45 protein-coding genes and 1 pseudogene (2 of these 46 only partly in view) are annotated in these 57,671 nt (G+C 74.5%); 19 read left to right on the forward strand and 27 right to left on the reverse strand.

What is annotated here, in order from left to right; translation table 11 throughout:
* The 3 genes and pseudogenes from ABZ719_RS09550 to ABZ719_RS09560 form a co-directional block, all read right to left on the reverse strand.
* On the reverse strand, window positions 1–535 hold the 5' portion of the coding sequence (locus ABZ719_RS09550; protein ID WP_366724641.1) for a hypothetical protein. 446 nt of this gene lie to the left of the window's left edge; only the first 535 of its 981 coding nucleotides appear in the window; the start codon lies at window positions 533–535; its stop codon lies off the left edge, out of view.
* A gap of 162 nt (window positions 536–697) precedes the next feature.
* Window positions 698–997: pseudogene (locus ABZ719_RS09555) on the reverse strand (SDR family oxidoreductase); the annotation flags it as partial.
* Window positions 998–1,063: 66 nt separating this feature from the next.
* Window positions 1,064–1,849: an SDR family NAD(P)-dependent oxidoreductase gene (locus ABZ719_RS09560; protein WP_366724642.1), complete on the reverse strand. Its 786-nt coding sequence runs from the start codon at window positions 1,847–1,849 to the stop codon at window positions 1,064–1,066.
* 161 nt (window positions 1,850–2,010) lie between these two features.
* On the opposite strand from ABZ719_RS09560, the gene ABZ719_RS09565 reads away from it, so the two are divergent.
* Entirely contained in the window at window positions 2,011–2,664 is a 654-nt protein-coding gene (locus ABZ719_RS09565; protein WP_366724644.1) for a TetR family transcriptional regulator, read from the forward strand.
* A gap of 282 nt (window positions 2,665–2,946) precedes the next feature.
* Here ABZ719_RS09565 and ABZ719_RS09570 read toward each other — a convergent pair whose 3' ends face one another.
* The 3 genes from ABZ719_RS09570 to ABZ719_RS09580 all read right to left on the reverse strand — a co-directional run bounded on the left by ABZ719_RS09570 (window position 2,947) and on the right by ABZ719_RS09580 (window position 6,601).
* A complete protein-coding gene (locus ABZ719_RS09570; RefSeq protein ID WP_366724645.1) occupies window positions 2,947–4,284 on the reverse strand; it encodes a dicarboxylate/amino acid:cation symporter in 1,338 nt (445 codons plus the stop codon).
* Between the two features lie 332 nt (window positions 4,285–4,616).
* Window positions 4,617–5,573, reverse strand: coding sequence for a serine hydrolase (locus ABZ719_RS09575; RefSeq protein ID WP_366724646.1), 957 nt, complete (start codon window positions 5,571–5,573; stop codon window positions 4,617–4,619).
* Complete coding sequence (locus ABZ719_RS09580) at window positions 5,570–6,601, reverse strand: LysR family transcriptional regulator (RefSeq protein ID WP_366724647.1); 1,032 nt, start codon at window positions 6,599–6,601, stop codon at window positions 5,570–5,572. The genes ABZ719_RS09575 and ABZ719_RS09580 overlap by 4 nt, the downstream gene beginning before the upstream one ends.
* 149 nt (window positions 6,602–6,750) lie before the next feature.
* Here ABZ719_RS09580 and bla point away from each other — a divergent pair, with 149 nt between their 5' ends.
* Together bla and ABZ719_RS09590 are read left to right on the forward strand one after the other, a co-directional pair.
* A complete protein-coding gene (bla, locus tag ABZ719_RS09585) occupies window positions 6,751–7,689 on the forward strand; it encodes a class A beta-lactamase (protein WP_366724648.1) in 939 nt (312 codons plus the stop codon).
* A gap of 52 nt (window positions 7,690–7,741) precedes the next feature.
* On the forward strand, window positions 7,742–8,656 hold the full coding sequence (locus tag ABZ719_RS09590; RefSeq protein ID WP_366724649.1) for a helix-turn-helix domain-containing GNAT family N-acetyltransferase: 915 nt from the start codon (window positions 7,742–7,744) through the stop codon (window positions 8,654–8,656).
* Window positions 8,657–8,698: 42 nt separating this feature from the next.
* On the opposite strand, the gene ABZ719_RS09595 is transcribed toward ABZ719_RS09590, so the two are convergent.
* Window positions 8,699–9,586: an alpha/beta hydrolase gene (locus ABZ719_RS09595; RefSeq protein WP_366724650.1), complete on the reverse strand. Its 888-nt coding sequence runs from the start codon at window positions 9,584–9,586 to the stop codon at window positions 8,699–8,701.
* A 97-nt stretch (window positions 9,587–9,683) separates the two neighbouring features.
* On the opposite strand from ABZ719_RS09595, the gene ABZ719_RS09600 reads away from it, so the two are divergent.
* Complete coding sequence (locus ABZ719_RS09600) at window positions 9,684–10,094, forward strand: helix-turn-helix domain-containing protein (protein WP_366724651.1); 411 nt, start codon at window positions 9,684–9,686, stop codon at window positions 10,092–10,094.
* Window positions 10,095–10,116: 22 nt separating this feature from the next.
* Here ABZ719_RS09600 and ABZ719_RS09605 read toward each other — a convergent pair whose 3' ends face one another.
* The 4 genes from ABZ719_RS09605 to ABZ719_RS09620 all read right to left on the reverse strand — a co-directional run bounded on the left by ABZ719_RS09605 (window position 10,117) and on the right by ABZ719_RS09620 (window position 21,507).
* Window positions 10,117–13,374, reverse strand: a complete 3,258-nt coding sequence (locus tag ABZ719_RS09605) for a family 78 glycoside hydrolase catalytic domain (protein WP_366724652.1) — start codon at window positions 13,372–13,374, stop codon at window positions 10,117–10,119.
* A gap of 58 nt (window positions 13,375–13,432) precedes the next feature.
* Complete coding sequence (locus ABZ719_RS09610) at window positions 13,433–16,837, reverse strand: glycosyl hydrolase (protein ID WP_366724653.1); 3,405 nt, start codon at window positions 16,835–16,837, stop codon at window positions 13,433–13,435.
* Window positions 16,838–16,944: 107 nt separating this feature from the next.
* Complete coding sequence (locus tag ABZ719_RS09615; RefSeq protein ID WP_366724654.1) at window positions 16,945–19,569, reverse strand: beta-L-arabinofuranosidase domain-containing protein; 2,625 nt, start codon at window positions 19,567–19,569, stop codon at window positions 16,945–16,947.
* 459 nt (window positions 19,570–20,028) lie between these two features.
* Window positions 20,029–21,507 (reverse strand): glutamate-cysteine ligase family protein, encoded by a 1,479-nt coding sequence (locus tag ABZ719_RS09620; protein ID WP_366724655.1) that lies wholly within the window; start codon window positions 21,505–21,507, stop codon window positions 20,029–20,031.
* 689 nt (window positions 21,508–22,196) lie between these two features.
* On the opposite strand from ABZ719_RS09620, the gene ABZ719_RS09625 reads away from it, so the two are divergent.
* The gene (locus ABZ719_RS09625) at window positions 22,197–22,937 is read left to right on the forward strand and encodes a response regulator transcription factor (RefSeq protein ID WP_366724656.1); all 741 of its coding nucleotides are present in this window, start codon (window positions 22,197–22,199) and stop codon (window positions 22,935–22,937) included.
* The gene (locus ABZ719_RS09630) at window positions 22,927–24,039 is read left to right on the forward strand and encodes a HAMP domain-containing sensor histidine kinase (RefSeq protein WP_366724657.1); all 1,113 of its coding nucleotides are present in this window, start codon (window positions 22,927–22,929) and stop codon (window positions 24,037–24,039) included. The genes ABZ719_RS09625 and ABZ719_RS09630 overlap by 11 nt, the downstream gene beginning before the upstream one ends.
* Before the next feature lie 135 nt (window positions 24,040–24,174).
* Here ABZ719_RS09630 and ABZ719_RS09635 read toward each other — a convergent pair whose 3' ends face one another.
* Together ABZ719_RS09635 and ABZ719_RS09640 are read right to left on the reverse strand one after the other, a co-directional pair.
* Complete coding sequence (locus ABZ719_RS09635; RefSeq protein ID WP_366724658.1) at window positions 24,175–24,954, reverse strand: SDR family NAD(P)-dependent oxidoreductase; 780 nt, start codon at window positions 24,952–24,954, stop codon at window positions 24,175–24,177.
* A gap of 595 nt (window positions 24,955–25,549) precedes the next feature.
* The gene (locus ABZ719_RS09640; RefSeq protein WP_366724659.1) at window positions 25,550–27,793 is read right to left on the reverse strand and encodes a GAF domain-containing SpoIIE family protein phosphatase; all 2,244 of its coding nucleotides are present in this window, start codon (window positions 27,791–27,793) and stop codon (window positions 25,550–25,552) included.
* A gap of 239 nt (window positions 27,794–28,032) precedes the next feature.
* On the opposite strand from ABZ719_RS09640, the gene ABZ719_RS09645 reads away from it, so the two are divergent.
* Window positions 28,033–28,482 carry a DUF523 domain-containing protein gene (locus ABZ719_RS09645; RefSeq protein ID WP_366724660.1) on the forward strand — a complete coding sequence of 150 codons (450 nt, stop codon included), beginning with the start codon at window positions 28,033–28,035 and terminating at the stop codon, window positions 28,480–28,482.
* A gap of 500 nt (window positions 28,483–28,982) precedes the next feature.
* Here the strand turns inward: ABZ719_RS09645 and lanL are convergent, their stop codons facing one another.
* Window positions 28,983–31,817: a class IV lanthionine synthetase LanL gene (gene lanL, locus ABZ719_RS09650; protein WP_366724661.1), complete on the reverse strand. Its 2,835-nt coding sequence runs from the start codon at window positions 31,815–31,817 to the stop codon at window positions 28,983–28,985.
* 501 nt (window positions 31,818–32,318) lie between these two features.
* On the opposite strand from lanL, the gene ABZ719_RS09655 reads away from it, so the two are divergent.
* Window positions 32,319–32,744 carry a pyridoxamine 5'-phosphate oxidase family protein gene (locus ABZ719_RS09655; protein WP_366724778.1) on the forward strand — a complete coding sequence of 142 codons (426 nt, stop codon included), beginning with the start codon at window positions 32,319–32,321 and terminating at the stop codon, window positions 32,742–32,744.
* A gap of 56 nt (window positions 32,745–32,800) precedes the next feature.
* Window positions 32,801–34,198, forward strand: a complete 1,398-nt coding sequence (gene lpdA, locus ABZ719_RS09660; protein ID WP_366724662.1) for a dihydrolipoyl dehydrogenase — start codon at window positions 32,801–32,803, stop codon at window positions 34,196–34,198.
* A 214-nt stretch (window positions 34,199–34,412) separates the two neighbouring features.
* On the opposite strand, the gene gap is transcribed toward lpdA, so the two are convergent.
* Together gap and ABZ719_RS09670 are read right to left on the reverse strand one after the other, a co-directional pair.
* Window positions 34,413–35,411: a type I glyceraldehyde-3-phosphate dehydrogenase gene (gene gap, locus ABZ719_RS09665; protein ID WP_366724663.1), complete on the reverse strand. Its 999-nt coding sequence runs from the start codon at window positions 35,409–35,411 to the stop codon at window positions 34,413–34,415.
* Window positions 35,412–35,512: 101 nt separating this feature from the next.
* Window positions 35,513–36,469 (reverse strand): helix-turn-helix domain-containing protein, encoded by a 957-nt coding sequence (locus ABZ719_RS09670; protein ID WP_366724664.1) that lies wholly within the window; start codon window positions 36,467–36,469, stop codon window positions 35,513–35,515.
* Window positions 36,470–36,794: 325 nt separating this feature from the next.
* Here ABZ719_RS09670 and ABZ719_RS09675 point away from each other — a divergent pair, with 325 nt between their 5' ends.
* The 3 genes from ABZ719_RS09675 to ABZ719_RS09685 all read left to right on the forward strand — a co-directional run bounded on the left by ABZ719_RS09675 (window position 36,795) and on the right by ABZ719_RS09685 (window position 39,553).
* A complete protein-coding gene (locus ABZ719_RS09675; protein ID WP_366724665.1) occupies window positions 36,795–37,610 on the forward strand; it encodes an SAM-dependent methyltransferase in 816 nt (271 codons plus the stop codon).
* A 247-nt stretch (window positions 37,611–37,857) separates the two neighbouring features.
* Window positions 37,858–38,712, forward strand: a complete 855-nt coding sequence (locus ABZ719_RS09680; protein WP_366724666.1) for a hypothetical protein — start codon at window positions 37,858–37,860, stop codon at window positions 38,710–38,712.
* A 133-nt stretch (window positions 38,713–38,845) separates the two neighbouring features.
* The gene (locus ABZ719_RS09685; RefSeq protein ID WP_366724667.1) at window positions 38,846–39,553 is read left to right on the forward strand and encodes a class F sortase; all 708 of its coding nucleotides are present in this window, start codon (window positions 38,846–38,848) and stop codon (window positions 39,551–39,553) included.
* Between the two features lie 20 nt (window positions 39,554–39,573).
* Here the strand turns inward: ABZ719_RS09685 and ABZ719_RS09690 are convergent, their stop codons facing one another.
* The 4 genes from ABZ719_RS09690 to ABZ719_RS09705 all read right to left on the reverse strand — a co-directional run bounded on the left by ABZ719_RS09690 (window position 39,574) and on the right by ABZ719_RS09705 (window position 41,470).
* Window positions 39,574–40,443 (reverse strand): endonuclease/exonuclease/phosphatase family protein, encoded by an 870-nt coding sequence (locus ABZ719_RS09690; protein WP_366724668.1) that lies wholly within the window; start codon window positions 40,441–40,443, stop codon window positions 39,574–39,576.
* Window positions 40,444–40,496: 53 nt separating this feature from the next.
* Entirely contained in the window at window positions 40,497–40,655 is a 159-nt protein-coding gene (locus tag ABZ719_RS09695; protein ID WP_366724669.1) for a hypothetical protein, read from the reverse strand.
* Between the two features lie 156 nt (window positions 40,656–40,811).
* Window positions 40,812–41,237: a nuclear transport factor 2 family protein gene (locus tag ABZ719_RS09700; protein WP_366724670.1), complete on the reverse strand. Its 426-nt coding sequence runs from the start codon at window positions 41,235–41,237 to the stop codon at window positions 40,812–40,814.
* Window positions 41,234–41,470, reverse strand: coding sequence for a hypothetical protein (locus ABZ719_RS09705; RefSeq protein WP_366724671.1), 237 nt, complete (start codon window positions 41,468–41,470; stop codon window positions 41,234–41,236). The genes ABZ719_RS09700 and ABZ719_RS09705 overlap by 4 nt, the downstream gene beginning before the upstream one ends.
* Before the next feature lie 374 nt (window positions 41,471–41,844).
* Between ABZ719_RS09705 and ABZ719_RS09710 the strand changes: the two genes are divergently transcribed.
* From ABZ719_RS09710 to ABZ719_RS09735, 6 genes are all read left to right on the forward strand, one after another.
* Window positions 41,845–43,335: an MFS transporter gene (locus ABZ719_RS09710; protein WP_366724672.1), complete on the forward strand. Its 1,491-nt coding sequence runs from the start codon at window positions 41,845–41,847 to the stop codon at window positions 43,333–43,335.
* 447 nt (window positions 43,336–43,782) lie between these two features.
* Entirely contained in the window at window positions 43,783–44,754 is a 972-nt protein-coding gene (locus ABZ719_RS09715) for a thiopeptide-type bacteriocin biosynthesis protein (RefSeq protein ID WP_366724673.1), read from the forward strand.
* Between the two features lie 2 nt (window positions 44,755–44,756).
* Window positions 44,757–47,408, forward strand: a complete 2,652-nt coding sequence (locus tag ABZ719_RS09720; RefSeq protein ID WP_366724674.1) for a lantibiotic dehydratase — start codon at window positions 44,757–44,759, stop codon at window positions 47,406–47,408.
* Window positions 47,409–47,425: 17 nt separating this feature from the next.
* Complete coding sequence (locus tag ABZ719_RS09725) at window positions 47,426–47,581, forward strand: hypothetical protein (RefSeq protein ID WP_158771544.1); 156 nt, start codon at window positions 47,426–47,428, stop codon at window positions 47,579–47,581.
* Window positions 47,582–47,645: 64 nt separating this feature from the next.
* Window positions 47,646–48,818, forward strand: a complete 1,173-nt coding sequence (locus ABZ719_RS09730) for a lanthionine synthetase LanC family protein (RefSeq protein WP_366724675.1) — start codon at window positions 47,646–47,648, stop codon at window positions 48,816–48,818.
* Between the two features lie 127 nt (window positions 48,819–48,945).
* Window positions 48,946–49,314, forward strand: a complete 369-nt coding sequence (locus tag ABZ719_RS09735) for a VOC family protein (RefSeq protein WP_366724676.1) — start codon at window positions 48,946–48,948, stop codon at window positions 49,312–49,314.
* On the opposite strand, the gene ABZ719_RS09740 is transcribed toward ABZ719_RS09735, so the two are convergent.
* Entirely contained in the window at window positions 49,271–50,104 is an 834-nt protein-coding gene (locus tag ABZ719_RS09740; RefSeq protein WP_366724677.1) for a helix-turn-helix transcriptional regulator, read from the reverse strand. The genes ABZ719_RS09735 and ABZ719_RS09740 overlap by 44 nt on opposite strands.
* Window positions 50,105–50,196: 92 nt before the next feature.
* On the opposite strand from ABZ719_RS09740, the gene ABZ719_RS09745 reads away from it, so the two are divergent.
* Window positions 50,197–51,018, forward strand: a complete 822-nt coding sequence (locus tag ABZ719_RS09745) for a sulfite exporter TauE/SafE family protein (RefSeq protein ID WP_366724678.1) — start codon at window positions 50,197–50,199, stop codon at window positions 51,016–51,018.
* Between the two features lie 281 nt (window positions 51,019–51,299).
* Here the strand turns inward: ABZ719_RS09745 and ABZ719_RS09750 are convergent, their stop codons facing one another.
* The 6 genes from ABZ719_RS09750 to ABZ719_RS09775 all read right to left on the reverse strand — a co-directional run.
* Complete coding sequence (locus tag ABZ719_RS09750; protein ID WP_366724679.1) at window positions 51,300–52,664, reverse strand: alpha-glucosidase/alpha-galactosidase; 1,365 nt, start codon at window positions 52,662–52,664, stop codon at window positions 51,300–51,302.
* A complete protein-coding gene (locus ABZ719_RS09755) occupies window positions 52,664–53,632 on the reverse strand; it encodes a carbohydrate kinase family protein (RefSeq protein WP_366724680.1) in 969 nt (322 codons plus the stop codon). Before ABZ719_RS09755 ends, ABZ719_RS09750 begins: the two co-directional genes overlap by 1 nt.
* A gap of 101 nt (window positions 53,633–53,733) precedes the next feature.
* Window positions 53,734–54,642: a carbohydrate ABC transporter permease gene (locus tag ABZ719_RS09760; RefSeq protein ID WP_366724681.1), complete on the reverse strand. Its 909-nt coding sequence runs from the start codon at window positions 54,640–54,642 to the stop codon at window positions 53,734–53,736.
* Complete coding sequence (locus ABZ719_RS09765; protein ID WP_366724682.1) at window positions 54,639–55,706, reverse strand: sugar ABC transporter permease; 1,068 nt, start codon at window positions 55,704–55,706, stop codon at window positions 54,639–54,641. The genes ABZ719_RS09760 and ABZ719_RS09765 overlap by 4 nt, the downstream gene beginning before the upstream one ends.
* Before the next feature lie 10 nt (window positions 55,707–55,716).
* The gene (locus ABZ719_RS09770; RefSeq protein WP_366724683.1) at window positions 55,717–57,054 is read right to left on the reverse strand and encodes an ABC transporter substrate-binding protein; all 1,338 of its coding nucleotides are present in this window, start codon (window positions 57,052–57,054) and stop codon (window positions 55,717–55,719) included.
* Between the two features lie 353 nt (window positions 57,055–57,407).
* Window positions 57,408–57,671: the final stretch of an endo alpha-1,4 polygalactosaminidase gene (locus ABZ719_RS09775; RefSeq protein WP_366724684.1), read on the reverse strand. Its footprint extends 585 nt past the window's final position; only the last 264 of its 849 coding nucleotides appear in the window; its start codon lies off the right edge, out of view — the gene reads right to left on this strand; the stop codon is at window positions 57,408–57,410.

A 57,671-nucleotide genomic window follows, 5' to 3' on the forward strand; every position in this document is an offset into this window, starting at 1 on the left:
CCAGGTCGTAGTACCGCTGCGGCACGTAGATCCGGTCGGCGCGGACCGGGAAGATCCCGAAGGGCTTGAGCCCGTCGTGGTACTGCGGTACGAAGCCCAGGTGCCGCTTCGCGGACGCGCCGGCGTAACTCTTCAGGCAGTGTCCGGCGCTGAGCACCAGCGACCGGCCGGGGCTGCGCACCACGGAGCCGCTGCAGGTGCGGCCGGTGCCGGCGGTGTCGGTCCAGAAGAAGGTGCCGGCCTGCGGTATGCCGGTGAAACTTCTGCTGGGCGGGATGTACTCGCCGGGCCGCGGCCCGTCCACCGCCGGTGAGGCGGCGACGGCGGCCGGACCGGACTCGGTGCCCTTGGCGAGGTCGCCGGGCAGGGCGGCGGCCATCCTGGCCGGCGTCCAGTAGGCGTCGAGCCGGGCCGCGGCGGGGCCGGGACCGGCCGGATCGCCGTCGGCGAAGGCCGCCGGGGCGAGTCCCGCACAGAGCAGCAGAGCCGACGCGCAGGCGGCGGCGTAGCGGACCATCCTTGTACTGCGCACCATCAGTTCCCCTCGGAGCGGACACAAGTGACGGTTCACCCTACGGTCCGGGCGTCCGTCCGTCCGCCCTTGCGCGCCACGGTTCCTGACGACCCGTCGCGGCCCGCCCCGCGCCTGCTCACCGCCCCGTGCCGGACGTGTTCACCGGCCCGTGCCGGACGCGTCTCACTGACCCAGGACGTACTTCACCGTCGGCCCGGCGGTCCAGCCGCCGTCCACGACCAGTTCGGCGCCCGTGACGTACGGGGCGGCGTCGGAGAGCAGGTACACGATGGCGCCCGCCACCTCGTGCGGCTCACCGACCCGGCCCATGGGCGTGTTCGGGCACCTGCCCTCGCCCTGCTCGATGCCGACGGAGGCGGTCATCGGCGTGTACGTCATGCCCGGGTGCACCGAGTTCACCCGGATCCGGGCCGTGCCCAGCTCCACCGCACCGATCTTCGTCAGCCCACGGACGCCCCACTTCTTCGGATGTGGCCCGCGCGGGCACGCGCCCGTCCGGGCACGCCCCGCGCGGGGGCCGGCGGTCTGTCAGTAGTGGGTGCCGCCGTCGATGCGCACCTCGGTGCCGGTGATGAACCGGCCGTCCTCGCAGGCGAGCATCGCGACCACGGAGGCCACCGTCTCCGGGCCGGCGAAGCCGTCGCCGAGGGCCGGTGCCAGCTTCACGAACAGGCTCATGTCGGCGTCCTCGGGCAGCCCCGGGCCCGCGCTCTGCCCGCTGGCGCCGCTGCCGTCGGTCATGCCGGAGGAGATGGAGCCCGGCTGCACGGCCGTGAACCGGATGCCGCGCCCCGCGTACTCGGCGGCCAGCGCGTGCGTCATCGACTGGATGCCGCCCTTGCTCGCCGCGTACGCGGCCATGTAGGGGTGCGCGAACACCGCCGAGGTCGAGCTGAAGTTGACGACCGCCGCGTCCCGGCCCTCCAGCAGGGCCGGTATGCACTCGCGGATCACCAGGAAGGTGCCGACGAGGTTGACCTGCAGGACGCGGGTGAAGGCCTCCAGGCTCGTCTCGTGGGTGTGCGAGGAACGCAGGATCCCGGCCGCGTTGACCAGCACGTCCAGACCCCCGAGCGCGGCGCGGGCCGCGGCGACGCCGTCGCGCACCGACGCCTCGTCGGCGATGTCGACGACGGCCGTGGTGAGCCGGTCCGCGTCGGCGCCCGCCTTCGCGGCGGTGTCCAGCAGGCCCCGCTCGCTGACGTCGGCGGCCACGACGGTGCCGCCCTCCGCGAGGACGCGCAGCACGGTGGCCTGGCCGATGCCCGAGCCGCCGCCGGTGATCAGCGCGCGGCGGCCTTCATAGCGGTTCATGTGTGTCTCCGACCCGGCCCGTCGGTCACCGACGAGGCCCTGCGGCGCCGGCTCTCTTGCCCGCTGGCGCTCTCGGTGCCGTCACGGTACGCCCTAGTGGCACGTTTTGCCATCTCGTCCTGACGTGCCGACCTGCGTCGGTGGGGCGTAGGCTTCTGCGGGTGAGCACCAAGCCGTCCGCGACCCTGACCGAACGCCGCAAGGCCGCCACCCAGCTCGACATCGCCCACGCCGCGGCGGAACTCTTCGCCACGCGGGGCCCCGACGGCACGACGGCCGAGGAGATCGCCCTGCGCGCGGGAGTCGCGCTGCGCACCTTCTACCGGTACTTCCGCTCCAAGCAGGACGCCGTGAGCCCGCTGCTCGCCGACGGCGCCGACCGCTGGCGGGCCCTGCTGGAGGCGGCGGAGCCCGGCACGCCGCTCCAGCGGGCGCTGGAGGACGCGGTCGGGCAGGCGCTCGCCACGCCCGACGAGGAAGCCGAGCGGGCGCTGCTGCGCACCCGGGGGCTGCTGCGCGCGGCGGCGGACGATCCCGCGCTGCGGGCGGTCTGGTACCGCGTGAACCAGGAGTCGGAGGAGCGGCTCGTGCCCGTGCTGGCCCGGCTCGCGGGGCCGCGGGCGCAGCCGCTGGAGGTGCGGCTGGCGGCGGCCGCGGCCACCGACGCGATCCGGATCGCGCTGGAGACCTGGGCGGCCACCGACGCCGGTACGGAGGGACCCGCCTCACCCGTGGGCCTGGCCACGCGCTGTCTGCGCGGGCTCGTCGGCGGCATGGAGCCCTGGGGCCGGGAGGCCGGGGCGGAGCCCCGGTAGGCCTGCCGCGCCGGCCCCGCGCGTGAGGCGGTAGGTCCACCCGCCGGCCCCGGGGGCGTGAGGCGGTCGGCCCACCCGCTGGCCCCCGGGGGCTGGCCTCGGCAGGCCTCCCCGCCGGGCCGCGGGGCGGGACGCGGTGTACTCGTGCGCCGGGCCGCGCCCCGGACGCGGACACCGCCGTCCGGTGAACCTTCGTCACCGTCTGAAAAACCCTCGGCCCCGCCGGAAGGGATCCGGCGGGGCCGAGGGGACGTACGCCCGGGCCGGGCGGCGGGGCGGCCGTCAGCCGGCCACCGGGGCGGCCTGCTTCGGCTCGCTGTACACGCTCTCCACCTCGTCGACCGGGGACGCCGACGCGCTGTCGTACTTGGCGTGGTCGAGGATCTTCTCGCGGGCGGCCACGATGACCGGGATGAGGGCCTGGCCCGCCACGTTGGTGGCGGTGCGCATCATGTCCAGGATCGGGTCGATCGCGAGCAGCAGACCCACGCCCTCCATCGGCAGGCCGAGGGTGGACAGGGTGAGCGTCAGCATGACCGTCGCTCCGGTCAGACCGGCGGTGGCCGCCGAGCCGATCACCGAGACGAACGCGATGAGCAGGTACTCCTTGACGCCCATGTGCACGTGGAAGATCTGCGCCACGAAGATCGCGGAGATCGCCGGGTAGATCGCCGCGCAGCCGTCCATCTTGGTCGTCGCGCCGAACGGCACGGCGAAGGAGGCGTAGTCCTTGGGGACACCGAGGCGGATCGCCGACTGCTGGGTGACCGGCATGGTGCCGACCGAGGAGCGGGAGACGAACGCCAGCTGGATGGCCGGCCAGGCACCCTTGAAGAACTGCAGCGGGTTCAGCTTGCCGACGGTGGCGAGCAGCAGCGGGTACACGCCGAACAGCACCAGGGCGCAGCCGACGTAGATGTCCACCGTGAACGTGGCGTAGTTGCCCAGCAGGTTCCAGCCGTACTGCACGATGGCGCGGCCGATCAGGCCCGCGGAGCCGATCGGGGCGAGCAGGATCACCCACCACAGGGCCTTCTGCAGCAGCTCCAGGATGGACTCGGACAGGGTCAGGATCGGCTGGGCCTTCGGACCGATCTTGAGGATCGCGACACCGGCGACGACCGCCATGAAGACGATCTGGAGCACGTTCAGCTCGGTGAACGGCGTCACGACGTCGGTCGGGATGATGCCCGTCAGGAAGTCGAGCCAGCTGCCGGCGTGCTCCGGCTTGGCGCCGTCGGCCGCGGTGAGGTCCGAGCCGGAACCGGGGTTGGAGACCAGGCCGATGACCAGTCCGATCACCACCGCGATCAGCGAGGTGATCATGAACCAGAGCAAGGTGCGGCCGGCCAGGCGCGCCGCGTTGTTGACCTTCCGCAGGTTGGTGATCGACACCATGATCGCGAAGAAGACCAGCGGTGCCACGGCCAGCTTCAGCAGCTGGACGAAGATGCCGCCCACCTTGTCGAGGGTGGTGGCGAGCCAGGACACGTCGTAGGTGCGGGCGACGAAGCCGAGGACCAGGCCGACGGCGAGGCCGATCAGGACCTGGGCCCAGAAGGGGACGGGTATCCGGAAGCCGGACTTCGCGGGCTTCGGATCAGCGGTGTTCGCGGACACGGACACACTCCAGTAGGAACGCGTGGGGCGGGACGAGCGGGACGTACGTACAGGAAGCAGCGACCGTGAAGAAGTGTCAACGGCGCCGCCGCACCGGGGAGTTCGCGATCAGACGCGACAAGCCGCGGACATGCAGCGGCAGAGATCGACGTGCAGGCGCGCCACGAGCGGTACGCCCGTGACGGCGCGGCGGACGCCCGGGGAGGCGTCGGCGCGGTGCGCGGCTGCTGTCTTCATGACAGGAACGTTAACACTTGAACTTTGAGAACCTCAAAGCGAGCCTTTGGTCAATGCTGACCCCGGCCCGCTCGGCCGGCGCCGGCCCGCCCCGGTCAGCGCCGCAGCGCCTCGAACGCGTCGCGCGCGGCGGTCCCGATCGCGAGGTCGATGTCCGGTGCCAGGCCGGCCCGGCGGTCGCAGCGGGTGAGGGCGGCGATCGCCACCCGGTGACCGGAGCCGGCCTCCACCACACCGACCTCGTGCCGCAGGTGCAGGAACGTGCCGGTCTTGCCGCTCACCCGCAGGGTGTCGGCGCGCAGCTCGCTGGAGAGCCGGTGCGTGAAGACCTGCGCCCCCATCAGCCGGCGCAGCTCCGCGGTGGCGGGGGGCCGGGAGATCTCGTCCCGCCAGACCCGCTGCAGCAGATCCACGAGCGCGGCGGCGGTACCGGCGTTGGCGCGGGCCGGATCCAGCGTCTCGATGGTGTGCCGCCCCGAGCGTTCGTCGCGCACGGCCAGCTCCAGCGCGAGGGAGAAGTCCTTCCCGGCGGCGCCGGCGGCGCACTCGTACATGCGGTTCATGCGGTGGCGCACCCGCAGCTCCCCGCACCCCCAGGAACGCAGGCGGGCGTCGGCCTCGGCCGCGGGGACCAGGCCGAAGAGCGTGTCGGCGGCGGCGTTGTCGCTGACCGTGAGCATCAGGTGGAGCAGGTCGCCGACGGCCACGGTGGCGGGGTACCGGAACGCCGCCAGCCCGGTGGGCCCGACGCTGCTGGTGGCCGGGTCGACCGTCACCGCGCGCGCGGCGTCGAGCTCGCCGGCCGCGATCCGGTCCAGCACCACCAGGGCGAGCGGCACCTTGACGACCGAGGCGAGCGGCAGCGGCACGCCGGCGTCGAACCCGAGCTGCTCGCCGGTGTCGATGTCGCGGGCCAGGAACGAGCCGCGCACACCGATGGCCGCCCAGTCCGCGGCGATCGCCTCGGCTACGTCGAGGAGCGCGCCGTCACCGACGAGGTGCGCGGGCCGGTGCGGCGGGTGCTCCGGCGGGAGCGGCAGGCCGGCGCTCATCCGCGGGCCGCCAGCCGTGTCACCGCGTCCTCGTCCGTTCCCGGGGGAGGGCCCGCCGCGGGGGACGCCGTCCCGGCACCGACACCGGCCGCCAGCAGGGACACCAGCCAGCGCGGTACACCGCCCGCCCCCGGCTGCCGGTGGCTCGCCCGGGGGGCGTAGCCGCGGTGCAGGGAGGTGTCGTGCAGCGGCGCCCAGACGACCCCGTGCCGCCGTGCGAACGGTTCGGTGCACAGCAGCCGCACCCGCCCGGCCAGCGTCTCGGCGAGCGCGGTCGCCACCGGTCCGGCCGGGCGCAGCAGCCCTTCGGGCAGCCCCGCGCGCGCGACGGCCCGGGCGAGCCGGTCCGCCGCGAAGGGCACCTGGTCCTCCGCCGTGGTGAGCAGGGCGAGCGCCGCCGGCCGCCCGCCCGCCGGCCGCCCGCCCGCCGCGTCCCGGCTCCGCCGGGGCCGCAGGTCCTCCAGGTGGACCGCGCGGGGACGGGGGCCGGGCGGGGCGCCGGCGGCTCCCGGGCCCGGCGCGTCACGCGGGGCGTCCGCCGCGGGCGCGGAACCCACACCGAGCGGCACCCGCAGCGGGGCGTCCTCCGGTGGGACGCGCACCAGCGCGTAGGCCAGGGACCCGTCGGCCAGGCCCGCCAGGCGCGGCTCGGGGTCCAGTTCCCGCACGCCGAGCGAGACGCCGTGCTCGGCGCCCGCGCGGATCACGCGGGCCAGCGCCGCCGGGCCGCAGTCCGGGGGCACCGCGACGACACGGACCGCCGAGCGCCGGGCCGACCGGGCGACCTGCCGCAGCCGTTCGGCCCGGTCCAGCACGTCCTGCGCGTACGGCAGCAGCAGCACGCCGAACTCGGTGGTCGTCACCTGGCGGCGCGAACGGTCGAACAAGAGGCCGCCGAAGTGTTCCTCGAGCGTCTTGATGCGGCGGCTGAGGAGGGGCTGGGCGATCCCGAGCCGGTCGGCGGCGCGGGAGAAGCTCGCCTCGTCGACGGTCGCGACGTAGGCATCCAGGTGCGCGAGCAGGTCCATGGCGCTTTCATAGCAATAAGTTATGCGATCTTCAATGTTCACTCTTGGACATGAGAGGCCTCCTGCTGTTTCGCTGTTCCCCGTCGGCGGCCCGGACGGCCGGCGGCACGACGACGCGACAGCGAACGGACGACGGGAGACCCCTGCGCATGACGAGTGACAGCCCTCTGCGGCGGCGCGGCCTGTTCAAGGCCGGCCTCGCCCTCTCCACCGCCGTGCTCGCCCCCGCCGTGACGGCCGCACGGGCGACGGCCGCACCGGCCGCGCCCGGCGCGGCCTCGGCGAGCGGGGTGCGCGCGGCCGTGGACGAACTGCGCGCGCTGGAGGAGCGGTACGCCGCCCGGCTCGGCCTGCACGCCCGCAACGTGCGCACCGGGCAGGTCCTCGCCCACCGGGCGGGGGAGCGGTTCGCGCTGTGCTCGACGTTCAAGGTGTTCGCCGCCGCGGCCGTCCTGCGCAACCACGGCCGCTGCGCGCCGCTGGACAAGGTCGTGCACTACCCCGCGATGGACATCGTGGACAACTCCCCGGTCACCAAGGAGCACGTCGACAGCGGCATGACCGTGGGCGAGCTGTGCGCGGCGGCGATCCAGTACAGCGACAACACGGCGGGCAACCTGCTGCTGCGCGAGGTGGGCGGACCGGGCGGCCTCACCGCGTTCTTCCGGTCCCTCGACGACCGGGTGAGCCGCCTCGACCGCTGGGAGACCGACCTGAACACCGCCCTGCCGGGCGATCCGCGGGACACGACCACACCCGAGGCGCTCGCGGCGAGCCTGGAGCGGGTGACCCTGGGACGGGCCCTGGCGGGCGGCGACCGCGAGCAGCTCATCACCTGGATGAAGGGCAACACCACCAGCGCCGAACGCTTCCGCAAGGGCCTGCCCAAGGGCTGGGTCATCGGCGACAAGACGGGCACGGGGGACTACGCGTCCGCCAACGACATCGGCGTGGCCTGGACCACCCGCGGGACCCCCGTCGTGCTGGCGGTGCTGACCTCGAAGCCCGTGAAGGACGCCGCCGTGGACAACGACCTGATCGCGGGCGCGGCCGGTGTCGTCGCGCGCACCCTCGCCCCCGGGGAGTGAGGACAGACACACCGCACTGGCACCGCGTCCATTCTCTGACTAAGGTCAGAGAATGGACGCGGCACAGATCGAACAGGTACGGCGCTTCAACCGGACCGTGACCGAACGCGTGGGCGTGCTCCACGACCACTACCTGGGCGGCGACCGGCCCGTCGGCGAGGCCAGACTGCTCTGGGAGGTCGGTGAGCGGGGCCAGGACGTACGACGGCTGCGCGAGCGCCTCGGACTCGACTCGGGGTACGCCAGCCGGCTCCTGCGCGCCTTGCAGGCGGACGGCCTGGTGACGGTGGAGCCGCACCCCGGCGACCGCCGGGTGCGCACGGTCCGGCTCACCGCGGCGGGCCGCGCCGAGCGCGCCCGGCTGGACGCGCGCAGCGACGACCTGGCCGGCTCGCTCCTCGCACCGCTCAACGACGCCCAGCGCACCCGGCTGGTCGCCGCCATGGCCGAGGCCGAGCGGCTGCTGACCGCGGCCACCGTCACCCTCGACACGGTCGCCCCCGGCCATCCCGACGCCCAGTACTGCCTGCGGTCCTACTTCACCGAGCTGCAGGAGCGCTTCGACACCGGCTTCGACCCCGCGCGCAGCCTGCTGCCCGACCCGGGGGAACTCCTGCCGCCGCGCGGCCTGTTCCTGGTCGCCCGGCTGCACGGCGAGCCCGTGGGCTGCGCCGGTCTGAAGCTCCCGCCGGGCGCCCCGGCGGAGATCAAACGCATGTGGGTCGCCCCCGGGGCGCGCGGGCTCGGCCTCGGCCGCCGCTTCCTGGCCGAACTGGAGGCGCGGGCCGCCGGGCACGGCCGCGATCTGCTCCGGCTGGACACCAACAAGGCGCTCACCGCCGCGCGGTCGCTCTACCGCTCGTGCGGCTTCCAGGAGGTGGCCGCCTTCAACGACGAGCCCTACGCCGACCACTGGTTCGAGAAGCGGATCACGCCGGCGCCGGCCGGCGAGGCCGGTACGCGCTGACGACCGGCGCGGCGCCCGGCCCGGCGGCCGGAGGCCGGAGGGTCAGCCGGCGGCCGCGAGGAACGGCAGCAGCAGGTCCAGCAAGGCCGCCGGACGGTCGAGCGGGATGATGTGGCCGCAGTCCTCCAGGACGTGCCCGGTCAGCCGGTCGGCATGGGGCCGCAGCTGCCGTTCGAGCGCGCGGCCCACCGGGGCGGCGCCGATCGTGAGGGCGGGCACCGCCAGCCGGCCGGCGGCCACGGCCGCGCGGATCTGCCGGTCGCTGTCCGGCAGCGCCCGGTAGGAGCCCAGCGCCCCGCGCAGCGCCCCCGGACGGGCGTACGCGGCGACGATCGCGTCGCGCACCTCCTGCCGCACACCGCGCCCGAGGGTGCCGCGATCGAGGAACCAGTCCACGTACGCCGCCTCGTTCCCGGCCAGGACGGACTCCGCCAGACCCGGTTCGCGGTGGAAACCGAACCACCAGGGCGGCCCGGCGGCCAGGAAGTCCCCGGCGCCGGGCAGGCTGCCCAGCAGCGACTCCATCAGCACCACCCGCCGCACGAGGCCGGGCCGCCGCATGGCGAGCAGGAAGGCGGGCGGAGTGCCGGCGTCGATGCCGACCACCGCCGCGGAGGTCACACCGAGGGCCGCCAGCAGGCCCTCGGCGTCGGCGGCCAGGGTGCCCGCGTCGTATCCGTCCGCCGGACGGTCGCTGTCCCCGAAGCCGCGCAGATCGGGGGCGATCACGCGGTGGCGGCCGGCCAGCGGCGCGAGGACGTCGGTCCACAGCCGCCAGGTGTGCGGGAAGCCGTGCAGCAGCAGGACGGCCGGGCCCCGGCCGGCCAGCGCCACGTTCAGCCCGACGCCGCCCACCGTGACCCGGCGCAGTTCGACGTCGGCCGCGGCGCCCGTGGCGTCGGCCGGTCCCGTCGTGTCCGTCGTACCCATGTGCGCTCCCTTGAGTAACCATTGGTGACAAGGGAACCGTAGGAAACTAATCTGGACCGGCCAAGACCGCACTTCTGCATCAGGTGGTGAGTTCCAGGTGACTTCCCAGGTCACGGACGTCCCCGCCCCCGTCCCGGGGCGCGGCGACCTGTTCGACCCGCAGTGCCCCACGCGGGGGCTGCTCGACCGCATCGGGACCAAGTGGACGTCGATGGCCGTCAAGGTGCTGGCGCGGGAGCACCCCGGCGAGGTGCGCTTCAGTGAGCTGCAGCGCCGGATGCCGGGGGTCTCGCACAAGATGCTGTCGGTCACCCTGCGGAACCTGACGTGCGACGGTCTGGTCGCCCGCCGGGTCGAGCCGTCCGTCCCGCCCGCCGTGCACTACCGGCTCACACCGCTCGGACTCTCCCTGGAGAGCGTGCTCGCCGCGGTCCGGACCTGGGCCGAGGAACACATGGCCGAGGTGGACCGGGCGAACCGGGCGAGCGTTGGGGAAGAGGACGGGTGAGGCGGGCGGCGGGGCGGGCCGGTCAGCCGGCCGGCATCACCGTCCGGAACTCCCAGTGCCCCGACCCCACGTGGTACACCGCCTCCCCGGCGGCCGGGCGCAGCGGCCGGGCACCCGCCGGGGCGTCGGCCTGCCGTCCGGGCGCCGAGGGGACGTGGATCTCGGCGGTGCTGCCCGCCGGGACGTCCACGCTCAGGCGGAACCGGTCGCCCTCGCGCTGCCAGGCGGTGCGCGCGAGACCGTACGGAGTGCGGTACGAACCCGACGCCGAGGTCATGTCGCCCTCGACGGCGGGGTCCACGAGGAGTTCGGCGTAGCCGACCGAGCCGGCGGTCTGGCCGATGCCCGCGACACGGGTGGTGAACCAGGAGTCGATCGCGCCGAGCATGAAGTGGTTCTGCGACTGGCCGGGACCGCCGTCCCAGGACTCGCCCAGCGTCGTGTTGCCGGCCAGGACCTGGTAGCCGTAGCTGGGGCTGGTGGTCCGGGTGGCGATCCGGTGGACGACGTCGTCGCGGCCCGCCGCCGACAGCACGCGGAACGCGGCCGGCAGGGAGATCTCCCCCAGCAGCAGATGGTCGCCGGCGGCCTCGACGGACGCCGTGAAGTGACCGAGCAGACGGCCGCGTTCGCCCGCCGGATGGGCGCCCATGTCCAGGGCGAGGGCCTCGGCGCCCTGGCCACCGCCGCCGAACGTCCCCGTCGCCGTCGAGTAGTACTTCTCCGACAGGGCGCGGACGCTCGCGTCGGCCTTGGCCCGGTAGGCGTCGGCCGCCGTCGTGTCGCCGAGCAGTGCGGCGATCCGGGCGAGGGTGTCCACGACCCGCCAGTAGCCGTAGGTGCCGGCCACCGCGCGCGGGAAGGTGCGGTCGGGGGTGAACCAGTCGCCCAGGCCGTAGTCCAGGATGCCGCCGGAGACCTGGCTCTCCAGGAAGGCCGCGTACTGCTTCATGCGCGGGTAGTAGGTGCGCAGCGTGTCCCGGTCGCCGTAGGTCGTGTACAGCTGCCAGGGCACCAGCACGAAGGCGCCGCCCCAGTTGGCGTCGTTGCGGTAGGCGCCGGGCAGGCTCGTGTACTCGGGAACGGTGCTCGGGATCAGTCCGTCCCCGGTCTGCGCGTCGGCCATGTCCCGCACGATCTTGCGGAGCTGGGCCTGCATGTCGAAGTTGCCCGCGAGCGCCGGGAACACCAGCTGGTCCTGTTCCAGCCAGCCGAGCTTCTCCCGGCTGGGGCAGTCGGTCAGGACGCTCATCATGTTGCCCTCGATCGACCGCCGGATCAGTGAGTGGACCGAGTCGATCAGCGGGTCGGAGGTGGTGACCTCACCGGCGGAGGCGTTGTCGGTGTGCAGGACCATGCCCCGTACGGTGACCTTCGCGCCGTCCGGGACACCTTTCAGCTCCAGGTACCGGAACCCGTGGTAGCCGAACTCCGGGTGCCAGGTGGCGGTGCGGGCGGAGCCGGTGGTGTAGCTGTCCCACAGGGGTGCGCCCACGTTGCTGACGGACTGGAAGGCGTGGCCGTCCTTCAGGCTCTCGGCCGGGTAGACACGTATCTCCGTCCCGGTGGGGGCGGCGACGGTGATCTCGGGCCAGCCGGCGATGTTGCGGCCCAGGTCGAAGACGCGGCTGCCGGCGGCGCCGTCGGTCTCCTTGCCGGTGAGCGTCTCCACCACCCGGATCGGCTCGGTCTCCCGGGCGCTGAGCACGGCGGGGTCCTGCGCGGTGCCGGGCGCGGCCACGGTGACGGCCCTGTGCCACCCCGAGCGGTCGCCGTCCGGCCGGTCCCAGTGCGCCTTCTCCCGGCGTGCGTCGTAGTCTTCGCCGCCGTACCAGTTGGACGACGTGGTCGGCCCCAGCGCCGTGCGCCAGTCGTCGCCGCTGGTGACGGTGCGGACACTGCCGTCGGCGAGGGTCATCTCCAGCCGGGCGATGAGCTTGGGGTCGCTGATGTCGCCGTACAGCTTGCGGTAGCGGTCGGCGGTGCTGACCACGTTGGACATGCCGTTGCCGAGCGCCACACCGAGGGTGTTGGCACCGGCGCGCAGCCGGTCGGTGACGTCGTAGGTGGCGTACTGGACGCGCCGCGTGTAGTCGGTGTTGGCCGGTTCGAGCACCGCGTCGCCCACGGGCTTCCCGTTGAGCGTGGCGTCGTAGACACCGAGCCCGGCGATGTAGAGGCGGGCGCCGCGCACCGCGCGCGGCAGGGTGAAGTCCTTCGCGAGCAGCGGCAGTCCGGAGGGCAGGTACGGCTTCGGCGGCCGCCCGCCGCTCACCCGGGCCAAGGCGGTGAAGGGTCCGTCGGCGCCGTCGGCGGCGGACAGCGCGTAGTCGGTGGGGAAGTCCGGGACGCGGCCGTCGTCGGTGAGGACGTCGGCTCGCGGGTAGAGGGCGACCCGGTCGAAGGTCCTGGCCGTCTTGAGGTCGAGGGTGAGGGTGACGGGACGGCCAAAGACGTCGGCGGAGGTGTGGGCGGCGCTGGAGTATCCGGCAGCGGTCTGCTGGGCGCTGTTCGTCAGCCCGTCGACGGCCAGCGCGGGCTCCCAGGTCTTGCGGACCGTGTTGCTCTCCGACGCGGTCACCGCCGCGCCCCGCGCCAGGCCCGTCGCCCGGGTCACGGAGTCGCGGACGTCTATCTCACCCAGTTGCAGACGCCAGGCGCGGGCGGGGAACGCCTCCGCGAGCGGCAGGCCCAGCCGGGTCACGTCCAGGCGGACGTAACGGGACGTGGTGCGGGGCACCTTGACGACCACGGGCTCGATCTCGCGCCGGCTCAGCTGCCAGTCGGGGTGCGTGATCCACTGGGCGCCCCAGTCCGACGCCCGGGTCAGACCGGTCTCGAACACCGCCGGAGCGCTCCACCCGGAGGCGTGACGGCCGCCCTGCGACCAGAGCATGACGCGCCAGTACACGCGGGTACGGGAGCCGAGGGCGCGGCCGTCGTACGTCGTCTCCGGCACGGACGAGACCACCTTGCCCGAGTCCCAGAGGTCGGGCCGGCCGGAGTCCAGGCGCTGCTTCGACGTGGCGGCCTGGACGCGGTAGGCGCCCTGGAGCGCGTTCGCGGCCCGTGCGGTGAGCCGCCAGCTGAGGCCGGGCGTGGTGTCGTCGATGCCGAGCGCCTGGCGGAGGTGCTGGGTGCGCAGCCCGGCCGGCGCGAGGGCCGGGCCGGGTTCGGCCGTGGCCTGCGCGGCGCCGGTCAGCACGGTGACGAACGCGGTGAGGGCGGCGGGCAGGGCGAGGGCCCGGCGGCGCCTGCCGCGGGGGCGGCGTCTGAGCATGGTGCTCCTTCGGAGGTGCGGGCAGGTGTGCGGGGAGCGGACCGAGTACGGCGGTACGTCAGACACGGGGGAGGCCGGTGGTGACGCGACGGCGGAAGCGGAGCGTGACCGGGCCGAGCAGGCCCGACGGCAGCGGCTTGTTGCGCTCGTTGGACAGGGTGTTGGCGACCCGGACCGCCAGCCGGTTGCGGCCCGCCACGAGCCGGTCGGTGACGTCGACGGCGAACGGCGCCCACAGCAGGGACTCCGGCGCGGCGCCGTTGACGGTCACGGCCGCCACGTCACGCACGTCACCCAGGTCGAGCAGGACACGCCGCCCGTCCAGGAGCCGCCGGTCGACGTCGACGGTGGTGGTGTAGGTGCCGCTGCCGGAGAACAGCGGGTCGTACGCCGTCCAGCTGCCCAGCGGTCCGGTGACCGGGCCGGCGCCCTCCCGCTCCAGGGTCAGCGTCCACTCGCCGGTGACGGGAAGCGGAGCGAGCGGGTCGTCCACCCGGACCGTCCCCGCGTAGGTGTGCGTCCCGTCGGTGCCGGTGAGGCGGTGGACGCCGGGTGCCGCGGCCTCCACCGTGACCCGCAGGGCACGGCCGGCCCGCCGCACGGCGACGACGGGCAGCGGCGAGCCCGTCAGGTGCGGTACGGGCGGCCCCTCGCTGCGGACCACGACGATCCGCGTCTCGTACGGGGCCAGGGCGAGCGGCAGGTGAATGCCCCGCTGCGAGGTGCGGTACACCGGGGCGGGACCGGTCTCACCCGTGCGCGGGTCCCACAGCTCGGGAACGCCGGCCACCGGCAGCGCGGCGGTGGTGTCGACGGCGGTGCCGCTCTCGTTGTTCAGCAGGAACGCCGTGTCCGTGCCGCGGGTCACGCGCAGCACCCGCACCGCGTCGCAGGCGGGTTCCAGCACGGCGGCGGCGACGCCCGCCTCGTGCACGGCGGCCCGCAGCCCCGAGACGTCCGCCACCCGCACCGCGCGCCCGCGGCCAGCCCGGCGGTCGCCGGGCACCGCGTCGCCGAACAGGCCGGACAGCTCGCGGGCGAGGCAGCGGTCGTTGCCGTCCGCGTCGTCGGCGGGCAGCTCACCGACCGCGACGACGGTGCCGCCCGCGCGCACGAACGCGCCGAGCGTGCGCACACAGGCCACGTCGAGCGTCGGCGTCAGCGGCAGCACCACCACGTCGTACCGGGCGGCCCCCACCGCGAGCCGCCCGCCGTGCACCCGGGCCCGGCTCAGCAACTCCTCGTCACCGGCGAGCGCGCCCTCGTGCAGCAGGTCGAAGTCGACCTGCGCGCGCTCCAGGGCGTAGGCGGCGTCGCTGAGCGCGCCGTCGACCGCGCCCTGCCGGTCGGTGCCGGTCCACTGCTCGGCGGCCCGCTGCGGCTGGAGCAGGGCGGTCCGGGCCGCCGAGGTGCCGCGGCCCATCTCCATGACCCGGCCGATCCACTCCGCCAGCGGCCGCATGGCCCACCACCACGGCGCCCTGGGGCCGAACGGCGGCGGGAAGTACACCCGGGTCTCGTCGGTCCACAGGGCGTGCAGCACGGCGAGGTTGACGCCCCGGGCGGCCTGCGCGCCGACCGTCGCGTGCACGAACGAGGGCGTCACCTGCCAGCCCATGTTGCCGAACATCTCCAGCAGGGCACGCTCCCGGCCCTGCTGGTGCGCGGCCGACACCGGGTTGCGCGGGATCATCGTCTGCTCCCCGGCCACGTACTCGGCGGTGATGATGTCGCCGCCGGGCACGTGCGCCCACTGGTTGACCTTGTGCAGGTCGCCGGTGGAGGGGATCCGCTTGGCCGGCGCCGTCTCGTCGTAGAGCGGATTGGTGATCAGGGCGACGCCGCGCTCCTCGTACCAGTGGGCCTGCCGCTGGAAGTAGCGCGCGAACCGGTTGGACACGGCCTGCCAGTAGCGTCCCCGGGCGATCCGGCCGCGCCGCCCCAGGTCGTCGAAGGCGGCGGCGTAGGCCACTCCCGGCGTGACCCCGCTCTCGCGCAGCGCCCGGTCCAGGGCGGGTGACCACGGCAGCCGCTTGAAGTGTGCCTCGGCGGAGGCGAAGAACGGCTCGTCGTCCCAGAAGCCCGGGATCACCGTGCCGAAATAGCGCCCGAAGCGCCGGTGGTACTCGCCGGGGACGATGTCGAGGAACAGCTCCACCGGCTCGTCGGCCAGGAGGTCGACGTAACTGCGGCTGTAGCCCTGCGTGTCGTCGACGAGCGGCACCCCGCCGAACAGGTCGACCTGCCAGCGGCCCGCCGGGACCTGCCAGGTGCCGCCGTCCGCGAGCCGGGCCGTCAGGTCGACCACGTCGGCGGCGTCGGCGGAACCGGCGGGCCGGGCCGCGGCGGCCGCGGCGGGCGCGGCGAGGCCGGCCCGCTCCGGGAAGTCGCCCGCCGCGTCCGGGGAGTCGAAGGACGACGTGTACAGGGTGGTGCCGTCGGCCGCCGTGACGGTCAGACTGTCCCACAGGCCCCGCTCCCCGCCGGCCGCGCGCACCCCCGCGCCGCCCGAGACGTACCGGTCGTCGGTGACGGTGCCCTTGTCGCGGCCGTCCAGGGTGACCGACAGGGTGGCGCCGCGGACGGTGACGGCCACCGTGTGGAACTTGGTCTTGTTGAAGCCGTCCGTACGGGCGCTGCGCAGCAGTTCCACCGGTTCGGCACCGCGGGCGAGGCGGAGCACGGTGACGACCCCGCTCTGGTCGAAGGCGACCGCGTACCCGTCGAGGCCGTCCGCCGAGGCGCGGACGACGAGTGCGGCGGCGGCGCGGTCGGCCTTCGCGCTGCCGGTGACGGTGCAGTCCGTCCAGCCGTCGCCGCCGCGCAGCACGGCGGCGCCGTCCAGCACCCCCGAGTCGGCGACGAGACGGCCCGCCTCCACGCCCACCCCGGTGCTGCGGCGCAGATCGAACGCGGCGGGGCCCTCGACCACGGCGGTGGACCGCCACAGGGCCTTCAGCCGCAGGTCGGGCCGGGGATCGTAGGTGCGCGAGCCCACCGTGCCGCCCTTGACGACGTACTCGCCCGCCCGGCCGCTCGGGAAGTGGTCGTCGTTGAACAGCCACACCCGCATGCCGGTGCGTTCCGCGGTGCGCAGCACGTGCCCGACGATGTCGAACCAGCCCTCGGTGAAGAACGCCGGTTCCATCTCGGCGTTGTCGAAGGAGAAGAGCACGACCTCGTACATGCCCTTGTCCCGCAGGTCGGCGAGCTGGCGGTCCACCAGCTCGGGGGTGACCGGGCCGTTCCAGTACCAGTAGACGGTGGGCCGGCTGTCCCTGGCGGGGTCGGCGAAGCCGTGCTCGGTGTACCGGGCCGCGGCGGCGGTGTGCTCGGGGGCCGCGCCGGCCGGAGCGGCGAAGGCGGGGGCGGGCAGGCCCGTCGCGAGGGCGGTCCCGGTGGCACCGGCCGCCACGACGAACGTGCGTCTGGACAGGGGGTTCTGGGGGAGGGGAGCGGACATGCGAGGCCCTTCTGCGGGGTGCGGCGCAGCGCGTGCGGGAGCGGAAGCGGGAGAGGGAAGGAGGTGGGTGGAGGAGGCCGGGGCGGGGAGACGCCCTGTGCGCCGGCTCAGCCGGCGGCCAGCCGGGCCACCTCCGCCGCGCTCAGCGCGCGGTTGTGCAGGCGGAAGTCGCGTACCGCTCCGCGCAGGTACGGATGGGTGCTGTTCTGCGAGCGGCCCAGGTAGTTGCGGGTGGTGGCGCCGAGCAGCAGCGGCCCGGACACCATGGCGGTGTTGCGTCCGGCCTCGGTGCCGTCCACGTAGAGGACCCCGGTGCCGTGGCCCAGAGTCAGGGCCACATGGGTCCAGCGGCCGACGGGCAGCGGACCGGCGGCATCCACGACGTCCTCGCCGTCCATGCCGGCGATCTTCAGCGCGGCCCGGGCGCGTCCGGCGCCGGTGGTCGCGGCGAGGAACAGGTACGTCTCCTTGTGGAAGCCGAGGTCGAAGACACGGGCGGAGGCCGCGAGGCCGTCCAGTCGCACCCGCACACCGACCGTCAGTTCGTCCAGGCCGCTCAACAGACCTGCCGGCAGGGCGAGATGTCCGTCCACACCGTCCAAGGAGACCGCGGTGACGTCGTCCTCGCACAGCCAGGCGGCACCGCCGCTCAGCGTGGCGTCGGGGAAGGAACGGGTGGTGTCGGCGGCCGAGGCACCGCTGCCCTCCGCCAGCGGGAAGCGGGCGACGTCCCGTGCGCGGGACGGCCGGGGGCTGACGGCCCAGTAGACGTTGTAACGCTGGTGCTGCACCTCGTGGAACGGCCGCAGGGCGACCGTGCGGCCCCCGGCGGCGACGGTGAACCGCGTGGAGCTGCCGGGAACGGCGCGCAGTGTCGAAGGCAGGACGGTGGGAAGCGTGGCCGGCGGTGTGTCCCCGTACTCGCCGGCCAGCACGAGCGGGCCGAGGGACAACGAGGCCACCTGCGGATTGTCGGGGGCGGGCCGCCAGACGGGGGTGCGCGGCAGGATCAGCTCCACGGTGTCACCGGCACGCCACAGGCGTTCCACCGAGGCATAGGTGCCCGGCCGCAGGCGCGTGCGCACCGCGCGGCGGTTGACCTCGAGCACGGCGGCCCGGCCGGTGCCGGCCACCCAGGACGGAACCCGGATCTTCAGCGCGAGACGCGCTCCGCCCTCCGTGACGGTCAGCCGGGTCCGGTCGCCCGCCGGTCCCGCAGTATCCTGACGAAGCGTCAGTCCTTGCTGCTCCCAGCGGACTTCGGAGGGAATGAGCAGGTTGACGTAGAGCGCGGGCCGGGCGCGGGGATCGCGGGTGCGGAAGTAGATGCTGTCGGCGAACTTGGTGTGTGTCTCGAGCCCGGTGCCGTGGTCGCACGAGAAGTTGTCGTAGTCGCTGCTGTAGCTCCCCGGCGCTGCGCCGAGGCCGCCCTTGGGCTGCCGTTCGGAGCCCGCCCACAGTCCCGTGTAGTACGTGACGAACCCGTGCGCGGAATCGGGGTCCTGCTCGCCGAGCATCTGGTTGACCAGGGTCAGCTCGTAGTGGTCCATGTACTCGGCGCGCTCCGGGCGGTGCAGGAAGAGCTGTCTGCCCAGCTTCAGCATGTTGTAGCTGTTGCAGTTCTCGCAGGTCACCTCGGACAGCCGGCTGACGATCTCGCCGGGCGGGCCGAAGAGTTCCCGGTCGGAGTTGCCGCCGATGGCGTACGAGTGGTGGCGTGCGACGGCCGTCCAGAAGGTGTCGGCGACGGTCAGGTACCGCGCGTCACCGGTCGCCTCGTACGCGGGGACGGCACCGACCACCTTGGCGATCTCGGTGTTGGCGTGCCGGCCGGCGAGTTCGTCGCGTCCGGCGGCCAGCGGCGCGTAGAGGTCCTCGTGGTCGAATCGGCGGGCCGTGCGCAGATGGGCGGGATCGCCGGTCTCCTGGTGGAGCCGGGTCAGTACGTCGTTCATGCCGCCGAACTCGACCCTCAGCACCGTCTGCATCTGCTCCCGCGACAGCGGGGCGGTCCGCGCGTCCACCCAGGCCGCCTTCTCCAGCAGGACCGTCAGCGCCTCCCGGTTCCCGCTGAGGCGGTACTGGTCGAGCAGCCCCGCCATGATCTTGTGCAGGGTGTAGTACGGCGCCCAGGGCCTGCCGCCGGCCTCCAGCTGGTCGAAGACCGATTCGGGGAAGGCGGACAGGTAGCCGCGGTGGTAGCCGGCGGCGGGCGCGGCCCGCTGGCACTCGGCAAGGGCCGAGACCACGGCGCGGCCCTTGCGAGCGTACGCGTCGTCCCCGGTGTTGGCGTGCGCCTGGGCCAGCGCGCTGAGCAGGTGACCGGTGGTGTGCCCGCGCAGCTGTACGTCGGGAGCCTCCCAGCCGCCGCAGGGCTCGGCGGTCGAGGGCAGCCCGACGGTGCGCCGGAAGGTGTGCAGGAGCCGGTCGGTGTCGACGAAGAGCAGGTACGCGCAGGTGCGGCGCATGGCGGCCAGGAACGGGCTCTCCAGCAGGCGCACTTCGGACAGGCCGAAAGGGGCGAGGACCGGTGCGTGCGCGGGGTGGGCGGTCGCGGTCCGCGCCGCGGTCGCCGCGGTCGCGGTCGTGGCGGCGGCCGTCCCGGGCGGGGGCGGGGGCGGGGGCGCGGCGTGGGCGGTGGGGGAGGGCAGGGCGGTGACGGCCGCCGCGGCCGAGACCGTGCGGACCACCTGACGGCGGGACGGACCGGACGGGACGCGCTGTGCAGGCAACGTTCCGTGCTCCCTTCGAAGGGTCGGCGAGGACTCGGGCGGAGACGTCCTGCTGCCCGAGCGGGAGAAGCGATTGAATCGTTTAACTTCGTCGCGGGAGACGGTAGGTGTGGCTGCAGTGAGCGTCAAGGCTTCCAACAAGGGGAAGTTGACCAGGAATTGAATCGTTCAATAAGCGGAGTGGCGACGATCGCGCCACAGTGGCCGCAGTCCGTCCGGGCGGCCGCTCCGGTGCGGGACGGGAGCGGGCCGCCCCTGCCGGGTGCCGCACGGGGACCCGCTGGCGGCATCGGACGCGACCTCTGTCACCGGCGCGACCGCTGTCACCGGGCGGGCCGCCGCTGACGGTGCAGACGGGCTGCCGCTGTCCGTGCGCGCCGGGCCGCTGGTGCCGGCGGGCTGCCGTCGTCCGTGCCCGTGGGGCTGTCGCTGTCGCTGCCGGGTGGGCCGTGACCTGGGTCAGTCCACCGGCCAGGTGTGCACCGGCGCGTTGAGATGCATGTAGTCGATGTACAACTGCGTCATCCGGCGCAGCGACTCGTGCCGGCCGGCGCGGCCGGCGGCGTCGAGGTGGTGGAACATCTCCTTCTGCCAGACCGCGCCGTTGCGGCCGGTGACGCACCGCTGCTCGATGATGCCGAGCAGCGGCTCGCGCCAGGCCTCGTCCATCCCGGAGAGTTCCAGCCCCTTGTGCGCCATCGGCAGCAGCCGGCGCAGGACCAGTTCGGGCACCGGTACCTCGCCCGTGCCCGGCCAGTACAGCCGGCTCTCGATGCCGTGCCGCGCGGCCGTGTGGAGGTTCTCCTGCGCGGCCGAGAAGGACATCCGCGACCACACCGGCCGGTCCTCCTCCACCAGAGCCCGGGTGATCCCGTAGTAGAACGCCCCGTTGGCGAGGGTGTCGGCGACGGTCGGGCCCGCGGGCAGCACACGGTTCTCCACCCGCAGGTGCGGCTTGTCCTGGGCGACGGCGTAGACCGGGCGGTTCCAGCGGTAGATGGTGCCGTTGTGCAGGGTCAGCTCGGCCAGGTCCGGGATGTCGCCGCGGTCCAGCGTCTCGGCGGGATCCTGCTCGTCGCACAGTGGCAGCAGGGCCGGGAAGTAGCGCACGTTCTCCTCGAAGAGATCGAAGACGCTGTTGATCCACCGCTCGCCGAACCAGACCCGCGGCCGTACCCCCTGCACCTTGATCTCCTGCGGGCGGGTGTCGGTGGCCTGCTCGAACAGCGGGATCCGTGTCTCGTGCCACAGCTCCCTGCCGAACAGGAACGGCGAGTTGGCCGCCAGCGCGACCTGGACCCCCGCGACCGCCTGCGCCGCGTTCCAGTAGCCGGCGAACTCCTCCGGGGACACCTGGAGATGGAACTGCGTGCTGGTGCAGGCGGCCTCGGGAGTGATCGTGTCCGCGTACGTGCGCAGCCGGTCGACGCCGTCCACCTCGATGTGCAGGTCCTCGCCCCGGGCCGCGAAGACCTGGTCGTTGAGCAGCCGGTAGCGCGGGTTCTCCGACAGCGCCGCCTGGCCCACGTCCTCCTGCCGCAGTGTGGGAAGGATGCCGATCATGATCAGATGTGCGCCGACCGACCTGGCGTGCCGGTCCGCGTGGTTCAGCGCGGTCCGGATCTCGGTCTCCCAGGCGTCGGGGCCGCCCGCCGTCAGCGCCCGGGGCGGGATGTTGGTCTCCAGGTTGAACCGGCCCAGCTCGGTGGACCACGCCGGATCCGCGATCGCCTCCAGCACGTCGACGCTGCGCATCGTCGGCTCGGCCCGGTCGTCGACGAGATTCAGCTCGATCTCCAGCCCCACCTGGGGACGCGCGGACTCGAACCGCGACTCGCGCAGCATCTGCGCGAACGCGTCGAGACAGTCCTGCATCTTGATCCGGTACCGGCGGCGGTCCTCGCGGGTGAAGACCATCGCCGGGACGTCCCGTCCCATCGGCGCTCCCCGGTCGACTCTGCCCCTCCTCGGACATCTGTCCCCCCAGCGTCGCACCACCGGCCCGCTCCGACCACGCGGGCCGCGAGGAGGCGGGGAGACGGGAGGTGGAGGGGCTGGACGGCGGGGAGGGGGAGGCGGAGAGCAGGGTGGGAAGGGGGCGGCGAGACGAAGCGGCGGGGAGGAGTGGAGGTCCGGGGACCGGCTGGGGGCAGGAGGCGCCGGCGGTGCGGCGATGTGCGGCGCACGCGTCCGTCGGGGGGAACCGGCTCGCCGGCCGCCCCGGTGTCCGGAGCGTGCGAGATGGCGGCGGATCCGGCGTTCGGCCCGGCCCCCGACGCGGTACCCGGAGCGGCGGCGCGCGGGGGGGGTGTGGCGGTGCCCGGAGCGGCGGTGTGCCCGGCGATGTGCGGCGGTGCGCCGTGACCGTTGCGCCGTGGCTGGGAGCCGTGACCGGTGTGCCGTGACCGTGTGGCGCAGCGGCGAGAGGCAGGCCGTGGCCGCCACCCCGGACGGAACCCCGCCAGCAAGCTTGCGTTCGCCTGGGGTGCCTTCCGCAGCCTGGGCGGACTCCTGAGCGCGACCGGCGCCCCACCGCGCCGCGAGCGCGCTGCCGAGCGCTTACGGATCGCTGACGTCCGTCACCGCACGGTCTCCGGGGAGGCGATACCGGTGCCAGACTCGCTGGTGTGAAACGCGTACTCGTCGTGGACGACGACCCGACCGTGTCCGAGGTCGTCGCCGGGTATCTCGACCGGGCGGGCTTCGCGGTCGACGTGGCCGCCGACGGTCCGGCCGCCGTGGCACGGGCCGCCATGCGGCCGCCCGACCTGGTGGTCCTGGACCTCATGCTGCCCGGCATGGACGGCCTGGAGGTCTGCCGCCGGCTGCGCCGCGACGGCCCGCTGCCCGTGATCATGCTGACCGCACGCGGTGACGAGGAGGACCGGATCCTCGGCCTGGAGGTCGGCGCGGACGACTACGTCACCAAGCCCTTCAGCCCGCGCGAGCTGGTCCTGCGCGTGGCGTCCGTGCTGCGCCGCGCCGCAGCGGGCGGGGGCGCGGCGGCCCGGGACGAAGCGGCCGGGGGCCGGCTGAGCGCGGGCCCGCTGGACCTCGACCGCAGCGCCCGGCGCGCCACCCGTGACGGATCCGAACTGCCGCTCACCGCGAGGGAGTTCGACCTGCTGGAGTACTTCCTCCGGCACCCCGGCCGGGCCACGGGCCGGGAGGAACTCATGCGTGAGGTGTGGGGCTGGGAGTTCGGCGACCTGTCGACCGTCACCGTGCACGTACGGCGGCTGCGGGAGAAGATCGAGGACGATCCGGCGCGTCCCCGGCTGATCAGCACGGTGTGGGGCGTGGGGTACCGCTTCGACCCTCCGGCGCCGCCGGGGCCGGGCGGGAGCGGGGCGCGTGATGGCCGGTGACATGCTGCTCATCGCCCTGTACGCGGCGATCGGCGCGGCGGCGGCCGGGCTGGCGGGCGCGGTGGCACTCAGGTTGCTGCGCCACCGGTCGGTCGCGCTGTCGCTGGCGGTGGTCGCGGCCGTCACCGTGACGGCGATGTTCGCGGGCACCCTGCTGGTGTCGTCGGCGATGCTCCTGTCCGACCACGACCTGTGGGTCGTCACCGTCGTGTGCGCCATGGCGGCGGTCGTCTCGCTGGCGGTGGCGCTCGTCCTGGGCCGCGGCGTCGTCAAGGGCAGCCGGGCCCTCGCGCGGGCCGCCCGCGCCATCGGCGACGACGGCGGATTCACCCCGCCCGCCGAGCCGCCCGTCGCCGAACTCGCGGAACTCAGCCGTGAGTTGTCCGCCACGAGCGCCAGGCTCGCCGCCTCGCGGGAGCGGGAGCGCGCCCTGGAGGCCTCGCGGCGCGAACTGGTCGCCTGGATCTCCCACGACCTGCGCACCCCGCTGGCCGGTCTGCAGGCGATGACCGAGGCGCTGGAGGACGGCCTGGCCGACGACCCGCGGGTCTACCACGCCCGGATCCGCGCGGAGGTCGAGCGCATGAGCGACATGGTCGGTGACCTCTTCGAACTCTCCCGCATCCAGGCCGGCGTCCTCACCCTGGACCGGACCCGCATGTCGGTGTACGACCTCGTCGGCGACGCCATCGCGGGTGCGGGCGCGCTGGCCAGGGAGCACGGGGTACGGCTGGTGGGGGAGGGCGTGGAGCCGGTGCCGGTGGAGGTCGACGGCCGTGAGATGTCCCGCGTCCTGGCCAACCTGCTCGTCAACGCCATCCGGCGCACACCCGCGGACGGGGCCGTCGCCGTCGCCGCCCACAGGGAGGCGGACGACGTCGTCGTGTCGGTGACCGACGGCTGCGGGGGCATCGCCCCCGAGGACCTTCCGCGCGTCTTCGAGACCGGTTGGCGGGGCAGTGACGCCCGGACACCGCCCGCCGGAGCGGGCCTGGGCCTGGCCATCGTCCGCGGCATCGTGGAGGCCCACCGGGGCCGGGCCACGGTCCGCAACGTGCCCGGCGGCTGCCGCTTCGAGATCCGCCTGCCGGTGGCCGGCTGAGCCGGGGGTGACCTCGTGGCGGGGCCAGCGGGGCGCCCCGAGCGGTGCCCCTGCGGCCGGACCGAACGGCCCACTCTGCCCCTCTCCGGTACGCCCCACCCCTCTCCGGTACGCCACGCGGTGCGATGCGCGGGCTCAGTCCTGCCGGTAGCGCTCGGCGAGACGGGGGCTCTGCGCGCCGAACGCCGCGAGCTGGGCCTCGGACACGGCACGCAGCAGCCGGCCGTCCTCGACACCGGGGGCGCAGACCACCTCGCCCAGTTCGAGGCCGCGCAGACCGGCGGTGACCACGTCCTCGGCGGACATCCGGGCGACGGCGCCGAGGTCGAGGCCCTGACGCTCGTGGAACTCCGTCGCCACCACGCCGGGGCACAGGACCTGCACGCGGACCCCGGTCCCGCTCAGCTCGGCGTGCAGCACCTGGGACATGGTGACGAGGTGGGCGAGTGTTCCGGCGTAGACCGCGCGGCGCGGCATCTGCTCCGCCGGGGCCGGTCCGCTGTACGCGATCATGCCGGCCACGTTCACGATCGCGCCCGCGCCGCGGGCGAGCATCCCGGGGACCGCGGCGCGCGCCAGCAGCGTCGGAGCGACCACCTTGACATGCAGCAGCTCGCGCGCCTTCTCGGCGGGGAGGTCCGCGAAGGGCATGTAGTACGCCACCCCGGCGTTGTTGACCAGCATCGACAGCGGTTCGCCGGCGCACAGGGCGGCGACCGCCTCCACACCGTCGTCGGTGGACAGGTCGGCCACCACGGGACGGACCCGGTCGCCGGGGAAGCCGGAGGCCAGTTCCGCCAACCGGTCGGCGCGCCGGCCGACGGCGATCACGTCGTGCCCGTCGCCCGCGAGACGCCGGGCGAACGCCCTGCCGATGCCGGAGGTGGCCCCGGTGACGAGTGCGAGCTTGCTCATGTCGGCTCCTGTAGGGGGTGGGTGTGGGTGAGGCCGGACGCCTCGACGGCTTTCACCGCCCTACCCTGCGCGCGGGCGCCGCGGCCTGCCAGTGCCCCCGTGGTCCTGGTCGTGGCGGGACCAGGACCACGGGGGCCGGGGCAGACTGCCGCCTCCCGGCGGCATGACACGGTCGGCCGTCGCGACCCGGCGGGCCGGCCGCTCCGCCCCGCCGCCCGCCACCCGCCCGCACCGCGCCCGGAGCCGCTCGCCGCCCGCCGGGGCCGCGGCCGCCCCCTGGCGGCACACCGCCGACCGCGTCCCCTGCGACCGCGTCCCCGGCCGTCGCGTACGGCCACGGCGGTGGCGTGCGGACGTTCCGCGTCGAGGGTGCGGGCCCGGGCACCGGTGAGGACGAGGTCGGCTGCGGGTATGCGGAGGGCTCCTGGTCCGGTCGGCGGGACAACGGCCGGGGGAGACGGACTGGAGGGGGACCGGCCGTGACACCAGCCGGTGGCAGTCCGGAGGGCCTGCTCGCCACGACACGACGCGTACGGGAGGGCTTAGAGCTGCGGGGGCGAGAGCACCCGCCCGCGCGCGGGTGCGCGGCGGACCCTCACTCGCCGGGCGCGGTGCCCTCCTGTTCCCGCACGGGCCGCCGGCGCCTCCCGGACGTCGGCGGCGGACCGGAGGCACGGTGCGTGGCCCGCAGCAGCAGGAGGGTCGTGTCGTCGGCTCCCGGGCGGTGGTCACGCAGCAGGGCACCGGCGATCTCGTCGAGCGGTGCGCCCGGCGTCCCGGCGGCGGCGAGCCGGTCGGCCAGCGCGGCCAGCGCCCGGTCGGGATCGGCGCCGGGCAGCTCGGTGAGCCCGTCGGTGTAGAGGGCGAGGACGGCTCCCTCGGGCAGGCACAGCCGCACGTGCGGGTAGGCGGCCCGCGGGTCGATGCCGAGCAGGAGACCGCCCGGCAGGTCCAGGGCCTCGACCCGGCCGTCCGGATGGCGCAGCAGCGGGTGGGGATGCCCGGCCCGTGCGAGGAGGACGCGGTGGCGGCGCGGGTCCAGGCGCAAGTACACAGCGCTGGCCAGCAGTTCGGTGTCGAGCGAGGCGAGCAGCCGGTTGGTGAGGGCCAGGACCCGGCGGGGATCGGCGCCGCTCGCCGCGTGGGCGCGCACCGCCGTGCGGATCTGGCCCATCAGCGCGGCGGCCGGCCCGTTGTGCCCCTGGATGTCTCCGATGACGGCGGCGGCCCGGTGGTGGCCGAGGGCGATGAGGTCGTAGAAGTCGCCGCCCACGGACATGCCCTCGGCCGCCGGCAGGTAGCGGACCGCGCTCTCCAGGCCGTGGATCCGCGGCAGCCGGCGGGGCAGGAGGGCGTCCTGCAGGTCGCGGGCGAGGCCGCTGGCGTCGTCGTAGCGGCGGGCCCGTGTCAGCGCCTGGGCGATGAGACCGGCCAGGGCGGTGAGCGTGGCGCGCTCCTCGGGCAGGAAGCGGCGGGGCCGGTCGTACGCCAGGACGCAGGCGCCGACGTCCCGGTCGGCAGCGAGCAGCGGCAGCACCGCCCAGGCGCGACCGTGGCCGAGCGCCGCGTGCCGCGGATAGAGCCGGGCCATCTCGTGGCGGCTCTCCAGGAAGAGCGGCGCGCCCGTGGCCAGGGCCCGGGTGCCGGGGGTCTCGGTGCCCGCCGGCGGCCGGTCGATGCGCCCCAGGACGTCGGACGGGTAGCCGTGCGCGCCGATCACCCGCAGCCGTCCGTCCCCCTCCAGGGCCAGGAGGACCGCGCGGGCGGCGCCGAAGACGGGCAGCATCTCCTCGGCGACCAGACGCACCACGTCCCGTACGCCCGTCGCGTTGGCCAGGGCGCCCACCAGGTGCAGCACGTGGTAGACGCCGTCCAGGCGCGCGGGCGCCGGGGTCCCGCCCGGGCGGTGGAGCGGCACCGCCGCGCGGGGCGGGCCGGCCGGACGGGGGCCGGGGCCGGCGTCGGTGATGCGCACGGTGATGCCGGAGGCGTCCGGGTAGAGCTGGAAGCACAGCCAGCGATCCGGCGGGCACAGCACGGTGAACGCGGTCGGCTGCCGGCTCATCGCCGCCGCGCGGTACCGCTCCTCGTACACCGGATGGTCCAGCCACGGCAGCGCCCGCCACAGCACCCGGCCCACCAGGTCGTCCCGGGACGCGTCCAGCAGGGCGGCGGCGGCCGCGGTGGCGAGCAGGACGCGGCCGTCGACGCCCAGCACGCACACCCCTTCCGGCAGGCGCGCCAGCGCCGAGCCCTCCAGGAGCCCGCCCGTGGCGGGCGCGGGGCCGGGCAGCACCAGGGGCTCCGCCGCGGGACGGACCGGCAGCCCGGTGCCCGCGGCGTGCGCGAGGACCCGGCCGAGCGCCGAGGCGGCCGCCTCCAGCCGGTCACGCTCGGTGCGCTCGAGCCGCTGCGGACGGGACCCGGCCCAGTTCACGAAGAGCGTGCCGTGCACCGCGCCGGCGGCCGAGACGGGCAGACAGGCGAACGCGAGGCGGTACGGCAGGAGCAGCGCCGTGCGCGGATAGCGGCGGGCCATCTCCTGGGCGTCGGCCACCCACACCAGCTTCCGCTCGCGGGCCGCCTCGGCCGCCCCGACCGGCGCGTCCAGGCGGATCCGGCGCCAGGGCCCGGCGAACTGCGGGGGCAGCCCGGTGTACACGGACAGCACCAGGGCGTCCCCGGCCGGATCGAGCAGGTACACCCCGCCGCCGTACGCGCCGAGTCCCGACACCACGCCGGACAGGCACACGCCCAGCTCCTGGAGCCCCTGCCGGGCGTCGGCGGCGGGGGAGCCCCTGTCGTCGGGGACACCGTTCGCAGCGGAGTCGTCGCACATAGGCACCACCACCTGCGGCCGCCGCGGGGCCGGACATCCGGCCGTGGCCGGTCGCCGGACCGGGGCCCGGCTCCCACTCCTCCACTATTCCACGCGAAGGGGCGGCCGGTACGGGGGCGAGTGCCCGGCGCTCCGCCGAGCCCTTCGGGCAGGCGACCGGGAGCACGCACCTGACGCGGCGAAGGCCCGCCCCTCCCGGTGCGTGACGGGCGGGCGACGGCAGGGCCTAGGCTGACGGCATGGAAGCGATCCTGGTCAGCGCGTGTCTGCGCGGGGTGCCCTGCCGGTTCGACGGGCGTCACAAGGCGTCGGGCGCGGCCGAGGAGGCGGTGGCCGGCCGTCACGTCGTCTCCTTCTGCCCGGAGGTCGCGGGCGGGCTCGCGACACCGCGCCGGCCGGCGGAGCTGGTGGGCGGCGACGGGCACGCCGTGCTCGACGGCACGGCGAGGGTGGTGGAGGACACCGGGCGGGACGTGACGGAGCAGTTCGTGGCCGGCGCCCGGCGCGCTCTCGCGGCGGCCCGGCACGCCGGCTGCGCCGAGGCACTTCTGATGCCGCGCAGCCCGTCGTGCGGACGGGGCACGGTGTACGACGGCTCGTTCGCCGGGGAACTGGTGCCGGGGGACGGGGTGACGGCGGCCCTGCTGGAGCGCCACGGCATCACCGTACGGGCCGCCCCCGGAGTCTGACTCCGCCGCCGGCGTGCGACCCCGCCCCGAGCGTGACTCCGACCCGAGGGTGACTCGGCTGCCGGCGGAAAAAGGCCGACGGCGGGGAAAGGGCCTGGTCGTCAAGGCCCGCCGGTGAACAACGCAGGGCCGAGAGCAGGAGCGCCCTTTCGGCTTTCAGCGCTCCTTCCCGGATGCCGAGGAAGCCCTGGCCGCCCCGGTTCGCGGCCGGCGACGCGGCCCGCTTCCTCGCCCGGTGCTTCGGCGAGGGTGGCCCGAGGAGTGTCGGAGCGCGGCGCCCGGCTCCCGGTCCGGCCGATCTCCCTCTCTCGCCCCTGCGTGTGACGGCGGCCCGTACCGGCCACGGCCGGTACGGGCCGCCCGGTCAGCGGCGCCCGGAGAGGACGCTCAGCACACCGTCGTGAAGGTGGGGACCTGGGCCGCGGCCCGGGGGATGCACGGGGTGTCCTCCTCGGCGGCGGTCTCCTGGGGCATGCGCTGCAGCTCGTCGAGGTTGTCGGTCATGTCCGATCTCCTTTCGTGAGGGTCCCGGACTCCCCGGTCGGGAGCGGGACGTCACACGGTGCGCGCCCTGGTGCGCGTACCGCGGTCGAAGGGGCCGCCGCGAGGGTGTCGGGCAGCCAGGCGCGCGGGCCGCCGCGCAGGAGGCGCAGCAGGAAGCCGACGACGCCGCCCAGACCCGTGTGATGGCCGGTGCTCACCTCGCGCAGGGTGTCGTCGGCGGGCAGCAGCAGCCCGTCACGCAGTGCCGTGCGGCTCAGGACCGCCTCCACGGCCTGGTGCGCGCGCCGGCGGTGGCGGCTCTCGCCCGTGGCGTCCGCGAGGTCGAGCAGCAGTTCCGCGTTGCCCGAGACGCCGTGGCAGGCGGCGGGCGGCAGCATCCAGCGGTCGGCGTGCACGGCCTCGGCCGCGCCGAGCGCCGCCCGCAGGTGACGGGGATCGCCGGTGACCTGCCACAGCCGCAGCAGGAAGGTGCCCACGCCGGAGGCACCGCTGCACCAGTTGGTCAGGGCCACCGTGTCGTCCGGTCCCGCGGTCCAGCGCAGCGCGCCCCGGTCCTCGACCGCGGCCTCGGCCAAGGCGTCACCCGCCCGTACGGCGGTGGCCAGGTACCGGGGGTCGCCGACGGCCCGGAACGCTTCGAGGAGGAACGTGCCGATGCCCGCCGCACCGTGCGCGAACCCGTGGTGGACCACCGGCCGGGCCGCCGGGCCGTCCTCGGAGAGCACCGTCCAGCGCGGACCCGCCCGGCCGTCCGCGGCGGCGGCGAGGATCCCCTCGGCGCAGCGCGCCGTCCGCTCCCGGAAGCGCTCGTCCCCGGTGCGCGCGAGGAAGTGCGCCTGCGCCAGTCCGGCGCCGGCGGTTCCGTGGACGACGTCCGGGACCGGCCCGGTGACCGGAACACGCAGTGCCATGCCGCGGGCGGCGGCCACGACGGCGTCGTCCGCGAGCAGCAGTCCCGCGTCCAGCAGCGCCCACGCGGTACCGGACCGCCCGAAGTGCAGTCCGGGCAGCAGCCGGGGCTCGCGCGCGGCACGCTCCAGCGTCCACGCGGCCACGGCGCCCACCGTCTCGCGCAGCCGCCCGTCCCGCGGGTGGGTCCGCGCGGCCCGGGTCAGCACCCCGAGCAGCCCGGCCGAGCCGTAGTAGACGTTGCAGGGGTCGGTGGTGGCCGCGAACCCTTCGGCGGGCCACAGCCGTTCGGGGTCGTCCGGACGCAGGGTGTCCAGGAGGTGGCGCAGGCCGTCGCGGAGCAGGCGCTCCGCGTCCGCGCCGGGCGCGGCGGCCGGCCCGTGCGGGGCGCGCAGGGGCCGGGGGGCGCCGGGGGTCCGGCCGTCGGCGAGGAAGGACCGCACGCGTTCCAGGGGCCAGCGGCGCCGCGGGTCGTCGTGCAGCAGGCCGAGGACGAGCGGCGCGAGACGGCGTACGAGGGGGCTGTGCGGTGCCAGAGCGGCGAGCCTGCCCTCCAGCCGCCGCCACGCGGGCCGTCGGGCCGGCCGGTCGGGCGCGAGCAGCGGCTCCGTGCCCGTCACGACGAGGAAGAGCACGGCGCCCAGCGAGTAGAGGTCGGCCGACGGGTCGGGCAGGGCACGGCGGCCGGGGCCCGGGTCCAGCTGTTCCGGGGCGCCGTAGCCCGCCGTGCCGCCGCCGGGGGCCGGGACGCCGGCGTGCGCGGCCAGTTCGAGGTCGATGAGACGGAGCCCGCCGTCGGGAGCCACGAAAACGTTGTCAGGAGTCAGATCGCGCAGCACCACACCGCTCGCGTGCACGCGGGAGAGCAGGTCCGTCAGCCGCCGGGCCACGTCCAGCACCGTCCGCTGCGCCGGTGCCCCGCCGCGCGCGCGGGCCCGCAGGTTCCAGAGCCGGAGCGGGACGCCGTCCAACTGCTCCTGCACCAGGAAGACATGGCCGTCCTCGGTGAGGAAGGAGACCTTCTCGGGGGTCAGGCCGAGCGGTGCGAGCCGGTCGAGCATCTCCCCTTCGTTGCGCAGCAGATCACGTACGTCGGTGCCCAGCGCGGTGGCGTCGATGTGCGCCCTGCCCTGCTTGACGACGACACGGCGGCCCGTGTGCCGGTCCGTCGCCCGGAAGACACCGCCCTTGGTGCTGAGCCGCAGGGCGGCGTGCACGACGAAGCGGTCGCCGATGACGACGGGCCGGACCGGCCGGTCCTCCTGTGCGGCGCAGGCGGGCCGCTCGGCGGCGGGGGGCGCCTCGAAGGGGTCGGGCACCCCGGCCGGCGGTGTGTACCACGGCTCGCGCACGTCGGGCACCCGCCTGCCTTCGGCATCCAGGAGGGTGGGCCGGTAGACACCGTTGTCACCGAGGACCAGGACCGGCCGGAACCCTCCGTACCGGTAGTGCACCAGGCTGCCCGGACGGAAGGGCCGGTCCGACAGGATCCGCGGTCCCGGCAGCCCGGCCGTCACGTCGTGCAATTCAGCCGCTATGGCCCGAAGGTGCTCCGTGTCCCGTGGATAGACCGTGATGAATTTCCCCGCGGAAGCCCGGTCGTATTGCCGGGAAACCAATTCCCGAACGCGGTCCGCGGAAGCCGCGACTTTGAAATCCAGGCCATGCCCGAGAAGGATCGGTGCGACTTTTTCCAGAATTTCAGCGGCGGCCACCGGAGTGGCCGAGACATGGAGTTTCCAGCCCTGGCCGGGGAGGTCCCCGCCGGCCGGCGACACCCGGCACCACAGCTGATCACGGGTCATGTGCCAGGCGTGACCGGCCTGATTCCGCTCCCGCAGCAGAGGTGTGAGGACCGCCACGGGGTCGAAGGCCCGATTCGTGCCGTCGGCCCGCGCCAGATCTCCCGTGACCTGGTCCATGCTTCCCGACGTCACCCTGCGGCCTCCGAGATCGTCGTTTCCGGCCCGTCACACACTGCTGCGATCATCACCGTCCGGCGGTGCGCCAAAACCATACGGTCATGTAAAGAAACAGCAAATCCAGGAGCGGGGGCGGGTCTTGTCTTGGAAACAGCCGATGGCATCGCAATTGCCCATTTTGGTGGAACGGCTGCCGTATTGCCGTGTCGCTCCGGGAGCGGGCCGCCCCCTCCCGGGGGACGGGCACCTGGAGCTCGGCCTGCCCGTTCTCCTCGCGCCGCTCGCCGCGGCCGGCGACGCGACCGCGGCCGTCCCGCGGCGCCGCGCCGCGCCGGCCGTGCCCCGGCCGCCGGGGTTCGGCACCCCCGCCGGTGACGCGCAGGCGGCCGAGGGCGGGGCCACGGCCTGGGAAGACACCGGCGGAATGCCGAAGTCCGCGCGGGACGGGGAAGGATGACGGGGACGTCCGACGAACCCCCACGACTCACGGAGGACACCGAGATGGCGCTGACCCGGGAAGAACGAGAGAGCTTCCTCGCCGAGCCGCACGTGGCCGCGCTCGCGGTCGAGGGAGAGGCGGGCAGGGGCCCGCTGACCGTCCCGATCTGGTATCAGTACGAGCCGGGCGGCCTGGTGTGGATCATGACCGGGCTCGACTCCCGCAAGAACAGGCTGATCCGCGCGGCCGGCCGGTTCTCGCTCATGATCGAGCGGGTGGAGCCCACCGTCCGGTACGTGTCGGTGGAGGGCCCGGTCACCGGCACCTCGCCCGCCACGGTCGAGCAGCTCAGGGAGATGGCGGCCAGGTACCTGCCGGCCGCCAAGGTCGATACCTACGTCGATTTCGCCTGGAAGAACCACGGGGAGCAGGTCGTCGTCCGCATGCGGCCGCAACGCTGGGTCTCCTCCGACCTGGGAACGGTGTGACCCGTCGGGGACGGGCGTAAGATCGTGCGGCCCGGGCGGGGTACTACGCTGACGGCATGACGCACTTTGATGTCCTCGTCCTCGGCGCAGGCCCCGGCGGATACGTCGCCGCCATCCGCGCGGCCCAGCTCGGCAAGTCGGTCGCGGTGGTCGAAGAGAAGTACTGGGGCGGTGTCTGCCTGAACGTGGGGTGCATCCCCTCCAAGGCCCTGCTCAGGAACGCCGAGATCGCCCACATCCTCACCCAGGAGAAGAAGACCTTCGGCATCAGCGGTGACGCCACCATGGACTTCGGTGTCACCCACCGGCGCAGCCGCTCCGTGGCGGAGGCCAGCGCCAAGGGCGTGCACTACCTGATGAAGAAGAACAAGATCACCGAGATCGACGGCTGGGGCACCCTCACCGGCCCGAAGTCGGTGGACGTCAGGGGCGCCGACGGCACCATGGCGTCGTACAGCTGCGACAACCTGATCATCGCCACCGGTGCGCAGGTCCGGATGCTGCCCGGCATGAGCCGCAGTGCCAACGTCGTCACCTACGAGGAGCAGATCCTGGACGAGGATCTGCCGCGTTCCGTCATCATCGGCGGCTCCGGCGCGATCGGTGTCGAGTTCGCCTACGTGCTGCGGAACTTCGGTGTCGAGGTGACCATCGTCGAGTTCCTCGACCGCATGGTGCCCACCGAGGACGCCGACGTCTCCAAGGAACTGCTGCGGCACTACCGCAAGCTGGGCGTCGACGTGCTGCTCTCCACCAAGGTGGACTCGGTCGAGGACACCGGTTCGGGCGTCCGGGTCACCGTCAGCCCCGCCGGCGGCGGCGAGGCGCGCGTCCTGGAGGCCGACCGGATGCTCGCCGCGTTCGGCTTCGCGCCCCGGGTCGAGGGCTACGGCCTCGAGGCGGCCGGCGTCCAGCTCACCGAGCGCGGCGCCATCGCGGTCGACGCCCGCGGCCGCACCAACGTCGAGGGCGTCTACGCGATCGGCGACGTGACCGGCAAGCTCATGCTGGCCCACACCGCCGAGGCCATGGGCGTCGTGGCCGCCGAGACCATCGCCGGTGCCGAGACGCAGGAGATCGACTTCGCGATGATCCCGCGGGCGACCTTCTGCCAGCCGCAGATCGCGTCGTTCGGCTACTCCGAGGCGCAGGCCCGCGAGCTGGGCTACGACGTCAAGGTGGCGCAGTTCCCCTTCTCCGCCAACGGCAAGGCCCGCGGCATGGGAGAGGGCGTCGGTTTCGTCAAGATCGTGGCGGACGCCCGGCACAACGAGATCGTGGGCGCCCACATGATCGGTCCCGAAGTGACCGAACTGCTGCCCGCGCTGACGCTCGCCCAGATGTGGGACCTCACCGCCGACGAGGTCGCCCGCAACATCTTCGCCCACCCGACGCTGTCGGAGGCCATGAAGGAGGCCGTCGAAGGCATCGCGGGCCACATGATCAACCTCTGAGCCCGGCGGTCCCCTGCCCCCGCCGCCCCGCGGCGGGCGGGGGCGGGCGGGGGCGCCTGCGGCCCGGTCCCGCGCACCGCGGGGACCGGGCCGTGAGCGGCGAGGCCGGGGCCGTCCGCCGTCCGCCGTGAGCCGCGGGGCCGTTCGCCGCGAGCCGTGAGGCCGGGCCGTCCGCCGCGCACCGCCGGGCCGGCCCGGCGGGCGTCCGGCGCCGTCAGCGGCCGCCCAGCAGTTCCAGCGTGTCGATCACACGGTTCGAGAAGCCCCACTCGTTGTCGTACCAGGCGACCACCTTGACGTGCCGGCCGTCGACCCGGGTCAGCGCCGAGTCGAAGACCGAGGAGGCCGGGTTGCCCGTGATGTCGGACGACACGAGCGGATCCTCCGAGTACTCCAGGATCCCGGCGAGCGGCCCCTGCGCGGCGGCCCGGTACGCCGCCAGCACGTCCTCACGGGTCACCTCGCGGGCGACGGTGGTGTTGAGTTCCACGATCGAGCCCACCGGCACCGGCACCCGGATCGAGTCGCCCGACAGCTTCCCGTCCAGACCCGGCAGCACCAGCCCGATCGCCTTGGCGGCGCCGGTCGTGGTCGGCACGATGTTGACGGCGGCGGCGCGGGCCCGGCGGGCGTCGCGGTGCGGCCCGTCCTGCAGGTTCTGCTCCTGGGTGTAGGCGTGCACCGTCGTCATGAACCCGTGCTCGACACCGGCGAGTTCGTCGAGCACCGAGGCCAGCGGCGCGAGCGCGTTGGTCGTGCAGGAGGCGTTCGAGACGACCGTGTGCAGCTCCGGGTCGTACGCGCCGGTGTTCACCCCGTACGCCAGCGTGACGTCGGCGCCCTCCGACGGCGCGCTGACGAGGACCTTGCGCGCACCGGCGTCGACGTGGGCACGGGCCGCCCCGGCCGAGGTGAACCGGCCGGTCGCCTCCAACGCGACGTCGACGCCCAGCTCCGCCCACGGCAGCCGGGCCGGCTCCCGCTCGGCCAGCACCCTGATGCGGCGCCCGTCGACGACGAGGGTGTCACCGTCCACGGTCACCGGGCGGCCGAGCCGGCCGGCCGTCGTGTCGTAGGCGAGCAGGCGCGCCAGCGTGGCGGGCTCCGTGAGGTCGTTGACGGCGACGACCTCCAGGGCGCTGTCGCGCTCCAGCAGCGCGCGCAGCACGTTGCGTCCGATGCGGCCGAATCCGTTGATGGCGATACGCGTCATGAGTGGCATCCCTTCCGTTCGCCACCAGCTTCGCCAGGGGCGGCCGGCCCGGACAGCGGCGTGAGCGCCACGGTTCGCAAGGATCGTGCCAGACGCCGGCGCTACTCGCCCCGGGCGAAGGTGCGCCGGTACTCGCTCGGGGTGGTGCCGAGGACGCGCTGGAAGTGCAGCCGCAGGTTCGCGCCGGTGCCCAGGCCGACGTCGGCGGCGATCTGCTCGACACTCAGTTCCGAACGCTCCAGCAGCTCACGGGCCACGTCGATGCGGGCACGCATGACCCACTGCATCGGTGTGTACCCCGTGTCCTCGGCGAACCGCCGCGAGAACGTGCGCGGCGACACCGCCGCGTGCCGGGCGAGCACTTCCAGGGAGAGGGGTTCGCCCAGCCGGTGCAGCGCCCACTCGCGGGTGGCGGCGAACCGCTCACCCAGCGGCTCGGGCACGCTGCGCGGCACGTACTGCGCCTGGCCACCGCTGCGGTAGGGCGCCGCGACCAGCCGCCGCGCCGCGTGGTTGGAGGCGGCCACCCCGAGATCGCCGCGGAGCATGTGCAGGCACAGGTCGATGCCGGAGGCGGCACCGGCCGACGTCAGCACACTGCCCTCGTCGACGAACAGCACGTTCTCGTCCACCCGGACGAGCGGGTGTCTCGCCGCGAGCGCCCGCGTGTAGTGCCAGTGCGTCGTGGCCCGTCTGCCGTCGAGCAGGCCCGTCGCGGCGAGTGCGAAGGCACCGGTGGAGATGGCGGCCAGCCGCGTGCCGTGCCGGTGGGCGGCGACCAGTGCGTCGACGACCGCCGCGGGCGGGTCGTCGCGGTCCGGGAAGCGGTAGCCGGGGATGAACACGACGTCGGCCCACACCAGGGCCTCCAGGCCGTGCGCGACGTGGTACGACAGACCGTCACCGCCGGTGACCAGCCCGGGGACGGCGCCGCACACACGTACCTCGTACGGCATGCTCGCGCGCGTGGTGAACACCTGCGCCGGGATACCGACGTCGAGGGGTTTCGCGCCGTCGAGCACGAGGACGGCGACGCGCCGCAGACGAGAGGGTGACACGCGAGCAGGGTACGGGGCCGGTCCGCCCGGGGGATTCCGGCACCCCCGGCCGCGCCCCCCCCGCGGCGTCGGCTGCCACCCCCGCCCCCTCGTCCGCCGCCGCCCCGGCCCGCCGGCGCGCCCGCGGGGTCCGCCGGCCTGCCCGGTGGTGCCTCCGGGGGCCTGGTGGGGTGCCAGGCCGGGCGCCGGTGGGGCGCCCGTCGGCGCTGCTCCGACGCGCCGGTGAACTGGTGTGCGCCGTAAGCCGGTTGGCACGTATCTTGTGCTGCGGACGCTTCACGCTCGACTGCTCGACCTCTCCACCGCACACGGACGGACGGTATCCATGACCCACCCCGCGAACACTCCCGGGCCGGCGGCGCACCCGAAGATCGACACCTCGGTGCCGCACTCGGCCCGGATCTGGAACTACTGGCTGGGCGGCAAGGACAACTACCCCGTCGACGAGGAGGCCGGCGACGCCTACACCGCCGTCTTCCCCGGCATCGTCACCATCGCGCGCAGCAGCCGCGCCTTCCTGCGCCGCAACATCACCCACCTGGTCGCCGAGGCGGGCATCCGGCAGTTCCTCGACGTCGGGACGGGCCTGCCGACGGCCGACAACACGCACGAGGTCGCGCAGCGGCTCGCTCCCGAGGCCCGGATCGTCTACGTCGACAACGACCCGATGATCCTGGCCCACGCCCGTGCCCTGCTGTATTCCACGCCGGAGGGGGCGACCGCCTACATCGACTCCGACGTGCTGGACACGGACCGGATCCTCACGGCCGCCGCCGCCACCCTCGACCTCTCCCGGCCCACCGCCCTCATCCTCAGCAACATCCTGGGCCACGTCCCCGACCACGACCAGGCGCGCTCCCTCGTCACCCGGCTGATGGACGCACTCCCCTCCGGCAGCTACCTCTCCGTCAACGACGGCTCCCGGGGTACCGACCCGGTCTTCGAGCAGGCCCAGGACGCCTACAACGAGAGCGGCGCCGCCCCCTACGTCCTGCGGACGGTCGACCAGATCACGGCGTTCTTCGACGGCCTGGACCTCGTGGAACCCGGGGTCGTGCCGGTGAACCGGTGGCGGCCGGACCCCTCGGACCCGGCCCCGGAGCCGATCGGGGAGCACGGCGGCCTCGCCCGCAAACCGTGACCCGGTCACCGTCGCGGCACGGGGCCGCCGGAGTGATCCCGTAGGGATCGTCAGGTGACCCGGTCTCACCTCGGCGCGGACACGCCCGCGGTTCCCCCGCGTGGACGCGCCGAGGGGGCGTCAGTAGTCCGAATGCGGCGCTCCGATGGTGCGCGCCGCGCATCCCGCTGACAGTGATCACGTCGCACCTGCGATCCCGAAGAGCGGGCATCGTGCCCGTTCTCGCAGTCGCGACGGAAGGATCACCATGCGTATCTCCCGTACTCTGTTCGTCTCGGCGGCGATCGCCTCCGCCGTCGCGTTCTCCGCTCCCGCCGCCGGCGCCCTGGGCGTGACCGCCCAGGCGCCCGCGCAGGCGGCCACCGTCGTCCACGGTGACGACTCCGACGACAACGGCAACGACAACGACCGTTCGTCGAAGGGCAACGACGACCGCGGCGGCGACCGTGGCGGCGACCGCGGTGGGGACCGTGGCGGTGACCGCGGTGGGGACCGTGGCGGTGACCGTGGTGGTGACCGCGGTGACAAGCCGCACGGTGGGGTCCACGCCGGTGGCGGTGCGCTGGCGCTGCGCACCACCGGTGACGACTCCGACGACAACGGCAACGACAACGACCGTTCGTCGAAGGGCAACGACGACCGCGGCGGCGACCGTGGCGGCGACCGCGGCGGGGACCGTGGCGGCGACCGCGGCGGGGACCGTGGCGGCGACCGCGGTGGCGACCGCGGTGGCGACCGTGGTGGTGACCGCGGTGACAAGCCGCACGGTGGCGTCCACGCCGGTGGCGGTGCGCTGGCGCTGCGCACCACCGGTGACGACTCCGACGACAACGGCAACGACAACGACCGTTCGTCGAAGGGCAACGACGACCGCGGCGGCGACCGTGGCGGCGACCGCGGTGGGGACCGTGGCGGTGACCGCGGTGGCGACCGTGGTGGTGACCGCGGTGACAAGCCGCACGGTGGTGTCCACGCCGGTGGCGGCGGTCTGGCCCAGTCCTCGAACACCATGGGCCTGGGAGCCGCTCTCGTGCTCGGCGGCGTCGGTGCCGGTGCCTACATGCTGCGGCGCCGCAAGGCGTCGGGCACTCCGGTGGCCTGAACCGAGCCTGTTCACCGTCGGTGCGCTGTCGCGGCCTGCGTCCCTCCTCCTGGAGGAACGCGCGGGCCGCGGCGGCGGCGCCCCACCCCGCCACGCGGGGCCCGCACCACCTTCTTGACGAAAGGCACCGTCCATGGCTTTCCAGCGTCCGCCTCAGACGGAACAGTCCGGGACCGGGACCGCACCTCGTCGCGGCCGGCTGCGCCTGCTGTGGCCGGCGGCGGCGGTCGGGTTCGGACTGGTGCTCATTCACCAATCGCTGGGCACCGCGCCGGTGACCAGCCCCCGGCAGCCGGACCGCCCGACCACGGTGGCCACCCGGGCGGCCGGGACCCCCCAGGCCACGCCGTCCACCGAGCCCGACGACGGAGCGCTGCCCCGGTCGGCCCCCACCCGGATCTCCATCCCGGCGATCTCCGTGGACGCGCCGTTCACCAAGCTGTCCCTGGACTCCACCGGGCACCTGACCCCGCCGCCGGCCGACGACACCAATCTCGTCGGATGGTTCCAGGGCGGAGCCTCGCCCGGCGAGCGCGGAACGTCCGTCGTGGTCGGCCACGTCGACACCACGACCGGTCCGGCGGTCTTCGTCGGCCTCGACGCGCTCAAGGCCGGCGAACACGTGGAGATCACCCGCGAGGACGGCATCGTCGCCCGGTTCCAGATCGACGCGGTGGACACCTTCAGCAAGGCGGACTTCCCCGACGACGAGGTGTACGCCGACACGCCGACGCCCGAACTGCGGCTGATCACCTGCGGCGGCACGTTCAACCGCACCAGCAAGGACTACGAGTCCAACGTGGTCGTCTTCGCCCACCTCGAATCCAGCTCCCCCTCCTGAGCGGCGAGGGGGCGCCGGGGTCAGGAACGCGGCCGGGGGACGAGGAGATCGGCGACGACGGGGCGGTGGTCCGAGGCCGTGGTCACGGCCTCACGCACCCCGGCGACCGCGATCCGCGGCGAGACCGCCACGACGTCGATGCGCCGGTCCGGTGCGGCCGCCGGATAGGTCATGCCGCCGTGCGGGGCGGCATCGGCCAGCGGCCCCCACAGTCTCGCCAGTTCAGGCGCGCCGGGTTCGGCGTTGAAGTCCCCGACGAGGACCTTCGGGCCGGCGTCCGCCGCCAGCACGGCCAGCATGTCGTCGACCTGGGCGCGGCGCACGGACGGATCGGCGCGGTAGTCCAGGTGGGTCGTGTACACGTGCACGAGGGCGCCCCGGGCCCGTACCGTCACCTCCGCGAAGCCCGGCGCGGGCTCGGGCACCGGGTCGGGTGACTGGGTGGACAGCCGCGTGATCTCGTGGTTCTCGGCGCTCACCACGGGGTAGCGGCTCAGCACCGCGACACCGAACCGGCGCCGCTGCGTGCGGGGCGGCTCGGCGGGCAGGTCGTAGACCGGCGCGAAGAACACCCGCATGTGCAGCATCCGGGCCAGGTCCCGGGCCTCGTCGCGGAACTCGCTGCGGGCACCCCAGCGCACGTCGACCTCCTGGAGGCCGACCACGTCCGCGTGCAGGTCACCGATGGCCCGCGCGGTCCGGCCGAGGTCGAAGACATTGTCCTCGCCCGCCCCTGCGTGGATGTTGTACGTGGCCACCCGCAACGGCACGGGTGGAGCCGCCGGCCGCGCCGCCGCGGACCCGGGGGACGCGGCGACGAGGGTGACGGCGGCGCCGAGCGCGACGGCGGCCAGGACGCGGCGGACGAACGAGCGGTGGGTGCGTGTCACACGAGCCTCCGGATGAGAGTGTGATGCGGCCTTCGCCGGAGGAGTGGAGCCTACTAGGGCGTGATGAGCGGGGACAGGTCCACCATGCCGTGCCGTCCTGCTGCCGAGATCAGGCGCTCCGGCAGGGCCTCGAAGACGCCCGCGGCACGCCGCTGCCGCGAGCGGTCATGGACAGCGGCCAGGCGCCGAACTGCTGCGGTGTCTCCCGCCACTGGCCGCCAGTCCTGAACCGCCGGATCACGTCTTCGCCACTGCGGCCGCAACCGCTCGGGGGCCGGTCCGTACCTGCCGATCGGCAGGCACGGACCGAGGAACACCCCCTCCCCGTCGCTCAGTTGCGTGCCCCTCGTGGGTGACGATCTACCGGGTCAGGCCCTGCCGTGACGACGAATCCCGCGGATTGCCTGCGACTGAAAAGGCGGCCTGGCCGGCCGGCCGAGACCGGACAGTCCCCACAGCTCGGCGATCAGGCCGTGCTGAACTCGGAAGATCTCCATCATGGTGGGTGCAGACTCCGCGCCGTCCGGCACGGAGGCCGAAAGCCCGCGCAGCACGGAACGGACGGCGACCCGGCCGTGGTCCACCAGCATGTCCTCGACGGTGACCCGAATGCCGGGATGGGCTGCGAACATCCTGGACCAGGCATCTGCGACGGCCCCGATGCCGGTCGTTCCCAGCGGATGACTCACGAAGTCCGGTGCGAGGACCGTGTCCAGGGCGGCCAGGTCCCGGCCATTGAATGCCTCGTACATGCGCAGGCCGACAGCCCCTGCTTCCCGCTTGTCGTCTGTCATCGGCCCGGTCCCCACCCGTGGTCGAACCGGATCCGATGCGTTCCGGCAGCGTCGAAAAGGGTCGCCGAGCGGCCGGCCACCTTGCCGTCGAAGTGCTTTTCCATCGTCGCGGCACCCACCGGAAGCCCGGTGGACACAGCCGGGTCCGGCTTCAGCTCGGCCGGGACGAACCCTTTGGCCGTGAACGTTCCTGTGGCTCTCATGGGCACGACCGTATCGGCGGGGTCTGACACCGCTCTCCTTCTCGACGGCGGGAGTTGAACCGCCTGGTCCGCAGTGCGGGCGGCCGGACCCCGGGGACCTGCCGTCCCGCCCACCGCGGCCCGCCGGCGATCACTCCTCGAAACGCGCCCCGGTTTCGGTACGCACGGCGATGAAGGCCTCGTCAGCCGTGAGCCGCACCCCTTGCGCGCGCCCCGTGGCCCCGTCACCCTGTCCTGTCGTCACCCCGCAGAGGCCCTCGCTCCTACGGCTTGTCCGGCGGAAAGTCAACGGTTGACTTGGCCGAAACACGCTGCCATGTTAGCAAGCGCTTTCTAGTGGGCTTTCCCCAGGTCATCCGCACAGCACCCGGCCCCGCCGGGAGCCTTCACGTCGAGGGGGACGTATGAAGGAAGCAGCCGCAGCCCCCGAGGTCGCCGGACCCGGATCCGGGACCGGCGCCGTCCCGGGGGCCGGCGACCTGCGCCCGGTCTTCTCCGGGCGGCACACCCGTCTGTGGGCCTTCCTGCTCGCCGGCTGGCTGATCAGCTACGCCGACCGCACGGTCACAGGACCGGTCGTCTCCTGGATGATCGACAACAAGGCCGGGTTCATCGGGGACGCGGCGCATCCCGCCACCCTCGGCGGCCTGATCGGCTCGATGTTCTTCACCGGCTACATGCTCACCCAGTACGCGGGCGGCCGGCTCGGCGACCGCTACGGCCACCGCGAGATGCTGGTGGTGTCCCTGCTGTGGGCCGGACTGATGACCCTGGTGTCCGGACTCGCGGGCGGACTCGTCGCCTTCGTCGTGGCCCGGGTCCTCACCGGCCTGGGGGAGGGGGTCTTCTACTCCAACGACCGGGTGCTCGTGATCGCCCACACCCCGCTGGCCCGGCGCACGGCCGGCCTCGGCATCGTCCTGTCCGGGCTGTCGATCGGACTGACCGTCGGCGTCCTCGCCACCCCGCACCTGATCGACTGGGGCGGATCGCTCGGCCTGGGCGGCCGCGCCTGGAGCATGCCGCTGTACGTGTTCGGTGTCGTCTCGCTGCTGATCGCCGCCGCCACCTGGGTCTTCTTCCGGGGGCGCGGGGACCGTCCGCTGCGGCTCGGACCCCCCACGCTGCGGCTGATCGGCTACTCGGTGCCCACGGCCGCGGTGATCGTGGCGCTCTTCCTGTGTGCCGACGCCTTCGGCTGGCCCGACTGGCTGACGGCGGTGGGCTCCGGCGTGCTGTTCGCGGGGATGCTCGCGTTCGTCGTGCGCGGCATCGTGCGCGAGGGGCGCTCGGCGGCGCTGCTCAACCGCGATGTGTGGCTGGTCTGCGTCGCGTTCGTCGCGGTGATGTGGAACCTTTGGTTCTTCTCCTTCTGGTCGGTCCAGATCGTCAAGGAGAGCGCGCACAGCAGCCTGGGCGCGGCGGCCCTGACCGCCGCCTTCAACGCCGGCGCCGGCATCGTCGGCTTCCCGGTCGGCGGCTGGATCGCCGACCGCCGGGTGCGTGCGGGCAAGGGCCGCAAGCCGCTCGCCGTCGCCTGCGCGGCCGTCCACACGGTGCTGGCGACGGCCTTCGGGCTCAGCCTGCTGGACGGCAGGCCCTCCCTGCTGCTGCTCGGTCTGATCCTGTTCTTCTCCGGCCTGTTCTTCAACGCGCTCCAGCCCATCGTGCACAGCCTCCTGGGCGACCTGGCGGACGCGGAGGACCGCGGCGCGCTGTTCGGGCTCTTCAACCTGGTCGCGGAGGCCGGTGCGGTGGCCAGTCCGGTGATCAGCGGGGTCCTGCGCGACGCCACCGGGAGCTGGGCGCCGGGTGTGTTCACCGCGGCCGGGGTGATGGCGGTGTCCGTGGCGCTGTACACGCTGGTCAGGGAACGCATACCCGGCGCCGTGTGACGGAACGTCGGAAGGTTCCCGCGTCGGCGGGACCCGCGGACCCGGTGCCGCCGTGACCCGTCTTTCGGGCGGGGCGGCACCGGCCCTGGTGGCCGAGGGCGGCACCGCCGTGACGTCGCCGCCCACATTTCCCGGACGCCGGCACGCGGCCCTGTGCGCCCCGGCCACCCGTGGGCCGGGGGCGGAGGCCCCGCGCACACCCGGCGCTCGTGCCGCCGTGCCATCGCACCGCCTGCCACCGCACCGCCCGGTGCACCGGGGCGGCGGTGCCGGGAGGGCGTACCCGGCGGCGCCGGTGGGCCGGGGCGCATCCCGCTGTCACGCGTGGGGTCCGACGTACGCTCGCGCACTTCTGTTGATGATATGAAGAAGTCTTTTCAGGCTTTGTCGTCGCCGCGGCACGGACATCACCACGGTGGATTTCCGCCGCTTGCGAGGTGAGGCCGCATGGTGCAGGTCGAGCGTTTACTGGCCGACTGCCTGGACGACGCACGCACCCAGCCGATGGGCGCGGTCCCGGTGGACGCCGACGGTGCCGGTTACGCGGCCGCTCGCCGGACCTTCCTGGCGGCGGGGCTGCACGCGCTGCGCGAGCACGCGCCCGACGCCGGATGGGTCCAGCTCAACGTCCGCGTCGAGCCGGCCGGATGGCCCCGCCTGTACGCCCGCCTCGCCGGGACGGCCCGGGAGGTGCTCGGCACCGGGGCGGCCCGCGGCTTCTTCTTCATGCACAAGCCGCCGGGACTGCGCATCCGCTTCCACGCGGCACAGCCGGCCCGCGCCCCGCAGCTGCGCGCCACCCTGGTCCGCCGGCTCGCACCCGCGGCCGACGGATCCTGGGCGCGGCCGGTCGCCGACGTGTACGAGCCGGAGACGTACCTCTTCGGCGGTCCCCGCTCCATGCCCCACGTGCACGCGCTGTTCACCGCGGACTCCCTGGCCTGGCTGGACGTCCACACCGCCGTCGCCGGCGCGCCGGCCCCCGCCGACTGGCGGGTGTCCCTGCCGCTGCTGGGCGCGGTCTTCGACGGCCTCGGCGTGGTGGGCTGGGAACACCGCGGCGTCTGGCAGGCCGTGCGGGACGAGACCGGCCGCCGGCTGCCCGGCGGACTGCGCGACCCGGCCCGCCGGCGCGCCGCCGACGGCATCCGCGCCTACTGGGAGCAGGAGCCCGGCGCCCGTCTCGCGGCGCTGCCGAAGGACTGGCAGGACGTGCTCGGCCCGCACACGGAGGACGTGCGGCGGGCCGCCGAGCGCTGGCGCACCCACTACTTCGCGTCCGGCGACGCCTCGGTCGGCCCGCGCCGGGCCGCCGCACACCACGTGATCTTCCACTGGAACCGCGGCCGGCTCTCCACGGCACGGCAGTGCCTGCTCACGGAGGCGCTCGCCGCCGGCGGCCACGAGGAGGCGTACTGAGCATGGGCCAGCCCCCCGCGGACCCGCCCGGGACGACCGGCACGGCCGGGCAGGCGCTCGGCAACACCGCGCTGCTGCGCATCGCGGGGCTGCCCTGCGACGCCTGGACGGCGGCCGGCGCACCCCGCCTGTTCGACAGCGTGGTGCGGCACGCCGACGCCACCGGGCGGCTCGCCGAACAGGGCCGCCTGCTGGCCGACCGGCTGGGCGACGAGGTCGTACCGCACCCCGCGCTCACGGCCGCCGACCGCGGCGCCGTGCTCGCCCTGCGGCGACGACTGCACTCCGGCCTCCCGCCGCGCCCGGCCGACCACGCCGCCGTACTGCGGTCGCCCGCCGTCCCCGCCGGCCTCGCCGCCGGGATCCAGCAGCTGCTGCGCCGGTACGAGGAGGCCGAGCAGACCCTGGCGGAACTGGAGCACGCGATCACGGCCGAACAGGAACGCCTGGCCGCACAGGCCTGGCGGACCGCCTGCGCGAACCCGTTCCTGCGGGCCTTCCTCGACAGCGCCGCGCCCGGACTCGCCGACGACGTCCGCAGGCGGCTCGCCGAGGGACAGTCCTGGTCCGGCAGGCAACTGCGCAAGCGCACCGCCTACCTGTGGCGGGCCGTGGGCCGGGCCGCGGCGAAGACCACACCGCGCGGCTGGGCCGGCCAGATCGCCGCGCTCCCCGTCGCCCCCGCGGACGACGGCAGCCCCCTGCTCCTGGAACCCGGCGCCGGCCTCGGCGCGCTCGCCGCCGTCGCCGTGGAGAACGTGCACCTGGTCCGCACCCGCGCGACACCGCCCGACCTGCGCACCGCCGACCCCGGCCTCCTGCTGGCCCCGGCACCCCTGCACTTCACCGAACCCCCCAGCTCCACCTCCGGCAACACCCCCGGCCAGGTGCGCTGTTACGTCGTCGACCCCCGCGAACCCGGGCGGCTGCGGCAGATCGTGCTGCGCCGCACCCGCGCCCTCGAAGGCGTCCTCGCCCTCCTCGCCGACGGACCCCGCCCGCTCGGCGAACTCGAAGCGGCGCTGGCGCACGCGGCGGCACCGCCCGGCGGGCCGCCCCTGGCCTCCGCCGACGTGCTGCGCGGCTTCCTCCAGCACCTGCTCGCCCTCGGCGTCCTGCAGATCTGCCGGGCGCCCCGGCAGCACCGCGTCGACTGGATCCCGCCCGGCGCCGTCACCCCCGACCGCGCCCTTCCCAGGGCGCCCGGGGCCGAGGACAGCGGCCACTGGTTCCTCGACTCCTACCGCCGCCCGGCCGCCCCCGCCCGTGTCCCGGGCCGGGCCGCCGCCCGGGTGCTGCGCGGCCTGCGGACCGCGGCCCGCATCGCCGCCCTGCGCGCCGCCGACAGCCCCCCGGACCTGCCCGCCCAGCGCACCGAGCCGGCCGGCCTCACCGAACACCCCCGCCCCGTCAGCGAGTTCCTCGCCGACCGGCTGCCCGCCGAATCCCCGCAGCCCCCGCCCCGCCCGCCCACCGGATGGGCGCCGGCCCGCGACAGCACCGGCGCCTACGCCCGCCTGCTGCGCCACCTGGACACCGCCGCCCGCGCCGGCGCCGCGCAGGTCGACGTGGACGACGACCTGCTGGACGACCTGGGCGCGCCCCCGCCCGAAGCCGCCCTGCCCTGCTGGCCCGTCGACTGCCTGCTGCGTCCCCTCGGCCCCTCCGAGGGGCGAGGACCGGTCGCCGTCCTGGAGACGGCCTCGGCCGCGGGCGTCCTCGACGCCCGGTTCGCCGACGGGCTGCGCACGCTGTACGGCGGCTACGGCAACAGCGACGCCTACCGCGACTTCCTCGCCGGCGTCGAACGCCGCACCGGGGTCAGGTTCGTCGACCTGCTCGTACCGCCGCTGAACGAGCGCTCCGCGAACGCCGTGCGCCGGCCCGTCACCACCCGGTGGTGGACCGGTGACCCGGACCCCACCCCGTACTACGGACCGGACACCCGGCACGCCCGCTACCTCCCGCTGGACCGCATCAGCCTGCGCCGCAGCGGCCGGCGCATCATCGCCGAGGCCGACGGCCGGCGCATCGTCCCCGTCTACCACGCCACCCGGTCACCCGCGCCGCCCTACGACACCCTCGTGCGCCTCCTGCTCGCCGCGAGCCACCCCGCCGCCTCCTACCTGCTCCGTCTCGACGCCCTCGACGCGGCCCTGCCCGACCGGCCCGTACTGCCGCGGCTGACCGCGGGCGGCGACCTCGTCCTCGCCCCGGCCACCTGGCGCGTCGACCGCTCCCGCCTGTGGCAGCCCGGCGACGGCACGCTCGGCAAGGTCCGCACCCTCGCGCTGCTGCGCCGCGCCGCGGGACTGCCCCGCCACGCGTTCGTCCGCACCGCCCCCGGCGGCAAACCGGTGCCCGTGGACCTCGCCTCGCTGACGGCCCTCCACCTCGTCGAGCGGCTGTGCGCCCAGCAGGCGGGCACCACCCTGCTCGTGGAGGAGATGCTCCCGGGCCCGCGAGAGCTGCTGCTGCGCGACCCGGTGCACGGCGAAGCGGCCGTCGCCGCGCAGGTGCTGCTGCGCCTGCCGCACGACCGCGGCGCCGCCCGGCTCGCCGAGGCCGCCGCCGACGCACTGGTCCGCGGCGAGCGGCAAGACGTCCCCGGCCCGCCCGTCAGGCGGTCCGCCGGGGCGGCCATCACCCGATGAGAGAAAGGGGAAGTCCCATGCCCAACACCGAACTCACCGAACTCGACGCCCTCATCAGCGACCTCGACGAGCGGATCAGCGACAGCGACCTGCCGTCGGCGTCCGCCAGCACCGCCGGGTGCAGCGGCCTGTGCACGATCATCGTCTGTGCCACGGTCGTGATCTGCGCCTGACCACCCCCCACAGGAGCCGCCCGTCCCGGCGGGCGGCTCCGCCCCGGCCGATCCGAGGAGCCCGATGGCGCCCGAAACCGCCGCACCGGCCACCGCCCGGGACGAGGTCCACGCCCTTGCCGCCCGGTACCTCAAGGAATGGACCGCGGCACCCCGCCCGGCCCGGCACCCCGGCGACCCCGGAATCCCCGTACTGGCACACCTGGTCGCGGACCGCGACACCGCCCGTGCCGCCGTGGCCGTCTGGGCCCGCGCCGCCGGACGCGGCCCGGCCCACCCGGCCCTGCACGACGGCGGCCTCGCCGGGACGCTCGTCGGCCTGCGCCTGGGCGAACGCCTCCACCCGGTGCTCCGGCCCGTCGGCGACCGCCTCGCCGCCCCCCTGAGCCGGCGCCTGCCGAAGTACCGCACGCACGCCGTCGCCTTCCCCGACTACGACCTGATCTCCGGACCCGCCGGCACCCTGCTCGCCCTGTGCACGGGCACTCCCGGCCCCGAGGCACTGCGCCCCCTCGCCACCCACCTGGCCCTCCTGTGCGACGAACCGGAACTGCCCCGGCTGCGCACCGGCCAGTACGCGCGGCACCCGTACCTTTCCTGGGTGCAGGGGCGCATCAACACCGGCATGGGCCACGGCGTCGCCGGTGTCGTCACCGCGCTCACCGCCGCCCTGCGCCGCCTCGGACCGGACCCGGCGCTGACCACGGCGCTCACCCACGCCACCGGCTGGCTCGTCCGCCAGGCCTACGACGACGACCGCGGCATCCGGACCTGGCCCGGCGCGGGACTCGACGCGCCGCCGCCCGCGGCGGCGCAGCCGCGCCAGGCATGGTGCTACGGCGCCCCCGGGATCGCCTGGGCGCTGTGGGACGCGGGCGACGCCCTCGGTGACACGGCGACCGCCGACTGGGCCGCCACCGCTTTCCGCAGCTTCGCCGAGCACTACGACGAGAGCTTCCACCTCTTCGGTGACACCCCCGCCGACCGCCTCGGACTGTGCCACGGCGCCGCGGGCGTCCTGTGCGTCGCCGACGCCCTGCACCGCCACGCCCGGCTGCCGGCCGCCGCCGCGCTCGCGCGACGCCTCGTCGGCCACCTGACCGGCAGGCTCCCCGCGCAGCCGGCCGCGGAGTGGACCACGGACCTGCTGAACGGCCTGCCCGGCGTACTGAGCGCGCTCCTGACGGCCACGGCGGCGGCCCCGCGCACCTGGCTGCCCTGCCTGGGCCTGCGCTGAGCCCGCCCCGCAGGCCGGCCGCGCCCCACAGGCCGGCCGCGCCCCACAGGCCGGCCGCGCCCCACAGGCCGGCCGCGCCCCGTAGGCTGAGCCGCACCGAACCGGCCGCGAACGAGACGGAGTTGCCGTGACCCTGCGGATGAGACCGACCGCCGTCACCCTGGACTGCCCCGACCCGCTCGCCCTGGCGGCGTTCTACCAGCGGGCCACCGGGTACGCCCTCCACCCGCGCTCCGACGCCGACTTCGCGGGCCTCACCGGTGAGGACGGTCTCAGCCTCGGCTTCCAGCGGGCCGAGGACCACCGGGCGCCCTCCTGGCCCGGCCAGGACGTCCCCCAGCAGATCCACCTCGACTTCGAGGTCGCGGACCTGGAGGAGGCCGAGGCCCGGCTGCTCGAACTGGGCGCGGGCAGGCCGCAGGACCAGCCCGGTGGCGACAAGTGGCGCGTCCTCACCGACCCGGCGGGTCATCCCTTCTGCCTGATCGCACGCTGACGCGCCGCCCCGCGCCCACGGGCGGCGGCTGCGCCAGGTACGCGGACGGGGCGCGGCCCAGCAGGCCGCGGAAGGCCGTCGTGAACGCGGCAGGATTCTCGTAGCCGAGCGAGACGGCGACCCGCGTCACCGGCGTGCCCGCCGCCAGCGCGGGCACCGACCGCAGGATGCACGCCCGCTGCCGCCACTGGGCGAAACCGAGCCCCGTGCCGCGCCGGAAGAGACGCCCCAGGGTGCGCTCGCTGACGTTCAGGGCCGCCGCCCAGCGGGCGGGCGGGTCATGGATGTCGGGAGCCCGCAGGAACGCCTCGCACAACCGGCGCAGCCCCGGATCGGCGGGCAGCGGCACATCGAGGGGGAGCGGTGCCAGGGTGCGCAGCTCGTGCAGGATCAGCTCGATCACCGTCGCGTCCCGCCCGTGCTCGGCATAGCGCGGCTCCATGTCGACGGCATCGAGGATCAGCGCCCGCAGCAGCGCGGAGACCTCCACCACGCGGCAGCGGTCCGGGAACCACGGGGCGGCGCCGGGTTCGATGTACAGGCTGCGCGTGCTGACGCCCGTCATGGTGACCTGGTGCCGCACCCGCGGCGGGACGAGGACCGCGCGGGCCGTGGGCACCGTCCACGAGCCGTCCGCCGTCTCGACCTCCATCACGCCGGTGGCCGCGTACAGCACCTGGGCGCGCCGGTGCTCGTGGAAGGGCAGCAGATGGTCGTGCGGGTAGTCGGTGCCGATGGCGAGCACCGCACGGTCCAGGCCGTCCACCTCGTCGACGGAGATGTTGCGCACCGCACGAGCCTACCTCTGGCTGTCGTCTGCACGTAAGAAACTGGCGAACGGTCGAATGCCCGCCACCGGTCCCGGTCCGTAGCGTCGTCACCGTGCTCACCACCTCCTCCTTCCTCACCCTCCTGCTCTTCGGCTGCCTGACCGGTGTCACGACCGTGCTCTTCGGCTTCGGCGGCGGATTCGTCACCGTGCCCGTCGTCTACGGCTTCCTGGGCGCGACCGCGCACGGCGACGGCGACGGCGCCATGCACGTGGCCGTCGCGACCTCGACCGCCGTCATGCTCGTGAACGCCGCGTGGGCCACCGTGGCCCAGCACCGGGCCGGCCGGCTGCGCCGGGAGTACCTGTGGCCGCTGGCCGGGTACGTCCTGCTCGGCGCGGCGCTCGGCTCGCTCGTCGCCACCCGGATCAGCGACACCCTGCTCAACGCGCTGTTCGCCGTGTACCTGCTGGTCACGATCGCCGACAGTGTGCTGCGCAAGGGGTTCCTCGCGGTCACCGGCGACGGCGCACCGCGCCCGCTCGGCCGGATCACGACGACGCTCGGCGGCGCCGGCATCGGCACGGTCGCCGCCAGTCTCGGCGTCGGCGGCAGTGTCATGACGGTTCCGCTGCTGCGCCGCCGCGGGCTGCCCATGGCCACCGCCACCGCGCTGGCCAACCCGCTCAGCGTCCCCGTCGCCCTCGCGGGAAGCGTCGTCTACGCCCTCGCCCCCGCCGCCCAGGCGCACACCGGCCGCCTCGGCTACGTGGATCTCGGCGCGGGCGCGGCGCTGCTGTGCGGGTCCCTGCCGGCCATCGCGGTCGTGAAGCGGCTGGGAGGCCGGGTCCCCGACCGGCTCCACTCCGCCGCCTACGTGGCCCTGCTGGTCCCCGTCCTGATCGTCATGCTCGTCACCCGGTCGGGGACGTGAGGGCGCAGGGACGTCACGGCGCCGCGACCTGAAGGTGCCAGGACGCGACGGTGCCGGGCCCCGTCCGCCGGGGCCCGGCACCGTCCTCGCCTGCGCCGCGCGGGACGCACCCGGGCTCGCCCGGCCGTCGCGCTCGCCACCGCCTGAGCGGGCGGGGCGGGCGCGGCGGGCACGCGCGACGCACCGGGCGCGCGCGGCCGGCTGCCGCCTCAGCCGGCCGTCCCGCCCGGGCCGCGAGGTCCACGCCCGCGCCCGTCGTCCGGGCACGCGTGCGGCATCCGTCAGTGGCCGAGCGTGGCGCGCAGCGACGGCTGGAGCAGGTCCGCGTGGGCGCGGACCATGTCGTCGCACAGGTCCCAGATGCGTTCCACGGGCAGCGCCGCGGCCGTCGCCGGGTCGGTCATCGCCGCCTGCCGGATCGAACGGGGATCGTCCTCCAGGGCCGCCCGCACCACGAGGTCGTTCATGCTCAGGTAGGTGCGGTTGAGCGCCGCGCACTGGGCGGGCAGCGCACCGACCCGGGTGGGCTGCACGCCCAGTGCGTCCACGAGGCAGGGGACCTCCACGGTCCCCGAGGCCGGCAGGTTGTCGATCAGCCCGTGGTTGGGGACGTTGCCGTAGACCGTGCGCGGCGTGCCGGTGGTGATGCTGTGGATGATCTGCGGGGCGTACTCCATGGTGCCCTCGACGGTGAGCGGGGCGCCCTGGGCGAGGGCGTCGCGGGTGTGCTCGTAGGCCGCGATGTTCTCGTCGACGATGTCCAGGTAGGCCCCGACCGGCAGGCGCAGACGCTCCACCTCCTCGGCGTGGTGCAGGTACCAGGGGACGTACTCGGAGGAGTGCTCGCTCGTCTCGGTGGGGTAGTAGCCCAGGCGCCGGTACATGTCGACGCGCACGCGGCGCCGCAGCTGGGGGTCGTCCGCGATCAGGGCGTCGAGCCGGGGGTACAGGTCGTTCCCCTCGTGCTCCAGGCTCAGGATCCAGGCCTGGTGGTTGACGCCGGCGGCCCGGTAGACGACCTCCTCGTGCGGGACCTGGAGGAGTTGGGCCAGGTCGTGGACGGTCCAGTACACGGAGTGGCACAGTCCCACCACGCGGGTCAGCCCGGTCGCACGGGTGAGGTACTGGACGTTCATCGCCATGGGGTTGGTGTAGTTGAGCAGCCAGGCGTCGGGGCACACCTCGGCGATGTCCTCGCCGAGCGACCTGAGCAGCGGGAAGGTGCGCAGCGCCCGGAAGATGCCCCCGACGCCGAGGGTGTCGCCGATCGTCTGGCGCAGTCCGTACCGCGCGGGGATCTCGAAGTCGGTCCGGGTCGCGGCGCGCATGCCGACCTGCACGATGTTGATGACGAAGTCGGCGTCCTGCAGGGCCGCCCGCCGCTCGGCATGGGCGGTGACCCGCACCCGCGAGCCACCGGAGCCGGCCCGCTGGTCGGCGATGTACCGGGCGGCGCCGTGCGCGGTGGCGAGCCGCTCGGCGTCGATGTCGTGCAGGGCGATGTGCGCGCCCTGGAGTTCGGGGAAGGCCAGCAGGTCGGCCAGCAGGCCCTGAGTGAAGACGACGCTGCCCGCGCCGATGAAGGCGATCTTCGGGGAGCCGGAGGACAGGGAGGTCGTGGCGGCCGGGGAGGTGTGGGTGGTCATCACAGGTGCTTTCCGTTGCGGGTGACGGCGGTCGCGGCCTCGTCCCAGGTGGGCTGGGCCGGCGTTCCGCCGTGGGCCCGGGTGGACAGGGCGCCGCAGGCCGCGGCGATCTCGAGGGCGTGCGGGGTGGACAGGCCGCGCAGGCGGGCGGCGACGAAACCGGCGTCGAAACTGTCACCGGCTCCGACGGTGTCCAGCGGCCGGACGGGGACGGCGGGGGTGCGCAGCAGCGTCCGGCCGTCGTGCGCGAGGGCGCCCCGGGCGCCGTCCTTGACGACCACGTGCGGGCCGAGCGCGGCCAGCGCGGCGGCCGCGGCCTCCGGGGCTGCGTCCTGGGGAGCGCCGACGGCGGCCGCGAGGGCGGTGGCCTCCCGCGCGTTGGGCAGCAGGTGGTCGGTGACGGCGAGCACCTCGGCCAGGGCGCCGGGCGCCCACGCGTCGGCCGGGTCGTCGTTGGTGTCCAGGGAGGTGGTGGCGCCGTGCGCGCGGGCGGTGGCGAACAGGGCGGGCAGCGCGGCGGCGAGCCGCGGCAGCAGGAAGTAGGACGCGGCGTGGACGTGGCGGCTGCCGGTGAGCAGGGCCTCGGGCACGTCGTCGGGTCCGGTGGCCGGAAGCGTGCCCGGGGAGGTGAGGATCGCCCGGTCGCCGTCGGGGCGGGTCAGGACGACGGTGAGCGGCGTGGCCAGGGCGGGGTCGACGCGCAGGGCGGAGGTGTCGACGCCCCGCTCCTCCAGCGCCGCCCGCACGAACCGTCCGGCGTCGTCGTCGCCGACGCGTCCGGCGAAGGCCACCTTCAGGCCGAGCCGGGCGGCCCCGCACGCCATGATCGACGCGGAGCCGCCGAGGGTGAGCGTCCCGCTGTCGACGAGCCGTTCGCGCTGTCCGAAGGCGAGGGGCGCGTCGAGCGGTCCGACGACGATGTCGGGGTTGGCGTCTCCCAGGACGAGGAGGTCGTAGGCGTGCTGCATGCGGTCTTCCTTGAGGTGCGGACCCTGGCGGGCCCGGGTGCGGACCCTGCCGGGCGGACGGCGGTGGAGCGGCGGACGGAGGGAGGCGGCCGGGAGGCCGGTCACCCCTTGAGGCCGCTCGACGTGATCGACTGGATGAAGGACTTCTGCGCGAGCAGGAAGGCGAGCAGCACGGGCAGCACGGTGATCACGTTGCCCGCCATGACCGCGGACCACTTGGTGTGGTGCTGCCCCTGGAACGTGGTCAGGCCCAGCTGGAGGGTGTACTGGGTGTCGTGGTTGATGGCGATCAGCGGCCAGCTCAGGTCGTTCCAGGTGGTGAGGAAGGTCAGCACCGCCACCGTGCTCAGCGCCGGCCGCGACAGCGGCAGCACGATCTGCCACAGCACCCGCAGCCGGGAGCAGCCGTCCAGCCAGGCCGCCTCCTCCAGCTCCCTCGGCAGCGACAGGAAGAACTGCCGCAGCAGGAACACGGCGAACGGGGTGACCAGCGACGGCACGATCAGCGCGCCGAGCGTGTCGATGAGTCCGAGCCGCTTCATCACCAGGAACGTCGGGATCATCGTCAGCTGGAACGGGATCGCCATGGTGGCCAGCATCAGCCCCAGCAGCAGCCGGGAGCCCGCGAACCGCATCCGGGCGAACGCGTAACCCGCCAGGGCGCCGAGGACCAGGTTGGACACCACCGCGGCCAGCGACACCAGCAGCGAGTTGGCGAACCAGCGCGGGAACATGGCGTTGCCCAGGACGTAGCGGTAGCCGCCCAGATCGATGCGGGAGGGCCACAGGGCGGGCGGGAACCGGTTGATCTGCGCGTCGCTCATCACGGAGCTGAGCAGCAGCCAGATCAGCGGGACCGCGAACACGAGGGCGAGCGGAGCCAGCAGCAGGTGCCAGGGGCTGAACGGCTGTTTCTTGCGGGGCCGTCCGGGAGCGGCCGGCGGGCGGTCCGGGGACGCCGGGGCAGGCGCCGGGGGGAACGCGGACGGGGCGGGGGACGTGGCCGTCATCGTGCGGCTCCTTCCAGGCCGGCGGAACCGGCGGGGCCGGTGCGGCCGTGGTGGGCGGGGGCCCGGCGCCGTACGGCCCGGGCGAGCCGCGGGACGGCGGCGAGCAGGATCAGGGCGAGGGCCAGGGCGTAGGCCGCCGCCGCACCGTAACCGGCGGTGAAGTTCTTGAAGGCCTGCTCCCAGATGAAGTAGACGATCACCGTGGTCGAGCCGAGCGGGCCGCCCTTGGTCGTCACGTACACCAGGTCGAAGACCTGCAGCGCGTTGATGGTCTGCCACAGCAGGAGGAAGACCAGCACGGGGGCGAGCGCCGGGAGCGTCACGTGCCGCAGCACGTGGCGGCGGCCGGCGCCGTCCAGCCGGGCCGCCTCCACCAGTGAGGGCGGTACGTCCTGGAGGGCGGCCAGCAGCACCACCACGCAGAAGCCGGTGCCGCTCCACAGCGAGATCGCCACGAGCGCGAGCAGTGCCTGGCCGGGGTCGGTGAGGAAGCCCTGCGGGGAGATCCCGACCTTGTGCAGCACGGAGTTGGCCGCGCCGAACTCGGGGTCGAGGATGAAGGAGAACAGCACTCCCTGGGCCGTCGCCGAGACGACGAACGGCACGAAGAAGAGGGTGCGGTACAGGGCGACCAGCCGCAGCCGCTGGTTGAGCGCCAGGGCCAGGAACAGCCCGAGGCCGATGCTCAACGGCACGTACAGCACCGTGTAGAGCAGGGTGTTGCGCACCGCCTGGCTGAAGTGCGGGTCCTGCGCGAGCGCCCGGTAGTTGGCGAGGCCGACCCAGCGGCTGGGCGTGACCAGGTCGTCGGCCTGGAAGGACAGCAGCAGCGACCAGGCCACCGGTACGACGCTCAGGCCCAGGATCACCAGCACCGCGGGGGAGACGAACGCCCAGGCGGTGGCGGACTCCCGGCCGGCCCGGCGGCGCGCGGACCCGGAGCGCGGCGGGGTGTCCGCGGCGGTGCCGTGTCCGTCGTCGTCGCCAGGTGTGTGGCGGCCGGTGCGGGTCTTTTGGCCGGGGCCGCGGTCCGCGAGGGTGAGGGGGGAGGGCAGGCGGGGCATGGTGGTCCTCTCAACGCGGGATGAGCAGGGCGGCGTTGGCCTCGCGCGCGCAGTCGCGCAGCGCCTTGGCGGGGGTGCTCCGGCCGATGAGCACCGAGGCGATCGCCTGGCCGAGGGCCTGCGAGATCTGCGGGTACGCCGGGTGGACGGGCCGCACCCGGGCCGAGGTCAGTGCCTCGGTGAACACCGCGAGGCCCTCGGTCCGCGCCTCCTGCGCGTGCCACGCGGGCAGCGCCTGTGTGCTGCGGCTCAGGGGGAGACTGCCGGCCCGCACGTCCCAGCGGACGTCCTGGGCGGGCTGGGACAGCCAGGTCACGAAGGTGCGCGCGGCACGGACCCGGGCCGGGCCGTTGTCGAACACGGTCCAGGTGTCGGGGCCCGAGATGGTCACCGGACGGCCGCTGTAGCTGGGCAGCGGCACCACATGGTGGTCGATGCCGGCCTGGCGGATGTCCGGCAGCTGCCACGGCCCGGTGACGACCATGCCCATCCGGCCCGACGCGAAGACCTGGTACATCTGCTCGCTGCCCGGCTTCGGATCGACGTAGACACTCCTGTCCCCGGCGAGGGCCGCCACCGTCGCGAGGGCCTTGACGCCGCTCTCCTCGAACCCGATGTGCCGTCCGTCCGGGCCGATGACGTCGCCGCCCAGGTCCCACACCATCGGCCACAGCCGCCACACGGTGTCCTCGTCGCCGACGCCGGGCCAGCCCGTGCCGAACACCCCGCGGCGCCGGTCGGTGAGCCTGGCCGCCGTGGCCACGAACTGGTCCCAGGTCCAGCCGGGCCGGGGCAGCGGCAGGCCGGCGTCACGGAAGAGCTTCTTGTTGCAGACGACGGCCAGGGAGTCGAGCAGGGCGGGCGAGGCGCGGACGTGGCCGTTGAGCGTGACCGCGGCGCGGGCGGGCGCCCAGAAGTCGTTCCAGGGCGTCGGTCCCGAACGCACGGTGTCGGTCAGGTCCACCACCGAGGGGCTGCGGGCGACGCTGGCCAGGTCGGAGCCGAAGACGTAGGCGACGTCGGGGAAGGAACCGGCCGCGAGCGCGGCGGTGATCTTCTGCAGCATCGCGTCGGCGAGGACCCCGCCGCCCGGGTCCACCCGGATACCGGGGTGGGTGCGGTTGAACTCCGCCACCAGCTTCTCGATCGCCGCGCGGCCCGTGTCCGTCTGGCCGTGCCAGAGTTCGACGGTGACCCGGCCGTCGGCGCCGACGCCGTCGTCCGTGGCCGCGCCGCACCCGGGCAGCGCCGCGGTCGCGGCGGCACCGAGGGCCAGGGCGGTGCCCCGGCGCAGGATCGTACGGCGCGGAAGTCCGGTGGCGCCGGACGGGCGGTGTGCTGCGGCCATGTGAGCCCCCAGGAGGACGCGTGAAGCGGGACGCCACGCGGACGGACGGTCCGGCACGGCGGGCCGGTGCCGGACGGGACGGTGTGCGGTGGGAGGGGTGCCGCCGCGCAGGACGGGCGGCACGGGAGGGTGCCGCCGGACGCGCGGGGGGCGCCTGCCGCGGAGGGCGGGGTGCGCCGGAGCGCGCTTCTCGCGCGGCGGGGAGCCTTGGCGCGGGAGCGGCTCACCAGGGGGCGGCTCACGGGCGGGACGCCTCGGAGACGGGCGGCCCTGAAGCGGGGCGGAAGCCCGGGGGGTGCCCGGTGCGCCGGAAACAGGTCCGGACGCACCGGGCGGGCCGTGCGGCGGGCGCGTCAGCAGGTCTTGCGGACGTAACCGCTGTCGCCGGGAGCCGTCACGTCCACGTCGCGCAGCACGACGCTGAGGCGGTCACCGTAGGCGTCGCACACCTTCTTGAGGTTCTTCTCCTGGTACTCGATGACGATGACGTGGTCACCGAACCCGTCGACGTAGTCGCCGCACTCGTCCCACTCGCCGCACTCCTCGGCGACGGCGAAGTCGAGCCCGGTGTCGGCGCGGTCGGTGGAGAACTGGGACGTGTTCTTCTGGGCGATCGC

Origin of the sequence: Streptomyces sp. NPDC006743, from assembly GCF_040703815.1 — a bacterium.
GTDB lineage: Bacteria > Actinomycetota > Actinomycetes > Streptomycetales > Streptomycetaceae > Streptomyces.

Coding starts and splice junctions, on each gene's coding strand:
- ABZ719_RS09730 (WP_366724675.1), top strand. CDS start 47,646: ATGGCGCCCGAAACCGCCGCACCGGCCACCGCCCGGGACGAGGTCCAC.
- ABZ719_RS09760 (WP_366724681.1), bottom strand. CDS start 54,642: ATGACGGCCACGTCCCCCGCCCCGTCCGCGTTCCCCCCGGCGCCTGCC.
- ABZ719_RS09630 (WP_366724657.1), top strand. CDS start 22,927: ATGGCCGGTGACATGCTGCTCATCGCCCTGTACGCGGCGATCGGCGCG.
- ABZ719_RS09720 (WP_366724674.1), top strand. CDS start 44,757: ATGGGCCAGCCCCCCGCGGACCCGCCCGGGACGACCGGCACGGCCGGG.
- ABZ719_RS09770 (WP_366724683.1), bottom strand. CDS start 57,054: ATGGCCGCAGCACACCGCCCGTCCGGCGCCACCGGACTTCCGCGCCGT.
- ABZ719_RS09755 (WP_366724680.1), bottom strand. CDS start 53,632: ATGCAGCACGCCTACGACCTCCTCGTCCTGGGAGACGCCAACCCCGAC.
- ABZ719_RS09580 (WP_366724647.1), bottom strand. CDS start 6,601: ATGGACCTGCTCGCGCACCTGGATGCCTACGTCGCGACCGTCGACGAG.
- ABZ719_RS09595 (WP_366724650.1), bottom strand. CDS start 9,586: ATGGGTACGACGGACACGACGGGACCGGCCGACGCCACGGGCGCCGCG.
- ABZ719_RS09645 (WP_366724660.1), top strand. CDS start 28,033: ATGGAAGCGATCCTGGTCAGCGCGTGTCTGCGCGGGGTGCCCTGCCGG.
- ABZ719_RS09710 (WP_366724672.1), top strand. CDS start 41,845: ATGAAGGAAGCAGCCGCAGCCCCCGAGGTCGCCGGACCCGGATCCGGG.
- ABZ719_RS09750 (WP_366724679.1), bottom strand. CDS start 52,664: ATGACCACCCACACCTCCCCGGCCGCCACGACCTCCCTGTCCTCCGGC.
- bla (WP_366724648.1), top strand. CDS start 6,751: ATGACGAGTGACAGCCCTCTGCGGCGGCGCGGCCTGTTCAAGGCCGGC.
- ABZ719_RS09610 (WP_366724653.1), bottom strand. CDS start 16,837: ATGTCCGCTCCCCTCCCCCAGAACCCCCTGTCCAGACGCACGTTCGTC.
- gap (WP_366724663.1), bottom strand. CDS start 35,411: ATGACGCGTATCGCCATCAACGGATTCGGCCGCATCGGACGCAACGTG.
- ABZ719_RS09675 (WP_366724665.1), top strand. CDS start 36,795: ATGACCCACCCCGCGAACACTCCCGGGCCGGCGGCGCACCCGAAGATC.
- ABZ719_RS09765 (WP_366724682.1), bottom strand. CDS start 55,706: ATGCCCCGCCTGCCCTCCCCCCTCACCCTCGCGGACCGCGGCCCCGGC.
- ABZ719_RS09605 (WP_366724652.1), bottom strand. CDS start 13,374: ATGCTCAGACGCCGCCCCCGCGGCAGGCGCCGCCGGGCCCTCGCCCTG.
- ABZ719_RS09635 (WP_366724658.1), bottom strand. CDS start 24,954: ATGAGCAAGCTCGCACTCGTCACCGGGGCCACCTCCGGCATCGGCAGG.
- ABZ719_RS09620 (WP_366724655.1), bottom strand. CDS start 21,507: ATGGGACGGGACGTCCCGGCGATGGTCTTCACCCGCGAGGACCGCCGC.
- ABZ719_RS09655 (WP_366724778.1), top strand. CDS start 32,319: ATGGCGCTGACCCGGGAAGAACGAGAGAGCTTCCTCGCCGAGCCGCAC.
- ABZ719_RS09575 (WP_366724646.1), bottom strand. CDS start 5,573: ATGAGCGCCGGCCTGCCGCTCCCGCCGGAGCACCCGCCGCACCGGCCC.
- ABZ719_RS09590 (WP_366724649.1), top strand. CDS start 7,742: ATGGACGCGGCACAGATCGAACAGGTACGGCGCTTCAACCGGACCGTG.
- ABZ719_RS09640 (WP_366724659.1), bottom strand. CDS start 27,793: ATGTGCGACGACTCCGCTGCGAACGGTGTCCCCGACGACAGGGGCTCC.
- ABZ719_RS09685 (WP_366724667.1), top strand. CDS start 38,846: ATGGCTTTCCAGCGTCCGCCTCAGACGGAACAGTCCGGGACCGGGACC.
- lpdA (WP_366724662.1), top strand. CDS start 32,801: ATGACGCACTTTGATGTCCTCGTCCTCGGCGCAGGCCCCGGCGGATAC.
- ABZ719_RS09560 (WP_366724642.1), bottom strand. CDS start 1,849: ATGAACCGCTATGAAGGCCGCCGCGCGCTGATCACCGGCGGCGGCTCG.
- lanL (WP_366724661.1), bottom strand. CDS start 31,817: ATGGACCAGGTCACGGGAGATCTGGCGCGGGCCGACGGCACGAATCGG.
- ABZ719_RS09725 (WP_158771544.1), top strand. CDS start 47,426: ATGCCCAACACCGAACTCACCGAACTCGACGCCCTCATCAGCGACCTC.
- ABZ719_RS09700 (WP_366724670.1), bottom strand. CDS start 41,237: ATGACAGACGACAAGCGGGAAGCAGGGGCTGTCGGCCTGCGCATGTAC.
- ABZ719_RS09680 (WP_366724666.1), top strand. CDS start 37,858: ATGCGTATCTCCCGTACTCTGTTCGTCTCGGCGGCGATCGCCTCCGCC.
- ABZ719_RS09715 (WP_366724673.1), top strand. CDS start 43,783: ATGGTGCAGGTCGAGCGTTTACTGGCCGACTGCCTGGACGACGCACGC.